Raw genomic sequence first — 57,671 nt, 5'->3', positions numbered from 1 at the left:
TTGGTGGGGCGCAGGGACGCCGAGCGTACCACCAGGTCCGCCACTGGCTCGCCCCCCTCCAGGCGCTCGCCCTCCAACCGCACATTGGCCCCCATGGCGCGGGCGATGTCCAGAAAGCCGGTGCGGGTGGGATTTACCCCCACACCCTCGATCAAAACGCCCGATCCGGGCACTAGCGTCGCGGCCGCCACCAGGAAGGCAGCCGAGGACAGGTCGCCCGGAACCACCAGCTCCAGGGGCGCAAGTCGCGCTGCAGGCTCGACGGTAATGGCCGCTCCTTCCGCCCTCACTCGAGCGCCCATGGCCCGTAGCATCCGCTCAGTGTGATCCCGAGTAGGTCCAGGCTCCCGAACGGTGGTGGGCTGCTGGCCCCGGAGACCGGCCAGCAGCAGGCACGACTTGACCTGGGCGCTGGCCACGGGCAGGGCGTAGTCTATGCCCCGAAGGGCGCCGCCCCGCACGGTGATGGGCGGGAACCGATCGCCGTCTCGGCCCAGGACGACAGCGCCCATCTGCCGCAGCGGCTCCACGATTCGGCCCATAGGGCGCCGCCGCAAGGAGTCGTTGCCAGTAAGCACGCAAGTCAGGTCAAAGCCGGCCACCAGCCCCGCCAGCAGCCGCATGGTGGTCCCCGAGCCCCGGCAGTTGACCACGTCCCCGGGCTCGCGCAGTCCCGCCGGACCCAGACCCCGAACTCGGAGAGTGCCGGGCCCGGCGTCCTCCACCGGGGCCCCCAAGGCGCGGACCGCATCCACCGAGGCCCGGCAGTCCCCACTCTCGAGGTAGCCACGCACCAGTGTATCGCCCTCCGCCACTGCTCCCAGAAGCAGGGCGCGATGGGTGATGGACTTGTCGCCTGGGACCCGCACCTCGCCCATCAGGCGGCGCGCGGGCTGCACCTCCCGGTTCATGGCACCCTCCTCGACTGCCGCGCCCCCTCCAGGAGGACGGCCAGCCCGGGTTCGTCCCCACTCGCCAACGCCTGCTCTATCTTGCCCAGCTGCTGCTGGAGCGCCTGCAGCCCGGCCAGGACGTGGGCGCGGTTGGTAAGCAGGATGTCGAGCATCATGCTCACGTCGCTGGCAGCCAGTCGCGTCGTGTCCCGGTAGCCCCCGGCGCTTAGCGCCCGCAGGTCGCCCTCGGGCACGGCCTCCGCCACTGCCCGCGCCAACGCCGACGCAGCCAGGTAAGGCAGATGGCTAGTGCGGGCCACGATGGCGTCGTGTTCGGCCGCATCCAGTATCAGAGGTCGGGCGCCCACAGCGCGCGCCAGAGAGCTGACGACCTGCACCGTACCCGGGGCTGTGGCCCGGCTCGGGCACAGAACCCAGGTGGCACCCCGGTACAGGTCCGGCTCGGCCGCCTCCAGGCCCCTGCTCTCCCTGCCGCACATGGGGTGCCCGCCCACACATTGATCCGGGCGGCCGGTGCGGCTCATGGCTGCCACAACCTCCAGCTTGGTGCTGCCCACATCGGTCAGCACAGCCCCAGGCGGCAGAAGCCCGTCTGCCTCTTTCACTTGCTCGATGATGGTGCGCACCGGAGTGGCCAGTACCGCCAGCTGTACGCCCGCGAGTACCTCAGGTAGCGACATGCCCCCGTCGTCTATCCAACCCCGTCCCACTGCCCACTCGAGGGTCTCGGCTCGGCGCGACACTCCGAGAATGCGTGCTTGAGGCCAGGCCTGCCGAAGTGATGCCGCCAGCGATCCTCCCATCAGGCCCAGCCCCACCACGCCCACCGCGTACCCCGGCGGGGGAAAGCCGCCCTCATCTCCCATGGCTAGACGGTCCTGTCCACTGCTTCAGCGATGGCCCGGACAGACCGGACCAGACGAGCAAAGCTCTCGGGCTTCAGGCTCTGAGCCCCGTCCGAGAGTGCCCGGGCAGGCTCGGGGTGGACCTCTACCATCAGCCCGTCGGCGCCGGCGGCGACGGCCGCCCGCGACACCGGTTCCACCAGGTCCCACCTGCCAGTGCCGTGGCTCGGGTCCACCGTCACCGGCAAGTGGGTCAGCCCCTTGAGCACTGGCACGGCGTTTATGTCGAGAGTGTTGCGGGTGTAGGTTTCGAAAGTGCGAATGCCGCGCTCGCACAGGACCACCTGGTAGTTCCCGTGCGACAGAATATACTCTGCCGCCATGAGGAACTCCTCCATAGTGGACATCAAGCCCCGCTTGAGGAGCACCGGGCAGCCAGCCTCCCCCACTGCGTGCAGGAGGCTGTAGTTCTGCATGTTACGGGTGCCCACCTGCACCATGTCGGCATACTGGGCCACCAGCGCCACCTTCTCCGGCGCCATCACCTCGCTCACCACCGGCAAGCCGGTGGCCTCCCGCGCTTGGGCCAGCAGCTCCAGCGCCTTCTCGCCCAGGCCAGGAAAGGCGTAGGGCGAAGTGCGAGGCTTGAAAGCACCACCTCGCAGCATAGACGCACCCGCCTCCTTGACTGCCCATGCCGTCTCCATCAGCTGCTGAGCGCTCTCGACCGCGCAGGGGCCGGCCATGATGATAACGCGGCGGTCGCCGAGCATCACCCCACGCACCTGTACCACCGTGTTGTCCGGCCGAAAGTCGCGGCTGGCCAGCTTGAAGGGATGAAGGATGGGTATGACGCGCTCGACTCCCGCCAGCAGCTCCAGGCTCTGCTGGCTGACGTTCCGTTCGTCGCCGATGAGCCCGATGATGGTGCGCTCCTCGCCATGCGACAGGTGGGCCCGAAACCCGAGGGCCTCGATCTGGCGCGTCACCGCCCCCACCTCCTCCGCCGACGCGCCCATCCGCATGACGATTATCATCTGCACTCCTCCGATCTGGCCCCAGAACAGGCCTGCATCTCCTCGGCCAGGTCCGGCCGAAGGGCCTCTGCTCCTCGCAAGTACAGGTGCACTATCTCGCTCTGCGCCTTCTCCGTATTCCAGTGCAAGAGCACCCTCACGCACCGAGGTAGCGCCCCAGGAACCGGGATTTCCCTGGTGCACATTAGCGGAACACTCACCCAACCCAGGTCGCGGGCTGCCCGAGCGGGAAAGGCCGCGTCCAGGTCGGGCGTCAGGCTGAACAAGGCGCTGGCGACATCCTCGGGCGCGATCGCGTTGGCCGCCACCAAGGTCGAGAGCAGCTCCCGCGTGGCCGAGAGTATCTCCTCCTCGGTGTTGGCCTCACAGGTGATGGCACCCCGCACCCCCCGTACAGCTACCGACATATGCGTCCACTCCCGAGAAAAGAGAAGAGGCGTGGTCATGGCCACGCCTTGGGTTCCGATCTTAGCTCTGAGTGAACACGCCGGCGCCGGCCGCGCTTACGCGTACCCTCGGTAGTAGTAGGCAAAGGCCCCGAGCGGCATTGGTCCGGCATCTCCCGCGTGTGATCAACTCCCAACATACCACACTACGCCGGCCGGAGGCAAGGCCAGCACAGGCGTCACGGTCGGAGCACGAAGCCGGGCTGCCCCGTGTCTGAATGCCACACCGCGACCCAAACCGTGTCCAATCAAATGATAATCCTACCGGGCGGGGGTCATTCTATCAGATGATAATCCTACTGGGAGAGGCGGCTCGGTGTCGTTGGCGTATAGGGTCAGATACACGTTTTGGGCCTTGGCGGACTTGGCGGCGCCGGGCAGGCGCAGGATAGCGGCGGCCAGTTCATGGATCTGGGAGCGCAGCATTCGGGGGTCGGTGTCCTGGCGTAGGCGCAGTAGCTGCTCCTCCTTTTCCGGGGCAATGCCTTTGAGCTGGCGCAAGCGCTCGAAGGGGGTGCAAGCGGGGCCGTAGCGACGTCGAGTGCGGTAGGTGCCATCCGGCAGAGGGACTAGTTCCTTTTGGTGCAGGCGCAGCACCGGCTGGAAGAGGTTGTAGTAGAGGCTGAGCATCTCATAGAGGCGGTTCATGGCCCTCACTTGCTCCACCGTGTCCAGGCGCTGGTAGCCCAGGTAGGCCCGTACCAGGGAGGAGTTCTTCTGCTCCACGAAGCGGTTGTCGTTTTTCTGGTAGGGCCGGCTGCGGGACCATTGTAGCTGGGGCACCCAGTGGGCAAACAAGCGCAGGAGGTGGTCGTTGAAGAACTCACCTCCATTGTCCGGGTGCAGTTCCACCACGGGGAAGGGAAGGCGGGTCAGCAGGCGCTGGAAGCCATCGGCCACCACCAGTTGGCTGCGGCCCAGGATGGCGGCGATCTCGCTCCAACCGGTGGCGGCGTCCACCAGGTGGAGGCTGTGGGCGAACTCACCCGATGGGTCCGAGCCACAGTGAAGGACCAAGTCCACCTCCAGGTGGCCGGGCTCGGTCTCGTTCCAGGCCAACCGCTTCATGGGTATGGCCTGGGTGAGGGGTTGGGGTCGCCTGGGTCTGGGGCGGGGAAGGTAGTACTCGTCCTTTTCCATCCCGGCCAGCAGGCGGCGGATGGTGCAGACGCTGATCCTTTCCAGCTGCTGGGCCAGGCTGTCGGTCAACTGAAGATGCCCGTAGCTGGCCAGGTGCTCGGCCATCCAGCCCAGGTTGTCTTTGAGCCTCTCGGCGCAGATGTAGTCCAGGCTCTCGGCGATGACGCTCAGGGCGTACTTGACCTCGGGGCCGTAGGTAACTCCTCGCTCTCTAGTCCGAGCCCTGCGGCCCAGGTCAGGGCGCCCCATGAGCTCGATGAGGTGCTTGCGATGCCTGCCCGTCACCTGCTCCATCTCGTCTAGGAGCAGGGAACGTTCCTTGCGGCTGGCCTGGCGATAGCGATCTTGCATCACCTTGAGATACTCCTCACGGGACTGCCGACTCATCTTCTCCCTCGCAGACATCGCTCCCCCCAGTAGGATTATCAATTGAGGGAACGATACCCGCTCGGTAGGATTTTAGATGATAGGATGCGCAAACTGGACAGGGGGCCGCCGCGGACCTATACTATTTGTTTGAGCCAGAGATCGAGGAGGATGCAACCGTTGGCGAACACGCAGTCAGCCGTCAAGGCTGCCCGACAGAACGAACGGCGGCGGCGGCGCAACCGCATGGTGCGGTCTGCCACCCGCACGTACGTGAAGAAGGCTCGTGTCGCGCTCGTCGAGGGCGACATCGAGCTCGCCCAGGAAGCCGTCCGCCAGGCCGTGGTGGCGCTCGACAAGGCCGCTCAGAAGGGCATAATCCACCGCAACAATGCCTCGCGCCGCAAAGCCCGTCTCATGCGGCAACTCAACCGCATCGGGCAGATGGAATAGCTTGGCTAAGCTGCGCCATGCCGTGAGACAGACGCCCCCGCCACTCGGGGGCGAGTTCCTGAGTTCCTACTCCCCGCTCCCGGTCAGCTCCACCACCAGCTGCGTCAGAACTGCCGCCTCGGAGGCATTGGTTCCTCCTTTAAGAGCGTAGTCGGCCCGCAGAGCCTTCTCTAGCGCCTGCTCCAGCTCGGCCATGGTGAAGAGCCGGCTCTGGGCCACGAAGCGATTGACCAGCCATGGAGGCACCGATAGCTCTTGAGCCAGAGCCGCCTGGCTGGTCCGCGCCTCCACCAAGTCTTTGGCCATCAACAGCAGGCGGAACTGACGAGAGACCATGCCCAACAGGGCCAAGGCCGACTCCGTCTGGCGTATCAGCAGGTCCTCTAGGCGGGCCAATGCCCGGCCTGTCTCCCTTCGGCCTATTGCCTCCACCAGGTCGAACACGCTGCTTTCTGGGCTGGCCACCACCAACTCACGTACATCCTGCACCTGGACCGGGCCCGCGTCTAGAGAGAACGCCGCCAGCTTCTCCAGCTCCGCCTCCAGAGCGACGGCGCTATCTCCCACTCGGCGGTGCAGCTCGGCGGCCGCGTCGCGGCCCAACCGCACCCCCAGGGCCGCCGCTCGGCGCTCTATCCAGCCCTCCACGTCTCCCTCGGTCGTCAGGCTGAAGGCGCGTACCTCTCCCTGTCTCTGCGCCAGCTCGTGCAGTGGGTGCGACTCCGGCTCCCGGTGCAGGTCAGGCTCGACCACCAGTAGCTCAGTGCTGGCAGGCATGTGCTGCAGGGCTGCCAGTAGGGCCGATCGCTCCTGCTTCGAGGCACTGCGAAGACGCTCCATCAGGTCGCGCACCACCACCACTCGGGTGCCCCCGAAGAAGGGCAGGCTGCAACAGATGCTGGCCAACTCCTCCAGGTCCACCACACTGCCGTCCAACCGGACGACGTTCATCACCACCGCCGATCGGCCACCGCTGGCGACGTGACGGGCGACCTCGGCGTCGAGCGATACCCGATCGTCGCCGTAGAATAGCCTCAGCACAGGCTACTCCCAGATCACCGAGACGAAGTGAGTCACGGGCTTGCCCTCCCGCCGCCGAATGGGCCCTATCCGCGCCCCCGCCACGTCGGGGTTGGTGGTGATGGAGCGCTGTACTGCGGTGCCCAGCGGCTGGGCGGCGAGAACCCCCCAAAGAGACGCCAACAGCACCTGTGGGAGGGCCATGGCCCGGGAGCGCCCGCGCGTGCTGTCGGCCGCAAAGGCGGCCAGGCCCGCAATGAGTCCGGTGACGGCCAGGTTGGTGCCGCAGCGAGGGTGGACCGCCAGTTCCGGGTCCCGCTGCAACTCCACCAGAGCCTCGCTGGCGGCCCGAGCCACGGCCGCGGTTTCCACCTGGCCATAGAGGTAGAACCCCCCAGCCGTGCTGCGACCCACCACCTTCAGCGATGGATTCCATCGCCCCAGGAGATGAACAGTGGCATGCTCTAGGGCATGGTTGCGCCGGACCGTCCCCCACATGGATAAGGCCCCCGAGGTGAGGCGCCGCAACATCCGCGTCACCGAACTGCTCAAGCTAGCCTCCCACACTACGCCTGGGGCCCATTCTAGGCCCCGTGTCGCTGCCGAGCCAGTCACCGCGTGACCGCGCCCGACCCCCGACCGGCGAGACGGATTCCAGCCAGCACCGCCGCTCGGGTCCCCCGCTGCGCCCAGACTACGAGAGCAAGCTCCGACTGCATTTCAGCCGCACCTTGGGTCGAGCCATGCCGACGCCTGCGCTCTGTCTCCACGTGCCCACCGCCCCTGACACACCTTTCGCCGAGGAGCGCGCGCCCACGCGCGCCGTCCCCCCGTGTCTTCTGCGCCCGGGGCACCCCCGCCCGAGGGGCAGGCTCCCCCGCGCGCGCCCTGCCTCCACGTGCCGACCGCGCCCGGGGAGAACCTGCCCCTCAAAAGGGATTTGGACACCATCGCCTCGCTCTGCTGGCCGGCTGCGGAGCCTGCCCTGACGGCCTGTGAACAGACCACCCATGCCGGTCTGCGCGGGCCTGTCCCACGCCACCTCAGCTTGGGTGAGCTTGTGCTCTCGATCCTAAGCTCTGGCGTCGCCGCTGGCCGGCACTAGGCCTTCTGCCCATTGCCTCACGTTTCGCGTGGTGCCTCTCGGGTGCTAGAATCAGTGCACCTATCCCCAGAGGCAGAGCCATTGAACCGCGCCCCATCCGACGCTCCCCTGATACAGGTCGAGGGGGCCAGCTACCGGTACCCCGATGGCACGGCCGCCATAACCGATATCAGCCTTCAGGTGCAGCCGGGCGAGTACGTGGCCCTGGTCGGCCGCAATGGCTGTGGCAAGTCCACTCTGTGTCGCCTCATGAATGGCCTTCTGCTGCCGAACCCCGGGCGGATCCTGGTCCGGGGTATGGACACTAGGGAACCAGGAACCGAGTTGCCAGTGCGGAGCACCGTGGCCATGGTGTTCCAGGTGCCAGACAACCAGATCGTGGCCACGGTAGTCGAGCACGACGTTGCCTTCGGTCCGGAGAACCTGGGCATTCCCACGCCCGAGCTTCGCCTGCGGGTGAGAGAGGCACTGGAGACAGTTGGCATGTGGGAGCAACGCGAGCGGGCCCCGCATCTCCTCTCGGAGGGCGAGAAGCAGCTCGTGGCCATCGCCGGCGCCCTGGCGATGCATCCTCGCTGCCTGATCCTGGACGAGGCTACCTCCATGCTCGATCCTGTGGCCCGAGACCGGGTGCTGGCTGTAGCCCGGCAAGTGCACCTCAATGGAGTGTCCGTGATAGTTGTCACCCACAACCTCTCCGAAGCGCTGGAGGCCCGGAGAGTGCTTGCCCTGGATCGTGGCCACCTGGCCTACGACGGCCCGCCAATGGATCTCCTCAAGGACGATGACCTCATGGCCCAGCTGGGTCTCGCCGCGCCCCCGGCGAGCCAGGTAGCGCGCGAAGTCCATCGCCGTAGACCCTTCTTCCCTCGCGGCCTCCACCGGCCGGAGGAGGTGGCGAAGGCAGTCCTCGAGTTCTGCTGCAGGCCGGCGTGAGCGCGATCGAGCTGCACGATCTCAGCTACACGTACTTGGAGGGCACCGCCATGGCGGCCCCCGCTCTTCGAGAGGTGTCGCTCCGGGTGGAGGAAGGGGAGATAGTGGCCCTGGTGGGCGAGACGGGAGCGGGCAAGAGCACCCTGCTCCAGATCTGCCGCGGGCTCTACCGCCCGGCTCGCCCTGGGCAGGCTCTGGTGCTTGGGGTGGACACGCACAACCCGCGTGCGCTTGGCGCTCTACGCCTGAGGGTGGGGCTGCTGCTTCAGCGCTCTGAGGCCCAGCTCATCGAGCGTTTCGTGGGCGATGACGTGGCCTTCGGGCCCCGACAGGCCGGTCTCTCCCACTCAGAGGTCCGGGAGCGAGTCCGCTGGGCCATGGAGAGCGTCGGCCTAGGCTTCGAGGAGTTCAAGGACCGGCGTACCTTCAACCTCAGCGGTGGCGAGAAGCGGAAGGTCGCCCTCGCCGGTGTCCTCGCCTCTCGGCCCGAGCTCATCCTCCTGGACGAGCCCACCGCCGGTCTCGATCCTGAGTCGCGCCGGGCGGTTCTGGACTTGATCGAGAGGCTCCGGCAGGAGGGCTCCACCTTCCTGGTGGCCAGCACTGGAGTGGAAGACGTGCCCGCCATCGCCGACCGGCTCGTGGTCCTGAGCGATGGACGGGTGGAGGGAGACGTGCAGGCCCCCGAAGTCTGGCGGCACGCGGGGCTCTTCAGGCGCCACTCTTTGGAGTTACCTGAGGTAGGGCGCATACTCGAGCTGCTGGCGGCCGCCGGCCATGAGCTGTCACCCAACTCACTGAAGCCCGATTCTGTGGCGAGGGAGATATGCAGGATCTTGCCTACCTGCGCCACCTGACCTTCGGGCAGTACCTGCCCCGACAGTCTGTGGTGCACTCGCTCGACCCGCGCACCAAGATACTGGCGGTAGCGGCGCTATCTTTGGCAATCATCACCAATGCTTCTTACGTCGCCGCTGTCTTGCTGCTGGCGACAGTGCTGTCACTGTCTGTCCTCTCCCGCATCCATCCGCGGCACGTGGTCTCGGGGCTCGGCCCCCTGGTCCCGTACGTGATCGCCTTCGCCGCCATCCAGATGCTCTTCTTCCGGGGCGGCTTCGGCCCCACCACCGAACCTGCGGTGCTGTGGCAATGGGGTCCGTTCGTCATGACCAACGCCGGGATGCGGCTGGCTATCATCTCCGTATCACGCCTGATCGAGTTCTGGTTCCTTACCACCCTGCTCACCAACACCACTCCCATGCCCAGCTTGGCTCATGGCATCGAGGGTGTGTTCAGACCCTTCTCCGCCATCGGTTTCCCGGGACACGAGTTGGCCCTCGTGCTCACCCTGGCCCTGAGGTTCTTGCCTCTCTTTGCCCTGGAGTTGGAGGACACGGTGAAAGCCCAGCTATCCCGGGGGGCAAAGTGGGAGACAGGCCGGCTGGCCCTCATCCGCAACTCCCGCCAGGTAGCCGTGCTCCTGGTGCCGCTCTTCGCCGACGCCCTGCGGCGAACCGAGGAGTTGGCTACAGCCATGGAGGCGCGCTGCTACGTGGGGGGGAAAGGCCGCACCCACCTGCTCACTCTCCGGTTCCAGGCTCGTGACCGGATCGCTCTCGCGGCGGCCTGTGCTATCTCGTTTGGCCTGGTCTTGCTGCGCAACTCCTTCCCCTGGTAGTGTTTGTATAGAGACAGCAGTCCTGTCCGCCTTGTGCCCGGGCGCTGCAGTGCAGTGACAGGGCAGTCCCCGCACTCCCCCGGCCCGGACCCACGACAGGCGCGAGTGCCGAACACGATGGGAGGCGTTCATGGGAGCGCATGGCGGTGAAGCAATAGGTCAACGTCCTGATCGAGACGCCCAGTCGGCAGCGAAGCGTCGCATCCGGGGAGTGGTTCTGGCGGGTACCCTGAGTGCGCTTACCATTCTGCTCGGGCTAGTCCCCATGGTTGGGCTCATTCCGGTCCCCACCCCGGCCGGTTCCGCCACCACGATGCACATTCCGGCGATACTGGGAGGCATTCTGGGCGGCCCAGTGGTAGGCAGCCTGGTTGGGCTGGCGTTCGGGCTCTTCTCCATCGGTCCAGCCGCCATACCGGTCAAGGACCCACTAGTGGTAGGACTGCCACGGCTGTTCATCGGGGTGGTCGCCTGGGCCGTGTACGCCGGCGCCCTGCGCTCGGACAAGAGGGTTACAGCCGCCCTCCTAGCGGTGACGGCCATATTCGGCGCCTGGTTCGCCGTGCAGATGCTGCCTCAGCGGCCGGCGCTCGGCTGGGCCATGCTCGCTTTGGTGGCTCTGGCAGCTGCCGTGATGGTCTACTTCCTGGGCAAGGGCAGCCGGGAGGCGATCGCCGTCGCCGCTGGGGCACTCTTCGGGTCATTCACCAACACGGTTCTCGTGCTGGGCATGGCCTGGCTTCGAGCCTATATCCCGGGCGAGGGCGTGCTACTGGTGGGCATCACTCACGGCATCCCCGAGGCGATCGTGGCCGTGGTTATCTCCGTCCTTGTCGTGGGCGCCGTCAGAGGCGCGGCTGGCTGGGGACGTTCCAGCGTCTAGGAGCTGGGGCCGCGCCGCTGTGTGGCCGTAATGCGGGCGTCGCGGGAGAGCGGAGCTCCGTGCTATAATCACCGCAGTCCAGCACGGCCGGTGGCAGCCTAGCGCTCGGCCGTGTCAGGTCCCTGCAGGAGGATGCGGTGCTCCCCCTCCTTCGCTTCTTGGTTTCGCTGCCCGTGCGTCCACCCATGGCGGTCGAGCCTTGAACCGCGCCCGCCAGCCCAGCCCCGGCTTCCTTGCCCCGGGGGCCGTCCTCGTTCTCGCGCTCGCTGTCCTCTCTCTTCTGCCCGTCGCCGGCGCACGGGCTGAGGAGGGAGTAGGCGCACAAGGTGTGGCCGCCAACCTGGTTATGAACTGGTCTTTCGAGACCTTCGAGGGCTTCACCGTGTACGATCGCGTCGGCCAGTACTGGGACGCCTTCGTTCTCTCCGGGAACTCAGTGGAGTTTAGACAGGGCACTCAGTTTGCCGGTGTCAACGTGGAGCGAATTGACGGCCGGGACAGCCAGATCATCAAGAGCGACGAGCCCTTCGATGCCGGCGTGTACCAGATCGTGGCCGGCCTGCAGCCTGACCAGTGGTACTCGGCTCTCGCCTACATCCTCACCGTCTACCAGACTTCGGCTGTCGAAGATCCCAGGGACTTTGACGGCATGATGGTGAAGCAGATCGGCGTGGATCCCACCGGCGGCCGTAACCCGCTGTCCCCCAGCGTCATCTGGGGCGAGCCCGTTGACAAGAACATGGACCGCAACACCTGGGGCCACCGCCTGACCTTTCAGGCCACGGGATACTCTGCTACCTTCTACATCCGGGTGCAGGCGCTGCAAGGCGTCTCCCACGCGGCCTATGACAACTTGGCTTTCATAGACGGCGCCCAGCTGCGTCTGGCTCCCGTGTCCCAGGCTATCGTTCCGGACACAGCGCCCGCGGGGCCATTCGAGGTCAAATGGCAGTCAGTGGTGCCTAACGCGTGGACCACTGAGGCTCGGGTTATCTCGCACGACGTGGAGTACCGGGACGGCCTGGGGCCTTGGCAGCGGTGGCTTACCCAGACCACCAGTGGCGGACAGGAGTTCAACCTCGTTGTCCCTGGTCACGAGTACTCGTTCCGCGTGCGCGCCTGGGCTCAATACGTGGGTCCCTTTGCCGAGATGCACGGCCCTTGGGCTGAATCGGCGGCCGTCCGGCTGGGCCGAGTAATAGAGGCTACCGCCCTGGACAACCGCGGCAACGCTGTGGCCGGCATTCCCTTCGAGCTCCGCTCCCAGTCTGCCATGGTCGCTTCCGCCGTCACCGACGGCGCCGGGCACGCCTACCTGGCGGGCGAGGAGAACGTGGCCTACCAGGTGATCGCCAGAGATACCTGGTTCCGAGCCCCACCCGCGGTCCACAACGTCCTCATCGGCCCTGGCATATCCCCCGTGGCCGTGACCGTCATGCCACCCGACGACGTGGTCTCCGATGGCTCCTTCGAGCAATCGACGACGGGACAGGTCCCGGGGGGCTGGTCGTCCTCTGGCCCCATGGCCCGAGTCACCGACTATCGCTACCACACCGGTGTACGCAGCGTGGAGCTGGCCACCGACATGGACTACACTGGGGTGTGCCTCGCCCGGGACTTTGTTGTCGAAGGCGCCTATCTTCCTACGCTCTCGTTCTGGTATCGGCTGCAGCCGGGCGAGGGTGGGATGGCCAAGGTGCTCCAGGTGCAGATCAGAGACTCATCCCAGCTGGTGCTTGCCAAGGCCTCCTTGCAGTCCCAGACTGACACTGAGTGGCGGAACCATTATCTGGCTCTCACCGAGGATGAGTCGCCCTACGCCGGGCAGGTCACGGTCGAGTTCTGCCTCCTGGACCCTGGAGGCGCCACCACCTATGGCACCGTCCGGGCCTACCTCGACGACGTAAGCCTGGGCAGCGCCAGTGGCGGCCCGGTCAAGTCGTACCTGCCCCTCACGACAAAGTAGCTGCACTCCCAGGAGAATGCCCCCGTAGAGGCTGTGCCGGCTCCCCGCCCGCTGGTGTTGAGCCGGCGGGTTGCTGCTTCTTCCCGGCAGTGGCATACTTGGGGCCTGGAGCCGTCTCGTGGGGCGAAGCCAGGCTGCTGCCATCCGCAGACGAGGCCCCGCTTCAGGCCATCGGGCCCGAGAGGGTCCGGTCATAGGAGGCACCTTGGAGATACTGCGAGACCTGGTCGTGTGGACCGCCGGGTGGGCCGACACTCCTTACGGCAGCCTGGCTCTCTTTGTGATCGCCTTCGCTGAGTCGTCCTTCTTTCCCGTGCCGCCGGACGTCTTGATGATACCGCTCGCCCTGATGGCCACGTCTCGCGCTCTCGTGTTCGCGGGAGTGGCTACCCTGGCCTCTCTCGTGGGGGGCTCGTTTGGCTTCCTCATCGGTGCCAAGGGCGGTCGCCCAGTGCTGCGCCGCCTCTTCAGCCCGCAGAAGATCGCGATGGTGCAGGACTACTACCAGCGCTACGACGTGTGGGCTGTGTCCGTGGGCGGGTTTACCCCCCTTCCTTACAAGCTGTTCTCCATATCGGCTGGTGCGTTCGGGCTGGGCTTCAAGCGCTTCCTGGCGGCCTCGCTCCTTGGCCGCGGCGGGCGCTTCTTCCTGGTAGGTCTGGTGATCACCATCTTCGGGGAACCGGTGAAGTACTACCTGGACAAGTACTTCGACTTGGCCGTAGTGGCCTTCACACTCATGCTCATCGGCGGGTTCGCGGCCGTGAGCCTGGTGGCGCGCTGGCGAGCCCGGCGATCGCCCCCTGCCGTGGCCATGGCGCCCGGTAGCGACCCCGCGGAGCCGGTGTGACCAGAGACGCGGCTAGACACGTCTATCCGGCCGGTTCACCCGGGCCGACGGCCACCCGGACGTATCCGTTCCCCGATCCTCGAGCCGTGGGTCCATCTCAGTTCGGGGGGCGAATTGCGGCAGCGACGCTGCACGCCGGCCAGTCCTGCCACATGTGCTGGTCATTCCTGCCATATGTGCCGATCTCTGCGGCCATGTACGCCGGCCAGTCCTCCCGTATACGTCGGCCATTCTTGCCGTAGGGGCGAATCTTGTATTCGCCCGGCCCGCTGTTGATGGTGACGAAGCACGGGATCGGCCCACAAGGGAAGCCTGCCGCCGATCCGCTCGTTATGGCCTCTGGATCTTCCTGGCACTCTGAGAGTCAACGCCAGTGCGCGGCGACTGAGCCCTCGGTTCTGACAGATGCTTCCACGTCAGGGCAACTGCTCCCGGTTCCATACGGCCGATGAGGGCTTCTGGCGGGTGAAGCCGAGCCGCTGGGGCTCCGCCGGCGCATGCGTCGCGCCCAGGACCGAGCGATGAAGGCCCTGAAATGCCCGGTATCGTGTCCAGTTGCCGGGTCTCACTGCAGATAACGCCTACCCAATAAGCGCTGCCGTTTTGACACTCGGCTGGCCTCGCGGTACAATGAACTTTGCTTTGGGGCTGTGGCTCAGTTGGGAGAGCGCCACAATCGCACTGTGGAGGTCAGGGGTTCGAATCCCCTCAGCTCCACCAGCCGAATAGCGCAAAGGCTGTGACGGGGAGTACTAGGCCAGCCTCGCAGAGAGCCGGGTGGAGCGGTGGGACCCCGGCGAGGGCGCCGGAGGCCGCCCGCAAGGCCGAACTCGCCCCCGAGCCGCGCCGCTGAATCGTAGTAAGTGGCGCCGAGCGGTGACGTTACACACCTTCGAGCGGGCGGTGCGCCCGACGTCCGACATCTGGGGCTGTAGCTCAGTGGGAGAGCACTTGTCTGGCAGACAAGGGGTCAGGGGTTCAAATCCCCTCAGCTCCACCTTAGCCTGATGCACCGCCAAGCAGGGTGGTACCGCGAGCGAGCCCTCGTCCCTGAACGGACGAGGGCTCTTCTGTTATTAGTGGGCACCAGGAGGAACGATGGCCGAGGAATACCGAGCACCGGAGATCGAGAAGAAGTGGCAAAGACGTTGGGCTGAGGACCGCCTCTACAACGTCAGCATGGATAGCCCTCTCCCCAAGTACTACTTCCTCACCATGCTGCCCTACACCAGCGGCGATCTCCACATCGGACACTGGTATGCCATGGCGCCGTCAGACGCCAAGGCACGCTACATCCGCATGCAGGGTCACAACGTCATGTTCCCCATGGGCTTCGATGCCTTCGGCCTGCCGGCAGAGAATGCCGCCATCAGACATGGCATCCATCCTCTGACCTGGACCCTCGACAACGTCGCCCGCATGCGCAGCCAGCTCAAGACCATGGGCGCCATGTTCGACTGGGACCGAGAGATAGTCTCCTGCCTGCCCGACTACTACCGTTGGACGCAGTGGTTCTTCCTCCAGTTCTATAAGCACGGCCTGGCCTACCGTGCCAGGGCCTCGGTAGACTTCTGCCCGGTGTGCAACACCACCCTGGCCCGCGAGCAGGTCTGGGGCGACGACCGTCACTGCGAGCGGTGCGCCACTCCGGTGGTCAAGCGCGAGCTGGAGCAGTGGCTGTTGCGCATGACCCGATACGCCGAGGAGCTGCTGGACTTCAGCGGTATCGAGTGGCCGGAGCGGGTGAGAGCTATGCAGACCAACTGGATCGGCCGAAGCGAGGGCGTGGAGTTCGATCTGCCTGTAGCTGACAGCCACCTGAAGATCCGCGTGTTCACCACCCGGCCTGATACCGTGTACGGCATGACCTTCGCCGTCCTGGCCCCGGAGCATGAGCTAGTGGAGATCCTCACTGCCACCGACCGGCTGCCTGAGGTACAGCGTTACCGCGAGCGGGCCCTGCGTCAGAGCGAAGTCGAGCGCCTCAGCACCGAAAGGGAGCGCGATGGCGTATTCATAGGCACCTACGCCGTGAACCCCATGAACGGCCAACAGGTGCCCATATACGTCGCCGACTACGTGCTGACCACCTACGGCACTGGCGCGATCATGGGCGTGCCGGCCCATGACGAGCGAGACTTCGACTTCGCTCGCCGCTATGGCCTGGGCATTCCCGTGGTCATCGCGCCACCCGACTGGGACGGCAAACCGCTGGAGCAGGCGTACCTGGAAGAAGGCACCATGGTCAACTCGGGGCAGTTCGATGGGCTGCCTTCGTCGGAGGCTTGGCACCGAATCGCCGACTACATGGAGGAGCAGGGCATCGGCGAACGCAAGGTGCACTACCGCCTGCACGATTGGCTCATATCCCGTCAGCGCTACTGGGGGGCGCCCATACCAATAGTCTACTGCGAGAGGTGTGGCACAGTCCCCGTCCCAGAGGAGGACTTGCCGGTGCTGCTCCCCGAGGATGCCGAGTTCCTGCCCACGGGCGAGTCGCCCCTCAAGTACCACGAGGGCTTCCGGTACACCACCTGCCCCACCTGTGGCGGACCGGCGGAGCGGGAGACTGACACCATGGACACCTTCATGTGCTCGTCCTGGTACCACATGCGCTACACCAGCCCAGGCTATGACAAGGGCCCCTTCGACCCCGTCGAGGGCAACTACTGGATGCCGGTGGATCAGTACACTGGCGGCATCGAGCACGCCACCATGCACCTGCTCTACACCCGCTTCTTCACCAAGGCATGCCGGGACATGGGTATCCTAGACCATGACGAGCCCATGCTGCGTCTCTTCAACCAGGGCATCATCCTCGGCGAGGACAACGAGAAGATGAGCAAGTCGCGGGGCAACGTGGTGAACCCCGATGACTACGTCAACACCATGGGCGCCGATTCTGTCCGCGCCTACCTGATGTTCATCGGTCCCTGGGAGGAGGGCGGCCCCTGGAGCAGCCGCGGCATCGACGGGGTGTTCCGTTTCTTGAACCGCGTCTGGGCGCTCATCGTAGACCCTGCGCCCGAGCAGCCGCAGCCCGTCGAGGACATGGGCCGGGCCGAGCGCGACCTGCAGCGGATCATGCACAAGACCATCCGCAAGGTCACCGACGACATGGAGGGCTTCCACTTCAACACCATGCTGGCAGCCCTGATGGAGTACAATAATTACCTGGTCAAGGCCAAGCAGACCGAGCTAGCCGTCCGCCCCATCTGGCGGGAAGCCCTGCAGACACTGCTTCTGCTGCTTGCCCCGTCCTGCCCTCACATCACCGAGGAGCTCTGGGAACGTATGGGAATGCCCTACAGCATTCACCTCCAGCCCTGGCCCAAGTGGGACGAAGGCCTGGCCCGCGACGAGGTGGTGACCGTGGTGGTGCAGGTAAACGGCCGGGTGCGAGACAAGATCGAGATCGAGCCCGATGCACCCGAGGAGCAGGTGCGGGAGTTGGCTCTGGCTACCCCCGGCGCTCAAAGGCACCTAGATGGCAAGAAGATACAGAAGGTGATATACGCCGCGGGCAAAGTGGTCAACATAGTGGCCCGCTGAACTAGGAGGAACTCATGCCAGATCGACGTACGCTCTTGGCACCCGGCGCTCCCCGCGCCATCGGCCCCTACTCCCACGCCGTCATCGCCGGCAACATGGTCTACACCGCCGGCCAGGCCGGCCTCGACCCGGCCACGCGCAAGATGGCCGAGGGTATAGAAGCTCAGACCCGGCAGACGCTGCGTAACCTGGCCGCCATCTTGGAGGCAGCGGGCACCTCCCTACAGAACGTGGTGAAGACCACCGTGTTCCTGGCGAACATGGACGACTTTCAGGCGATGAACGCCGTGTACGCTGAGTTCTTCCCCGAGAACCCGCCTGCCCGCACCACCGTTCAGGCCGCCCGCATACCCCTGGACGCCTTGGTCGAGATCGAGGCGGTTGCGATCCTGGAGGACTGAGGGCATCATTGCCTTACAGCGAGCCGTGTGCTCCGGGAGCGGGCAGCACACGGCTCCGGTGGGCGATAGCCTGGGCCACCTGGCGATTGGCGCAGCAGCGCCGCGGGGAGCGGGGAGTGTAGCTCCGCCTGTGCCCCGGGGAACGAGAGCTCCGTGTGGGCTACCATCTGGGCGCGGGCCAAGGGGACTGACGCCTGACTCGGCTGCGGGGGAAGGAGCGAGTTCTTCCTTGCCCGCGTCATGCACCCTTCTCCGCGTCGCCCTGTCTCCCCGTCACCCGCTCCCCTCCACACCGGCCGAGAGCGGCAGCGCGGCTGGCTGCGATGCCCCGTGGGTTGTTACTCGCCAGTACGCGCTGTAATATCCCTTACATCACGCGTGAGTCGCGGCACCGTCAGAGGAGTCATCAGATCTTGGCGAATCTTGACCCCAAGCTGGACCGATTGCGTCGGCGGCTGTGCCGACTGGGCCGTCTCGCCATCGCCTACTCCGGAGGGGTGGACAGCACCCTACTGCTGAAGGTAGCCGTGGATACCCTGGGACAGGAGCATGTCTTGGCCATCACGGCCGACTCCCCCGTCTCCACCGCCGCTGAGCGGGAGCGTGCTCAGGCTCTGGCCCGCGCCCTGGGCGTGGAGCACCTGGTGGTGCCATCTTCCGAGTTCGACGAGCCCGACTTCGTGGCCAATCGTCCAGACCGCTGCTATGTGTGCAAGCGCCTCCGGTTCGGCCAGCTTCGGGAGTTGGCACAGGCTCGAGGTTTCCCTCACTTGGCCGACGGCACCAACCTTGATGACGGTGCAGAGTATCGTCCCGGAATGCGCGCCGCCGCGGAGCTGGGCGTGCTCAGCCCGTTGCGCGAGGCCGGCCTGAGCAAGGAAGACATCCGCCAGGCCTCCCGCGCCTTGGGGCTGCCTACCGCCGAGCTGCCCAGTTTCGCCTGCCTGGCCTCCCGCGTTCCTTACGGCACTCCTCTGACCGAGGAGACCCTGCGCCGGATCGAGGCCGGGGAGCAGGTGCTGGCCGGCCTGGGCCTAAGGCAGTATCGGCTGCGCGACCACGGCGATGTGGCCCGCATCGAAGTGCCTCCGGAACAGATCCCCATCCTGGTCGAGGCCCGAGGCCAGGTCTGCGCCGCCATCAAGGAGCTGGGCTACCGCTACGTGGCTCTGGACCTGGAGGGGTACCGCACCGGCAGTCTCAACGAGGCCCTCCCGTGAACGACGCGTACCTAGCGGAGCTCCTAGGCGCGGTTCGTGCCGGCTCCCTCTCCGTCGAGGCGGCCCTGGAGAAGCTGCGCTCGCTCCCCTTTGAGGACGTAGGCTTCGCCCACATTGATCATCACCGCCAGCTCCGCCGCGGCTTCCCGGAGGTGGTTTTCGCCCAGGGAAAGACACCGGAGCAGGTCGCTCTCATAATGAGCCGACTGGCCGCGAACGGCTCTTTGGCCCTGGCGACACGGGCCAGCGCCGCCCACTTCGAAGCCGTCAAGGAGCGGATGCCCGAATCCCGTTACTACGATGGCGCCCGCGTCATCGCCACAGGCGATCCCCCGGAGGCGAAGGGCGATCGTTACATCGCGGTGGTGAGCGCCGGCACCTCGGACTCACCCGTGGCTGAGGAAGCGGTCGTTACTGCGCGGTACTTTGGCAATCGGGTCGAGCACGTCTACGACGTAGGCGTGGCGGGCATCCATCGGCTGCTCGCTCATCTGGACCTCATTTCCGGCGCCACCGTGGTGATCGTGGTGGCCGGCATGGAGGGCGCCCTCGCCAGCGTCGTGGGTGGCATGATCAGCGCCCCCGTGGTGGCCGTGCCCACCAGCGTCGGGTACGGTACCAGCCTAGGAGGATTGGCACCCCTGTTCACCATGCTTAATTCCTGCGCTTCCGGCGTGGCAGTGGTGAACATAGACAACGGCTTCGGGGCTGCCTACTTTGCCAGCACCATCATGCGAGCCATCAGTGTCCCCGCCGGCAAGGAGGAGTCTTGAGGGTCTGCTATCTCGACTGTGCTTCGGGGATCTCGGGGGATATGGTCCTGGGGGCCCTGCTCGACGCCGGGCTCGACGTGTCCCGCCTCACCGAGCAGCTGCGGCTTCTCCAGTTGCCCGGCTGGAGCCTGCGCCCGGCTACCGTTCGGCGGGCCGGGCTGAGGGCTACCCTGGCCCAGGTCGCCGCCGAAGAGAGCCATCACCACCGCCATTACAGCGACATAGCGGAGATGATCCGGTCGAGCGGTATCTCCCCGCGGGCGCGCGACATGGCTCTGGCCGTCTTCCGCCGCCTGGGCGAGGCGGAGGCCCACGTGCACGGGGTGAGCCTGGAACAAGTCCACTTCCACGAGGTGGGCGCCGTGGACAGCATCGTGGATATCGTGGGAGCTTGCGTGGGACTGGATCTGCTGGGAGTGGAGGAGGTCTATGGCTCACCCCTGCCCTGGACCCACGGTCGGGTGACTACCGAGCACGGAACACTCCCGGTCCCTGCTCCGGCGACGGCCGAGCTGATGCGGGGATGGCCCGTGGAGTCGGTGGACGCCGAGGGGGAGTGGGTGACTCCTACTGGTGCCGCCATCCTCACCACTCTCGCTCGGGGCTCCTCCATGCCCCCGATGGTAGTCGGGGCCATTGGCTATGGAGCCGGCACCAGGGACCCCGAGGGACGGCCCAACGTGCTCCGCCTGCTCCTCGGGGAGAGGGCAGACGGGGCCCAGTCGGACACGGTGATGGAGGTGCAAGCCAACCTCGACGACGTCAACCCGGAGTGGCTTCCGCGGGCCATGGAGCTCGTCCTCGAGGCCGGGGCGCTCGACGCCACTCTGGCGCCCGTGACCATGAAGAAGGGGCGGCCAGGCTTCGTGCTCAGCGCCCTGTGCCCCGAACCCGATCTCCCGTCGGTCGCCGGGGCCATCCTGCGCCACACCACCAGCCTCGGGGTGCGCTATCACCGGGTTGACCGGCTGAAGTTGCGGCGCGACAGCGTGGCGGTTCAGACCAAATGGGGGATGGTGCAGGTCAAGCTGGCCTACCTGGGGGAGGAGCGAGTCAATGCTGCTCCCGAATACGAGGACTGCCGCCGTCTCAGCGAGGCCACGGGGACACCCCTAAAGGACATATACGCCGCCGCCCTGGCAGCCCTGGATCGCGATAGGTGAACCGCGATGAAAGCTCAGTTTCCCCAGTTGCCCCAGCCCTCCCGCCCACCGGGGGAGTCGGACTTGCCGGTGCCGGCGGAAGAACGCACCTACCTCGCCCTCAGCCCTGACCGGACGCTCTACAACAGCCGTGCCGCCGCTCTAGCTGCTGCCTGGGCATCTCTGAGCCTGGCCGTAGCCGGCCTGGCCCTGGCCGGCGTTGTATCTCCGCTGGCCGGCCTGACCACGTTCCTGCTCCTAGCCGTCCTCGGTACCGTCGCTATGCTGATCGCGGCTCGGTCCTCGGCCGCACCCCGGCTGGAGATCATGCCTGGCGTGGCCCGGTATGCCGGCGGACACTGGCGCCACCGCGAGACCATTGTGCACTACGATCGGGTAGCCGCCGCCTCCATCGTGCAGGGCCCGTTCGAGCGGTTCGTCAGCCGCACGGCCACGCTCGAGCTCACCCTCGCCTGCGGGTCGGGACTGGTCAAACTGAAGGTTTCCGGACTCACGGACGCCAGCGCCCAGCGCGACTCGGTGCTCAGCGTGGCGGGCACCGCCTCCCTCACGGAGACAGAGTGGGAACAAGTCTCACTGGCACGCCGCACCGTATCGGTGCTGGAAGAGGTGAACGAGGAGCTCAGCCGGATGCGGAGTCGGCTCGAGCGCTTGTGAAAGGCAAGGTAGAGGGAGCTATCGCTCTGCCAGAGAGGCCACCGGCGCGTCCGGATAGGGCCGAGCCCAGATCACCAGCCGGTGCGTGTTGGAGGACTGCGGCCAGCAGGTGATGAGCGTCAGCCGCTCGTTTAGCGTGGGCTGCATCCACGACGCGTTCTGCAGTCGCTGTTCCTGCGGTACCCCCTGCTCGGGTAGGATCAGCTTCTCGGCCACTACGTAGTCGTAACGCCTGCCCTGGGCCCAGAGCGACACTATCTGCCCAGGCTCGAGCAGTATGAGGTCGCGAAATACCTGTCCGGCGATGTTGTGGTGCCCCGAGATGACGATGTTTGTGCCCGACCCTGGCCGACCGGAGTTCACGTGCCAACCGGCTGTCCCCACCGGTGGGTCCTGCCAGCGGCTCACCATCGTTCCATCCACCTCCGTTACGGTCCACGCCACGGGGACTACCGCCACGTCCATTCGCAGGTCGGGGATGGTCAGGCGCTCGGGCGGGGCAGGTACAGGCGTAGGGATGGGCGACGGTATCTCGGTCGGCAAGACCAACTGGACGACGTTCGTCCGCAGCGACGGCGACCGCGTGGAACTGGCAACCGCTCCCTTTTCCGACGGTGGGGCCGCCTGGGGACCACTTATTGAATCCGGCGTTGGCAGCCGGGCGGGCCTGGTGGGCGTGGCCGGCGGGCTGGTAGATACACGCACCCCGCACTGACACAGACCGACCGCTCCTACCAGACCGGCCAGAACCACCGCCGGAAGGCGGCGGCGCGACATCGCTCCTCGCTGGGCGCAGCCCTGAGGATGACCGTCGGCACGGGCCCCTGGGTCGCCGTCTCCAGCCAATGGCCTCGCCATCCGACGCCACCTAGACGTAGATTCGCCAGTAGCGGGCCCAGTCCTCCCCACTGCGAACCGCCTCCATCAGCTCCTCCGGAGGAACGGTCCGCACTATCCTTCCCGTCTCGCCGTCAATCACCTTCACCAGCACCTCACCAGTGTCCGCCTGCACCTCGAACTCCACGTAAGCGGATCCACCGCCGGCAGGCCGCCGCTTGGCGGCATCCTCCAGGGCGGCGCCCTTCTCGCCGGCAGGGGCCTCCCTGACCGGGGCCCGCTCCTGTGAGGCCCTGATGTAGGATTGCCAGGCCAGATCGGCGGCATCCGATGCCGACCGGCGATCGGGATGGAAGCCAAGCTCTACTTTGTGCGATGCATCCATGCTGCTCTCCTTGCCCAGGCGTTCTCCTCACCCGGGGGCCGACACCGATCGCCAGTCAGCCCCAGAGCGTGCTGCCGCCAAACAGCAGCCATTCCTGCTGTCGCTGCAGTGCCGCCACGTACTGCTGCTGAAGGCGGTAGTACTGCTCGCGCATGCGCTGAGCCTCCCGCTCGATGCTGGCGCTCATCTCCGCCGCCCGCTTGTTGTACGCCTTCATCTCTCCCTCGACGGACGTACTCCTTCGCGCCAGTATGCCGTCGGTAGTGCTCCCCACGTAGGGCTCCACCACACCGTAGAGCGCGGCAGCCACCTCCGCCAGAAGGGCGGCAGTCCCCTCGAAGTCCGTGGCCAGCGCCGACGCCAGCTTGGATGAGTCCTGCACTTCCAGCGACATGGTCGAGCCGTTGACCGCCATTCCCAAGTCCTGAAGGCTGCCCCCCTCGTACCGGGCGGTTATCGTTTGATACAGCCTGCTCTTCAGCATGGTGAAAGTGCTGTCGCCGGCGAGTGCGCCCCGGGTGTAGGTGGGATTGCTGCCGTACGCGGTGGAGGTGGACGGCGTCAGAGCCGTCTTCGCCCGCAGGTAGGTCATGGCGTCGTTGAACTTGCTGACGAAGTCGCTGACCTTGTTCTGGGCCGCGCTCAGGTCGGTGCTGACCTTGAGCGTCGTGGTGCCCTCGCCCACCAGGCTGAGCGTCAACCCGCTGATGACGTCAGTCAGAGAGGAATTACGGCTCCGGGTGACCACGATGGAGCCGTTGATAGTCAGGCAGGCATCGCTGGCCGCCTGCACCTGGTGCAGCGCGTTCCCGGCTGCGTCCATCAGCTCTAGGTCCTGAAGGACGCTACCGATGGTGTCCTCTCCCGCGATGGCGTGGGCCGCACCCGTCTCCGCAGCCGTCAGCACCAGCTGATTGTCCACGATGCTGGCGGTGATCGTGTTGCCAGGAGCGTAGGAAGCGGCGTTGATGGCCGCCTTGATGTCGGCCAGGCTGTCGGTCGCCACCACCGATATGGCCGCCCCTTGGGCCGAGTACGCCACCCGCGCCGTGCCTGCGTCTCCGATGAAGCGGGCCCCATCGGGCTCGGCCCCGAAGGTGATGGTGAGCCCGCGACCGGTATCGAACGTGCTGCCCGCAACGTCAGCGAAGGGCTGCCACGCTGCCGTAGCGCCCTCCGTGCCGTCCGCCTTGCCGATGGACACGGGTGTGCCCCCGGCGTCCACCAGTCGGAACTGCCAGTTCTCGCCGCTCTGGCGAAACTCGACGTAGTAGTCTCCGCTTCCGAGTTGCGTCTGCCCGCCGGCCACCTCGCCCGTGCCGAACCCGGTGACGCCGGAATTGATCACCGTCGCCGCCGCCTCGCTCGCCGCCTTGCCCCCCAGGTAGAACGTGCCCGACAGGCCTAGGGCCTGGTCCACCTGCCCGTAGCGCCGACCTATGATGGTGTGCGCCTTCGCCAAAGAGGTGACCTCGATGCTGTAGTCGCCCGCGGATGCGGCGGACGACGCCGAAGCAGTGATCACGCCCGATGTGCCCGGCTCCACCTTCTGCGCCGACCCGAAAGTGTAGGTGCTGTCGAATCCGGCGAGCTGCTTGGCCACGCCATTTAGCGAACTGAGCTTGGCGGTAAGGTCGGTGAGGATGCCCTTGAGCACCTGCAACTGGCTCACGTCGTCCTTGATCCGCGTCACCAGCCGCTGACGGTACTGCATGCTCGCCGCTACCAGGCTCTCGATGGCAGAAGTGGACAGGTACCCGAAATCGCCAGTGGCCGACACCATGTTCTAGTCCCCCAGTGACCTCGTTCGTTAACCGGCGATGTTGAGGGCGCCCACGCCCACAGGCATGAGCCTCGCGCCTGTCTCGACCTCGACCGAGCGCCGGTTCTCTGCGCCCAGGCTGGCGCGCGCCTGGGCCCAGCCCTCCCGCAGCTCCCGGAGAAGGGGAGCAGCCGTAGCGTAGTCCCTGGCTCGGATGCACTCCTCGCAGAACTCGTAGATCGCCTGCAGGCGGGGAGCCAGTTCCGGCGCCGCCTTCCAGTTCAGAGCCTGGCGGAGAAGCGACACGGCTCTGAGCGCCCGCTCCATGTCCTCCTGGGCACAGGCTGTGAGGGCCGCATCGTACACCATGATCACCCGCTCGATGGGCGAGGCCATCATGACCCGATGCTCTCTGTAGATGGCTGTCTTCCCCTGATCCTGCTTCACGCTGCCTACCCCCTAGCTGCGACAGGGGGCCGGGCGGCCCCCTGTCGAGAGACGAACGCCCGATGCCAACCGCTTCTACCGGAACAGGGCCAGTATGTTCTGCGGCATCATGTTGGCCTGGCCGAGCATCGCCAGGCTGGTCTGCTGCAGGATCGCCAGCTTGGTGGCCTGGGTCTGCTCGTAAGCCATGTCGGCGTTCATGATTCGGTTGTAGGCAGCTTCCGTGTTCACCTGGGCCACGGACACGACCTCTTCCTTGAAGGACAGCCGCGCCATCAGCGAGCCCACAGTTGCCAGCCGGTTCGAGATCTCGGTGATGGCGCCGTCTACCACGGTCATGTAGGCCGAGGCAGCGGTGTTGTCGCCCACGTCTACGGTGTAGGTGCCGGCCTTGGTGTAGGTGACGGTGGCGCTGTAGCTGCCCCCAGCCAGGCCGTCCGCCACCTGGATCGCTAGCCCGACGCCTAGATTGAGGTCAGACGCGGAAGCTGCGTCGTAGGCGAAAGTCAGCTTGTTGTCGACCAGCCCGCCGTCGGCACCATCCGCATCGACTAGCAGCGGGTTGCCGGAGGAGTCCAGTATTTGGATGTAGCTGTCGCTCGCACTCCCGTCGGTGGTCCCGATAACCACACTGATAGTGTAGGTGCCGGTCTCCAGCTCACTGAGGTTGGCGAAGGTGGCGTTGCCCGCCGTCATGGCGGCCTCGTTGAGGACGCTGTCAGCGTCCTCGGTCTCGGACGCCTCCGAGGTAGCCGTGATGGTTGCCAACGACAACGCCGCCACCGATACGGCGCCGAAGTTGGCGCTAGTCAGCTCGGTGGTCTCGCCCGTGTTGGCGCCCGTCTGGAAGATGATCTTGTTGCCCTGGCCCGCCCAGGCCTGCAAGCCGTCGAGGAGCTTGTTGTCGTTCCACTTGGTCTCCGCGACGATGGTGTCAATCTCTTGTGCGAACTGGCTCAACTGAGAGGCGATGGCGTTGCGTTCGGTGCTACCGAGGGTGTCGTTGGCGGCGGCTTCCGCCTTGCTGCGCATCTGCACCAGGATGTCGCTCATCCTCTGCAGACTGGCCTCGGCCACCGACAGCAGGTTCTTGGCATCACCGATGTTGTCGAGAGCAACCTTCAGGCCCTCGCTGCGGGCGAACATCTTGGTACCGATCGAGAGACCGGCCGGGTCTTCCTCGGCGCTGTTGATGCGCCGACCGGTCGCCAGGCGGTTCTGGTGTACGCCCAGCGTGTTGTTCGTCTTGCGCAACGAGTAGAGAGATGCGAGTGCACCGATGTTGGACGCGATACGGGTGAAATCTGCCTGTGCCATTGCTTGTCTCCTTGCAGTCTCTCCCGGGTGTCCTTACCCGGGGTCCATGACCCCTCTGGGGTCTCCATGATGCCGTTCATGCCGACGTCAGTCGCGATTCGCTATTGGTCCTCTTCAGCGTCACCTCCTTATGGTTATGTGCTTCGCCCTACCTATCGGCAGGATCATCCCAGGCTTTAGCCCGACTCGGACCTTCTGGCGTGGTCACTTAGTACTTAGTACCACACTCGAGACGTGAGGGTAGGCGTCCTCCTTGTTTGCCTAAGGGCCGACTCCGAGTCCGCCGCACGGTGGCCGTGGCCTGGCTCTCCGGTAGCCGCGTGGTGGTCCATGCCGCAGCTCGCCGTGGGAGCGAACTCCTGGTCCCGTTTGCGCACTTGGTCCCGCCCTGGTAACATGTTGGGGTCACTGGCCCATTCGTCTAGCGGCCGAGGACGCCGCCCTCTCAAGGCGGAAACAGGGGTTCGATTCCCCTATGGGCCACCACTCGGCCCCCTATCGGGGGCCTTCTTGTTCCCCCTCTCAGCCCACGACTATAATGGCGCTACCATGCCCGAGAAGAGCCTGACTCGCGACGGATCGGTTGGCAGCGCCATCGAGGAGCTGGTGCCGGAGTTGGTCGTCCGCGCCACGGAGGCCCGTGCTCACGCCTACGCCCCTTACTCCCGGTTCCGGGTGGGTGCCGCCGTCCTAGGTCAGGATGGGCGGGTGGCGGCCGGGGCAAACGTGGAGAACGCTTCCTATGGCCTCACCATGTGCGCCGAGCGAGTGGCCCTCTTCGGCGCCATCTCCCAGGGCAGCCCCGGCATCGTCGCCCTCGCCCTCAGCGCCGAGCCAGCCGTCTGGCCTTGCGGGGCCTGCCTACAGGTACTGGCCGAGTTCGCCCGCCCGGACTGCGCCGTCGTGATCTCCGAGGGCGGCCGCGTCGTCGCCCGCTCCACCCTGGGGGCACTTCTGCCACACGCCTTCGGCGCGGCCTTCCTGCGCGACGGGCACCGGGGCTGACGCCCGGGTCCCCATGCATTTGCGTCGAGCTCCCACAAAGCGAAAGCGAGGCCGCCTTCGCACCTTCCTGCTCTACCTGGTAGCCATCGTTCTTCTGTCGTACGCCGGGCTGCAGCGCCTTCCGTGGTTCAAGGCCCTCTCCCCCACCCCGACCCCGACGCCCTCGGCCGACTACTACCACGCCACCGCCACCCTTCTGCGAGCCGCGGGAGACCTGAGCGGCGCCATAGAGGCCTACGACCGCGCCCTGGCGCTAACTCCCAATGACCCCGATCTGCTCACTGAAAGGGCGCTTCTCCTGATCCTGCGCGAGCGGTTTCCCGCCGCCATCGAGTCCGCCCGCGCTGCTCTGGCCGTAAGGCCGAACTACAGCACAGCCCTGGCGGCGATCGCCCAGGCACTCGACTGGGAGGGGAATCTGGATGCGGCGCTTGACTACGCCCGCAATGCCGTGCGAGCGGATGACTCAGACGCCTACGCTTACGCCGTCCTGTCTGAAGTGCTGACCGACCGAGGGGACCTCAACGAGGCCTGGCGGGCCGCCGAGGAGGCCCTGGAGCTCGATCCCGAGCTGGGCATGGCTCATCGCAACCAGGGTTACCTGCTCCAGCGCCTGGGTCGGTATGACGACGCCATCGAGGCCTACCTCCGCGCCGCCGAGCTGGACCCGGGGCTGTTCCTCTACTATGTGAACATCGGCTACACCTACCTGGGCATGCAGCAGCCCGACCAGGCCCTCGAGTACTTCGAGATGGCCACCGGTAAGGACCCAAAGAGCCCCATGGCCCTGCAGGCTCTGGGCCGCGCCCTGCTCGTGGCCGGCCGTAGCGCCGACGCCATCGCAGCCCTGGAGGAGGCAGTGGCGGCCGACCCGGAGCATATGCGCGCTCACGCGGACCTGGGCGCCGCCTACTACTCCCGGCTGAACTACGAGAAGGCCATCCCCTACCTCCAGCGGGCCATAGAGCTGGGCTCTCAGAGTGCCACCACCTACGCTCAGCTGGGTCTGTGTCTCGCCTACACCGAGCAATGCTCCCTCGCCACTCCCATCCTTCAGCGGGCTCTCGAACTGGATCCGGAGTCAGCAGGCGCGCGACGCGGTCTGGAAGTTTGCCCACCGTAGGGCCTGGCCTTACACTTCGGCGGGCTCCGATCGCATCATAGGACGCCCGGCTCGCGCCTGGACAGGGCGCAGATGCATCGCTTTGGGGGGGTTAGCGCACTTCCTGAGAGATTGGCATCTTTGGCGAAGATAGGAGGAGATCGGCGGCCTGCATTGCCTCTACTTGCCCTTGGTAGGCCGCTAGCGCCGTAGGAGCGGTTTGCGTATCGAGCATGCCTAGGCTATAGTTAGCGCCGGTTTAGCACTCGGCATATCCGAGTGCTAAGGCCCTAAGCAGTATCATTGGAGGAGGTCGTCAGATGGCAGCCAACCTCAAACCCCTCGCCGACCGCGTTGTGGTCGAGCCTCTCGAGGAGGAACAGGTGACTGCGACTGGTGTCTACTTGCCCGACACCGCGCAGGAGCGTCCTATGAAGGGTTCGGTCATCGCGGTTGGCCCCGGCCGGCTCGATGACAACGGCAAGCGGGTCCCGCTGGAGGTCAAGGAGGGCGATAAGGTCCTCTACGCCAAGTACGCGGGTACCGAGGTGAAGTTGGGCGACAAGGAGCTCTTGGTTCTCAAAGAGAGCGACATACTCGCCATCATCGAGTGATTCGCCAGATCAGGACAACCCGACAGGAGGTTCTCTAGATGCCCAAGCAGTTAGTCTTCCGCGAAGATGCCAGAAGGCACCTCAAGGTGGGTGTGGACAAGATGGCCGAGGCCGTCCGAACCACCTTGGGACCCAAGGGCCGCAACGTCGCCCTGGACAAGAAGTACGGAGCTCCCACCATCACCCACGACGGCGTGACCGTAGCCAAGGACATTGAGCTGGCGGACCCCTACGAGAACATGGGCGCCCAGCTCCTCAAGGAAGCGGCGACCAAGACCAACGATGTGGCCGGCGACGGCACCACCACCGCCATTGTGCTCGCCCAGAGCATGGTGGACGAAGGCCTGAAGAACGTGGCCGCCGGCGCCAACCCTATGCTGCTCAAGCGTGGCATTGAGAAGGCCACTGACGCCGTGGTTGCCGCCCTGCGGGAGATGGCGTTCGAGGTCAAGGACCGCCAGGAGATCGCCAACGTGGCCGCCATCTCCGCCGGAGACATGGAGATCGGCAACCTCATCGCCGAGGTCATGGACAAGGTCGGCAAGGATGGCGTTATCACAGTCGAGGAGTCTCGCGGCATCGAGTTCGAAACCGAGTACGTCGAGGGCATGCAGTTCGACCGCGGGTACATCTCCCCCTACTTCGTCACCAACGCCGAGAACATGGAAGCGGTGATCGAGGAGCCTTACATCCTGGTCACCGACAAGAAGATGTCTGCAGCCACGGACATCGTGCCGGTGCTCGAGAAGCTGGTTCAGTCCGGCAACCGCGATATCGTCATCATCGCCGACGACATCGAGGGCGAAGCCCTGGCTACCCTGGTGCTCAACAAGCTTCGGGGCATGTTCAACGCCCTGGCCGTCAAGGCCCCCGGTTTCGGCGACCGGCGCAAGGCCATGCTGCAGGACATCGCCATCCTGACGGGGGCTACGGTCATCTCGGAGCAGACCGGCCGCAAGTTCGAGAACGTCACTCTACAGGACCTGGGCCGGGCCCGACGCGTCGTTGCCACCAAGGACGACACCACCATTATCGAGGGTAGGGGCGAGGAAAAGGAGATCCGCGGCCGCATGGAGCAGATCCGCCGCGAGATCGAGACCACCACATCCGACTACGACCGCGAGAAGCTCCAGGAGCGCTTGGCTAAGCTCGCCGGTGGAGTAGCCATCATCCGGGTGGGTGCTGCCACCGAAGTCGAGCTGAAGGAGAAGAAGCACCGGGTTGAGGACGCTCTCTCGGCCACGCGCGCCGCGGTCGAGGAGGGCATCGTCCCCGGTGGCGAGGTGGCTCTGATCAATGCCGCCGCTGCCCTGGATAGCCTGAAGGAAGACGGCGATGTCGGCACCGGCGTGGAGATCGTGCGCCGCGCCCTCGAGGAGCCGCTGCGGCAATTGGCCCACAACTCCGGCCAGGACGGGGCCGTAGTCATTGACAACGTGCGCCGCCTGCAGCGCTCCCGCCGCAGCAAGTCCGTCGGCTTCGAGGTCATCAGCGAGAAGTACGTGGACATGATCGAGGCCGGTATTCTCGACCCGGTCAAGGTCACTCGCAGCGCCATGGAGAACGCCGCCTCCATCGCGGCCATGATCCTTACCACCGAGGCGCTGATCACCGACGTGCCCGAGGAACAGAAGGCGCCCGCTTCGCCGCCGATGCCCGAGTACTAGCCCAACATCCAAGCCCATCGTCTCCAGGCCCGCCGTGACGGCGGGCCTGGCTCCTTTCTCCGGGGGCGTCCAGTGTGCCACGGGACGCCTGCCGCCGCAGACATCCTCGCGCCTGGGTGCGCGAACTGCTCGCAGGTTGTTGGCCTCATGCCCTGATGGGTGCGCGCCCTCAGGCGCACCGGCGCCCAGACGGGGCCATCGGTTGCCAGGGACCCTTGGCGCGTTCGCGCGCGAACTCCTCGGATGCTGTTGAAATCCGGAGCTCGCCCGGCCGAGGCCCGCCTTCCTCCCAGCTTAACCGCTCCGGGACGGTAGTCTACCCCGTGCGATTCCTGCCCGGACATGCCCGTCCCCCCGATCCTGAGCTCTTACCTGCCAGACCCGGGAGGGTGCTCACCCACCGCATGTGCTATAATCGGGTTGACTGTCAGTGACCCGTCGGCACCGGACCTAGTGGGAGACGCGACCCGAATGCTCTTCAGTAATGCCACCATAGCCCAGCTGCTGGCTTCCGTAATCGCCCTGCTGATCGCCTTCACCACCCATGAGGCCGCGCACGCTCTGGTGGCCAGCAACCTGGGCGACACCACCGCCAAACGCCTGGGCAGGCTTAGCCTGAACCCGTTGGCGCATCTGGACCCTCTGGGCACCATCATGATCCTCGTTTCCGGATTCGGCTGGGGGAAGCCAGTGCCGGTGAACCCCTACAACCTGCGGCCCCACGGCCGCCTGGGGATGGGGCTGGTGGCCGCTGCCGGTCCTATATCTAATATCCTGCTAGCATACGTTTTCGCCGCTCCTTTCCGCGCCGGCCTCATCACCATGGACATGATGCGCGGCGGGATGTTGGTCCCGGCCCTGGGTCAGGTTCTGCTCACGGTGGTGCAGCTGAACATCTACCTCGCCGTGTTCAACCTTCTCCCTGTGGCCCCGCTAGATGGGTATCGAGTCGCAGTAGGGCTACTGCCGCCGAACTGGGCCTACGCCCTATCCCGCACCGAGCGTTACGGCCCTCTGATCCTCCTCTTCCTGATCCTGTCTGGCGGCTTCATCAGGTTCGATCTCCTGGGAGCAACTCTGGTCCCGGTGGCCAGGGCGATCCTGGGAATGGTTCTGGGATAGCGAAGGCCGGCCGGACAGCAGTCCGTGAAAGGGGCCCGGCCGAGACGTGGGGGCTATGAGTAAGCCGACTGCGCATACTCCCGTCGAACGCGTGACTTCGCGAGTGTACCGCTTCATTCGCTCCGCCCGGCCCGGCGTCTCCAACCTGGACCGGGCCCTAGCCGAGGAGTGGCTGCCGGACCAGCAACTGGTCCTATTCCTTTCGCAGTCAGAGGCCGACCAGAGGCACGCCATCTCTGTGGCCCGTCTTCTGCTGAACAGCGGATACGCCTCCCGTGACCTGATCGCCGCGGCCCTGCTGCACGACGTGGGCAAGCGCGGCGCCTGCTTCACTCCCTGGCACCGAACCGTGATAGTGTTGCTGGAGGCAGTCGCCCCTGGGCTGCTGCGCTGGCTGAGCCGGTGGGAGCATTACCGATTGCTGGCTCCCTTCGGCCTCCACCTGCGGCACTCCCGTGAGAGCGCCGCCCTCGCCCGTGAGGCAGGCGCCTCCGCCCGGACGGTACGGCTGATCCGCTGCCACCACCGCAGGGAGAGCGAGGGGGACGAGGAGGCCCGCATTCTCCGCTGGGCCGATGACCATGCCTAAGCACAAGGGCCGGCTTGCCATCGTGGGGCTGGGAGCTATGGGCCAGTCTCTGGGTCTGGCCCTGCGCGCCCGTGCCCCCGACGTAGAGGTCATCGGCCACGATCGCGAGCCCGAGGCCGCGCGAGCTGCCCAGCAGCGCCGAGCCGTTCACCGCACCCACTGGAACCTCATCAGCACTGTGGAGGGAGCGTCCCTGGTGATCCTAGCTCTCCCTACGGACGAGTGCCTGGCCACTCTGGAAGCTCTCAAGGGCGACCTCAGCGCCGGCACCGTGGTGACGGACACGGCCCCGCTCAAGGCGCCGCTGGCGCGCTGGGCCGCGTCCGAGATGGCTTCCGACGCCCACTACGTCGGCGGCCATCCCCTAGCCCGGCCGGCCACCCCGGATGGTGATGCCCTCTTGGGCTCCACCTACTGCCTGACCCCATCTCCGGGGGCCTCGCCCGCCGCCGTAAACGCAGTGGTGGGCCTGGTGGAGCGCATTGGTGCCCACCCAGCATTCCTGGACCCGGGCGAGCACGACAGTCTCATGTGGGCCCTTCAGGGTACTCCGGCACTCGCCGCCGCCGTGGCCCTCGGCCGGCTCTGTGATGGCCTCTCTCAGGCTGACGTGGGCTGGCTGGCGGAGGCCTTGCCAGAGGAGACGATCCGGCTGGCCCGGCTGGGCGAAAGCTTCCTCGGCGGCATCGTCTCCGCTGCCGACGCCGAACCCGGTCGACGCAGCCTCACTGACTTCCTAGAGGACCTGAAGCGTCTGGTGGACGAGATCGAGGGCGGGGCAGCCGCTGCTGCCGCCGCCAGGTTGCGCCAGCAACGCGAGCTCTGGCTGGCAAGGCCATCCCACGACGATGAACCCACCCATCCCGGCACCAACGCCGACTGGCGTCGCATCCTCGGTCTGAGGTGAATCCTTGAGTGCCGACCTTAACCTGACCATCGCCATGCCCGCCTACAATGAGGCCGACAACATCCGCGGCATGCTCGAGGACGCCGTGCGAGTGGCTCGGTCGCTGGCCCAGGACTACGAGATCGTCGTGGTGGACGACGGCAGTGCCGACGCCACCGCGGAGGAAGTGCATCGGTTCGCCGCGGAGCACCCGCAGGTCCGCTTGATCGCGCACCCGCAGAACCGGGGCTATGGGGCAGCTGTCTTCAGTGGCCTCACGGGAGCCACCAAGGAGTGGGTCTTCTTCACCGACTCCGATCGCCAGTTCGTCCTGGAAGAGTTGGCCCACTTGCTGGACAGGAGGGAGGAGGCCGACATGGTGGTGGGATACCGTGCGCCCCGCCGCGACCCTTTCCTCCGCCTCCTCTACGGCTGGGGTTGGAACTTCCTGGTATCGCTCCTCTTCGGTTACACCGTGCGGGACGTGGACTGCGCCTTCAAGCTGATGCGCCAGGACGTGATCCGGACCCTCGCTCCCCTGGTGCAGAGCCGCGGTGCCACTTTCAGCGCCGAGTGGATGGTCCTGGCCCGGCGGCTCGGGTTCCGCATCGTGGAGGTGCCCGTGACGCACCGGCCTCGCCAGGCAGGCCGCCCGACCGGAGCCCGCCTGCACGTGGTGTGGAGGGCGTTCAAGGAGCTGGCCCGGTTCCGGCTGCGCCTGTGGCGTCAGGGGCTCGGCACCGACTCTCGATCCGGCCGAGAGAGCGCCTGACCGGCACGCCATGGCCGGTGCCGATTGCTGCGGGGCCGATGACCTGGCACTCACGCACCTCTGTTGGGCGAGAGGGTAGCCCATCGTAGTGTCCATGTCTCCGCCGTCAGAAGCCTCGGGATAGTGACGCCCTCTCGGGAAACTGCGCCCTGAGCCGGGTGAGTGCCTCTTGCCCCCAGTCTTCGGTGGCAGAGCCGGCCAGCTAGTCCGCTGGCGCCGAGAGAGGCCCGCTAGCGGACTAGCCTCATGAGTGAAGGAGTCAGACCGTCGAGGCGATCACGAACCGTCGCCGGCACCAGATCGGCATGAGCTCGTCCTCACTACGCGGCTCTGTCAGAGGGTGCTGGGCCCGCATATCACTCGCCCTGGTGGTTCTCGCCGCCCTGGTGGCAGCGGCTCCGCTCCTCCTTGGTCCCTTGCCTGCCACCGATGACGGCCTGCACCACCTGTTCCGCCTCTTCGAGCTGGACCGGGCGCTCCGCGCTGGCCATCTCTACCCGCGCCTGTTCGCCGGAATGGGGTTCGGCTACGGCTATCCGGTCCTAAACTTCTACTCCCCCCTGGGCTACTACGTGGCCTGGATCGGCACCGCTCTGGGCACGGGCTACATCGGCGGCATCCGGCTGGCCCACGTGCTGGGCCTGCTGACCGCAGCTGCCGCTACCTACGCCTGGGTCGCTCTCCTCCTGCCCCGTCCTGCAGCCGTCGTGGCGGCCGTGGCCTATACCGCTTTCCCCTATCACCTCGCCGACATCTACGTGAGAGGGGCGCTGGCCGAGTCGCTCGCCTTCGCCTTCCCGCCCCTGCTCCTGTGGGTGGGCACGCTCATGAGAGGCGACGAGCAGCGCGCCGCCCGGCCGTGGTTGACGCCCTTCTTCGCGCTAGGCACGGCGGCTTTCATCCTGACACACAACCTCACTGCCCTCATGTTCGCCCTCCCCCTGGCCCTCTACTTCGTCCTGCTGTACGGCAGCCCGCGATCCGCGGCCGCCCGCTGGCCATACGCTCGTCTCATCGGGGCCGGGACGCTCGGCATCGGCCTTGCCGCCTTCTTCTGGGTGCCCGCCATCCTGGAGGTGAGATACGTACTGGCCGGTCAGGTCACCGGCCTCGACGAGCTGTTGCTCCAGCTCCAGCCCCTGAGAGAGTGGTTTTCGCCCTTTCTGATCCACCGCTACCGGCCCCACCAACTGGTCGCGGCCCAGCACCCTCTGGGCCTGGCGCAGACCGTCCTGGCGCCCATCGGCGCGGCGGCGCTGGCCCTGCAGTGGCGACAGCTCCCACCGCCGGCACGACGAGCCGGGGCGTTCGCCGCCACCGTCAGCTTGGGGACGGTGGCACTACTGCTGCCGGCGTCGGCGCCCCTCTGGGAGAAGCTGCCTCTACTCCACTACCTCCAGTTCCCTTGGCGCCTGCAGGCCGTGCTCACGCTCTGCAGCGCCCTTCTGGCCGCAGGAGTTGTCGCCTGGGTCCGTCCGGGTCCATTCGCCGCTCTAGCGGCGGGAGCCCTGGGCGCCGCGCTGATGATTGCCGGGATGGGTGGGCTGAGGCTGGAGTCGGCGCATCTGCCGGGCTACGATCGCCCGCTGGCCGAGGCGGACATCGGACCGCAAGGATTGGTCGAGTACGACTACCAGACGGCGCTCTGGCTGCGAGAGCACGGGGGCGAATGGCTGCTCGAATACATGCCCGTCTGGGCTCTACCCCGCCGCGCCGACTTCTTCTTGCCCGAGGATGGGGTGGAGGCAACCCTGCCACCGGTCGAGGTCACGGCCGCTCAACTACGGTCGGCTGATCCCTTGAGCCTGGATCTGGCCATCAGCCTGGCCTCGCCCGGGACCATATCCTTCCACCGGTTCTTCTTCCCCGGCTGGCGCATCACAGCTGACGGTCGGCCTCTGGAGCCCCGGCCCTACGGCCCCCTGGGCCTGCTAGCAGCCGATCTACCCGCCGGCGAACACCTAGTCCAGCTGCGCCCGGGCGCCACGCCGCCGCGGACGCTGGGCGCGGCACTCTCTGCCCTCGCCTTGCTCGCGATCGTCATCTGGTCGTGGCGCAGCCGAACCCGGCTGCCGCTCGCCCTCCTGGCCGGAGCTGCCCTCTTCGCGGCGCTGGTCGCCTTCCGCTCGCACCGATATCCCACTGCGCACGTTCCCGTCCCCATCCAGGCGCAGGTGGGGGAAGCCGCCCTTCTCCTCGGGTTCCACGCCGACCGCCAGGGCGACTGGCTCGAAGTCACCCTCTACTGGCTGGCGCTGGACGCCCACCAGGACGACTACCGCGTCTTCGTCCACGCAGTTGACCCCGAGGGCAGCCTCGCCGCCCAGCATGACGGCCGGCCCGGACAGGAGTTCAGCCCCACCAGGCGCTGGGTGCCGGGCGAGGTCCTGGCCGATCAACATCTCCTCCCTGTCCCGTCCGGACCGGTCACACTGTACGCCGGGATGTACACCTGGCCCGAGGTGAGCAACCTGCCCGTGCTGCAGGACGGGGCCGAGGTGCCCGACAGGCGGGTCCTCCTCGGGGAGTGGGGCCCCCGATGACGCGCCGTATCCGCCTCGTCGCCTATGCCTTGCTTGCCCTGGGCTGGGGGCTGCGGCTGCGGAACCTGGGCGGCCCCGAGCTCTGGTTCGACGAAGCCGCCTCGCACTTCATCGCCGTACGCTCTCCGGCCGGCATCCTGTCCTACGTGGCCAGTGCGCCCTTCGAACACCCCCCTCTCTACTACCTCCTCCTCCACGGGGCCATGCGCCTGTTCGGCGACTCCGAGTGGGCCCTGCGCTTTCCCTCGGTCCTGCTGGGAGCGTTGCTGCTGCTGGGGTTGTGGCGAGCGGGCCTGGCCCTGAGCGGCAGCCGGTTGGCCCTGGCCACCCTCGGTTACGCTGCCGTATCTCCCTTCCTGGTGACCTACTCCCAGGAAGCCCGCATGTACGCTCTGATCCAGCTTCTGGGGCTGGCGGTCACTGCCCTCCTGTACTTCGCCTACCGTCGAAGTGACCTGCGGTTCTGGCTGGCGTACGCGGCCCTGATGGCGCTGGGAGTGGCCACCCATTACTTCTTCGCCTTCTTGCTCCCTACACATGCCCTCATCCTGGGCCTCCAGCGAGGCGGAGCTCGCCGTCTGGCAGCACACCTGGGCCTGGCGGCGGTGTTGGTCGGCATCCTGGCCCTGGGCATACTCTTCGTCGCACCCGGTCCGAGGGCGGCCGCCCTCCAGGTGATCCGCGAAGGGCTGTGGGGTAAGTCGCCCGAGGCAGTGGGCAGGCTCCTCCAGGACTGGGCCTACGGGGGGGCCACCATCACCAGCCGGCCCTCGTGGGCTCCGGCGCTCTCCCTGGTCGCCCTCGTCCCGCCTCTTGCGGGGCTGCTCTACCGGGATCTCCCTGCCCGTCTCCGCTGGGCGCTGGGGCTGTGGGTGGCAGTGCCGACCCTGCTAGCCATCGCGGTGCCCTACGGGGGTCTGGTGCTGCGGCACTTCTCCTACGTGGCACCGGCGCTTAGCCTCCTGACCGGGGCGGGACTGCTGCGGATAGGGCTGCGCTCGCGAGTGCTGGCGCCGGTGGGGCTGTTGGCGGTGGCGGCTACGGTTGCGCCCGGCCTGGCCTGGCAGGCCAACCATGTCAAGGGGCACTACCGCGACGCGCTCGACCACGTGGCCGCGCACGCCCTTCCCGGCGATCTCGTCCTCCTGGCTAATCCCCACCAGTGGGTGCCCTGGGCCTACTACGATCGCACCGGGCTGCCCACTGTGTCGGTGGGAGCCGGGCGCCCCCTTCCCGCCGACGCGGTTGGGACTGCCGGGCGACTCTGGGTGCTCGAGTGGGAGACCTGGGCCGTCCCTGACATGCCGTCCGTCTGGGATAGCCTCTTGGGCGAGGGCGCCATAGCCTACCGCCTCGACTACTCCACCGACGTGCGCCTGAGCCTGCTGTACCGTGAGCCGGACACTGGGCCCAGGGTCGTCGCCGGCCCCTTGAGATGGGACGACGCTCGGACCTTGACCGGAGCCGCGGTGTGGGACAGCTCGGGCTTCCTGCGGCCCGGCGACGCCGCCGTCGTCTCCTTGTGCTGGGCAGCCGACCCACCGTCCGACCAGAGCACGGTGGTGCTACTACGACTGGCCGACGGCCACGGGACGGCCTGGGCGGAGGTGGCGCAACCGCCCCGGCTGTCGCTGCCTAGGAATGCGCCCGAGCGGTGCACTCGGCATGCGCTGTCGCTTCCGGGCGGCATCCCGGGCGGGGAGTACACCGTCCAGGTGGGACTGGTGGATCTGCCCACAGGCGCCCGGTTGGCCGCCACCGGGGCCCACGGCGAAGCCCTCGGTCCCTGGGCGCCCCTGGGCACCATCACTTTGGCCCCTGCTCCCTATCCCCTCCCACCCGTCCGCTCCGGCATGCGCGGCCAGATGTCACCCCACCTGGAGTTTCTGGGCTCAGAGACCGATGTCGAGAGCCTGAGTGCAGGCGCATACTGGTCGGGATTCCTGCAGTTCCGCGCCCTGGCCCCGATCCCCGACGCCTCGCCGCGCGTGCGCCTGACGTCGGCCGGAGGCACCTGGCTCCTGGGGGAGGTACCGCTGGAGTCGGGCGGCCTCCCGGCCTCCCGGTGGCAGCCAGGGGAGGCATGGCGCTGCCCCAGCTCCTTCCGCCTTCCTTCAGACCTGCCTTCCGGTGACTATAGGCTCGAGGTCCAGCTGGCGGGGAGCACCGACGGCTCGGCTCGCCGCATGCGCCTGCCCTGGCAGCTCCCGTCGTGGCTGGAGGTGGATCGCTTCCGTGTGAGCGCCCGAACCTTCAGTGTGGTCGACTCGGAGCCGGCAGAGTCCCTCAGTGTCTCCTTCGGGAACGCTATCCGGCTGTATGGTTTCAGCGCAGACCGTGAGGGCTTGCCCCAAGAACTGCGCCTCAGCCTGTACTGGGAGGCGCTCGCCCCCACCGATGGGCCCTACAAGGTCTTCGTCCACCTGGCTCGACCGGACGAGGGTGGACCACTGGCCCAGGACGACGTTCCCCCGGCCCACATTCCCACCTCCGAGTGGCTGCCGGGCGAGACCTACGTATCCGAGCACGCTCTGCCCTGGCCACAGGGAGAGAGCGAATTGGTCCTCCGCGTCGGGCTCTACAGCGAGGACTCCATGACCCGACTCCCGGCCAGCGGCCCCGCGGCCCAGGCCGACCACGTAGAGCTCGCGTTGGGGCCGGGCGGACTCATCCTGGCTCCCTGACTTCGAACTCGCCCAGGGTCCACACGTCAGCCGGCGGCCCGGGGCCGGCCGCGATTGGCCACCAATCGCCGCCGTCGAGAGGCTGTACCCCCACCTCTATCGCATAGAGACCGGGAGCCAAGTCGGGCGGCACACTGCGACGGCCGGCCACTATGGAGCCCGGGGTCCAGCACTCCGGGGTGTATGGCCCGCCATCGGGAGTACCGCGCCGCCAGGCCACCACCTCCCCCTCGGCGTTCACCACGCGGACGGTGAGCCAGGCGTCATGACTGAGCGGTTCCAGCGCTCGCCACCACAGGCTCAGGCGGGCCTCCTCCCCCGCCTGCACCTGAGCCGGCACCTCCCAGGCCAGGAGTTCGAGCCGGCCGCCGAAAACGATCGGCTTCTGCCCGGTCGGCACCGCCTCCGGCGCCACAGTGGCAGAGGGCCGGAACACGGGCACGACTCCAGCCGTTAGCCCATAGAGGTTCACGAAGCATAGCCCGGCTACACCGAGGGCTCCCACCCGGCCCCGCCACCGGCATGGCACCAGGGCCAGCACGCCCACCGCCAACAGCGGCACCACGGCGGCAGCAGCCGGGTAGAGCAGGCGCGCCTGGCCCGTGCCCATCACCGCCAGCGACCAGCGGGCCCAAGCCACCGCGAAGGCAGCCGCGTAGAGCAGCAGGACCGGGGCTAGTAGCCTCAGTCGAGAGTCTCTCTCGCTCTCCCTCGCCTGTGCCGCGAGAACACGCGGCACGTCATTGCCGGCCCTCCCCTCAGGTGGGAGGCAAGGTTCGGCTTCCCCGTCGTCCTCTGGAAACGAGCCCCGAGGCCCCCGTAGGCGCAGAAGCGCCCGCCCCAGCCCTAGGCAGGCCCCGGCCCCCGGCACCAGAGCCGCCCAGTACACCCAGCTCGGCAACCTCATCCCCACGTAGCTGAGCCAGTAGGAGCGGTGCAGTCCCCACAGCTCCTCCGTCCAAACCACGCTACCCTGGCGGACGGCGTTAGTGCGCTCCACCAGGTCCCACGCCAGTGGGCCCTCGAACAGGGCGACGTTTCGTCCGAACCACCACCCGCTGACGGCAACCGCCCCCAGGCCCACCACCAGCAAGTCTAGAGCTGCCTCTCGGGCTCGCTCGACCAGTGCCAATCGGCGGCGGCCCGTCCACAGTGCCAGCGCCAGCCCCGCTCCGGCGGCTAGAAGGCTGGTCTTGGCCAGGACCGCCAGCCCCCAGAGCGCCCCCACCGCCAGGAGGTGCCGGCGGGGCCTCGAGTGGAGCGAGGTCACCACCACCTGTCCCACCAGGAGCGATCCCAGCGCCAGCGCCAGGCTGTCGTTGGTCGCCGCCCCGTGTGTCAGCGAGAACTGCGGCATGAGGACCATCGCCGCCGCGCCCAGCATGGCCACGGAGACGCTCCCTCCGCTGATGAGAAGCCCGACCTGGAACAGGGAGTAGGCGGTGAGCGCCCCCAGCCCAGCCGACAGCAGACGCATCAGGTGCCAGCCTCGTGCCCAACCGGAGTAAGGGAAGCGCTCTTCGGCGGTGTGGACCAGGAGGAAGGAGGGGCCCTGGGGGGCGAGGGTGAAGTCGGAGTTGGCGAGGAGGGGTAACTGGGCCAGGTCGCCCAGGGCCACCAGGGGCGCGGCCAGGGCGTAGTACAGGGGCGGCTGGAAGGCCTCGTGCTCCTCTTCCGCCAGCGGCAGGCGTTGCTCACCGGCCAGGATGCGGGCGTAGTTGTAGTGGCCGGGCTCGTCGGGAGCCTCCCCAAGCGGAACCAGGATCCCGTAGACGAGCGCGCCCAGCAGAGCTAGGGCCACCACCACCCGTCGGGTCCACCGAGCCTGGCGTCCCATCACCGGCGGACCTCGATCAGCCCTACCATGACTCGCTCCGCCCCCACCTGCTGTCCCTCGGTCACCCTCAGGTTGGCGACCTCCGGCCAGCGGTACAGCCCGGCGTAGAGAGCGTACGTCCCTTCGGGCGTTTCCTCCGGCACCTCCAACCAGCGCCGGTCCGAGGATATCTCGCCACCCACCATTCGGCTGGTGCGGGTGTAGCCCCCTACGGGATCGCCGTCGCTCTGGGCGATCACCCGCCCGTCCTCAGCCTCCAGATGTACGAAGACCTTCAGGTTCTCCTGAGGCGTCCGCAGCGGCATCCAGAACAGCTCCACCGGCACGGCCTCCCCCGGCCGCACGTGATCCGGCGCCTGCCATCCGGCCAGAGCCATCTTGCCCTCGTAAGCTGCCCACAGCGGCCGCACCGGCTTCGGCGCCGCCGTACACGTGGTCCCCACCACCATCAGCGCCGCCGTCGCCAGGGCCAGGATGGCACTCGTCGCCTCCCGCCCCCCGGCGACCTGGAGCGCCAGGCCCCCGGCGATCAGCGCCGCCACCACCCGACCCAGCCACACTGCCGGCGTCGCTTCGAAGTCGAAGCGCACCTCGTGCCGACCCTCCGGGACGATCGCCGACACGAGCCCCAGGTCGGTGAAGGGCTCGGCCGTCACCTCCACCCCGTCCACAGACACGGTCTGGCCCGGGTAGTAGAAAACGTGCCGTGACAGCCGGACTGGGGCCGGCGATTCCACGAACAGCCGCATCGAGTTGAGCCCGGCCTCTAGCACGTGCACCTGCAGCCCCTCGGGCAGAACGTACTCCGGTGGCCTGTCCGTCTCCACTGGGTCCCAGGGCATGGCCGACCGGTCCACCGTGACCCAGACCGGGACGTACTCGGCCGTCCAGGTGGCGCCGACCTGCCCGATGGCGGCATCGTGGTCCCACATGTGCTGCACCCAGCGGATGGAGGTCGTCTCCACCGACCGACGGGGCAGCGCGCCCAAAGAGGTCACTGCCAGCAACCCCGTTAGCGCCGCCGCCCCAAGTGCCAAGGCGAGCCCGCCAAGACGCACACGCTCGGAGGCTGCCTGCCAACCGAGCCCCAGAAGCACGGCCCAGCACAGGCCAAACGGCCCCAGCAGACGCCAAGGGAACTGCACGAAGCCAAGGGCCGGGATCGCGTCCCACACTGGCGCCGACCCCTGCCATTGGAGGCCCCAGCAGAGGCCGGCCACCCCGACGAAGAACCACAGGCGGGGATGGCCGCGCCACCGCCGGCTGGCAACCAGCACCGTCAGCGCCACCCCAAGGAGCACCACCGCCACCAACCCGAGAGGGTACCCGTGCGCTACCCCCTGGTCTGGGAAGTAGCGGTAGACCAGCGAGCGGGAGACCGTCTCGCCCGCTGAGGTTAGGTACCGCGACCAGGCGTCGGTGGAGAAGGTGTTGCCCAGGCCCACCAGGCGCGCCTCCGGAAGGATGGGTAGCCAGTAGAAGGCCACCAGTAGCGCCCCGGCCGCAAGAGCCAGTAGAGCGCGTAGACACGGTCTCAGGCCCGCGCCTGTCCACCCCCTCCCGGGTGCCCAGCTAGCAGCCACCAGGTACAGAGCCCAGATAGGCGCGAACACCAGGGCCGAAAGGTTGTGGGTGAAGATCAGGACGGCCCAGGCTACCGCCGCCAAGGCCCAAGACGCCCGGTCTCGGCGCGTGAGGGCCCTCTCACCCAGAAGGAGAAGTAGCGGGAGCAGGGCCAGGGCCCAGTGCTCGGCGAAGGCCCCCCGCACGTACACGTTGGCGAGCCGGTAGGGGAAGAGAACGTATGCCGCCCCCGCGAGAGCCGCCGGCCAGCCTCTCAACAGGCGTCGGCTCACAGCGTACACACCCATGCCAGAGAGCAGGGAAGCCAGAGCCGTGGAAGCCTTGAGCGCTGCCTCCGGCTGGAGCCCAACCAACAAGAACGAGAGGGCCTGGTAGTAGGAGCTCGCTCCGTAGAAGGCAAACACGGGCTGACCGTAGCCGAAGGCGAAGTCCGGTAACCATCGAGGCAAGGCGCACCCTTCGCACACCGCTTCAGATAGCGCCATCGCCCGATAGAAGTGGAAGAGGCCGTCGTGGGTGTTCGGGATCCCTGGCGACAGCAGTGGGAGCGACGCCAGCAGCGTCGCTCCCACGATTAGCAAGAGCGGTAATGACGCCCGCGCGCGAGGCTCCGGCAGGGCGGCCTCCCTCAGGCCTGGAGGTAGGAATGGGCGTATATGATGTTGTTCTCTAGAATCTGCACCGTCCGCCAGACGGCCACTTGGTCTGGGTCACTGCGGTCTACCACCGATTCGTCCAGGCTTTCCCCCGCTGCAGCAGCATCGTGCACAGCCAGATACAGCCGACCCAGAGGAGAGCTGTCATCCCGTGTCTCCAGAATGCGAATGACCTGGTTCTGCTCCTCGTCCAGCGCGTCCAGAATGGCGGCGTCCACCCCTGCCCCCATGAGCATAGTCAGATACACCCGGTTGATGAGGCTACGGTTCTCAGCCGGCACGCTGTTCGAGATGTTGCTCAGCCCGACAACCGTCTTCGGCGGAGGGTCGCTGGCGAGCTTGAGAAACCTTATGGCGTTGAGGGTCTCCGGGGCGTGCTCCTGGCACCCGTTCACCGTCAGCACTAGCGGATCGAAGTAGATTCGCTCCGGCTCCACCCCCAACTCCATGGCCCGCGGCAGGATAACGCTGACTGCCAGCTCCACTCTCTCGTCGGCAGTGGCGGGAAGGTTCTTCCCCATGGTCAGCGCGATGATCTCCGCCCCGTACTCGGCCGCCAGAGGCAAGGTGGCGTCCAGCCGAGCCGGGTCGGCGGAGGTCGAGTTGATGATGGCCCGAATGCCCAACTCTTGACAGCGCTGCAGGCCGGCCGCCATTGCCTCCGCGTTGATGGTGTCGAGCGACAGGGGCACCTCGGCCACCCCATGGACCTCGTCCACTAGCCAAGGCAAGACCTGCGCACCGTCTCGCTTCCGCGGTCCCGTGTTCAGGTCCAGCGCGTCGGCGCCGTGATCCACCTGAGCCCGTGCCAGCTGACGGATGTAGTCCCCCTGTCGCTTGTCGAGGGCATCTCGAACTCGACGGTTGAGTACCTGGATGCTTTCGCCGATCTTGAACACGAGTCCTCCTCTACGCCCCTACTCAGCCTCGTCCACGCTCCACCGGACGCCGGCGAGGTACTCGCAGGCGCTCTCTCCCCTCGGTCGGTCGAGCCCCACCCCGAGCAGCGATTGCCGCCGCCCAGCATCTACCCGGATTCGCCTCTCCGGCTCACCCAGGCACGAGACCGTGAACTCAGCCGGTTGATCGTACGTGACCGCCACTACGTCGCAAGTGGAACAGCCCCGCCGCACTCGTCCGCCCGCAGCCCCCATCTGTGGCGGGCCCCAGGGCCCGACCAGGTTGGCATATGGTCGTTGGTCGGCGGCGCCCTGCAACATATAGACTGTGAGTCGCTCGTCGGAGTAGACGATCGGCTGCCCCTGCAGCAGGCGCGAGGCCAGCTCCTCCGTCAGTCGCCGCTCCTCTCCGCCAGGCATCTGGTAGCGGTCTATGGCCACGTACCTCAGGCCCAGGTCAGCCGCTATGGTAGCAAATGTTGCCGGATCAGGGAAGGGCAGGACGTCCTCTGCCAGGCAGCGCAGTTGCTGCAAGCCAGGGTAGCTCTCCACCGGCGACCACGGGTTTCGTCGAGAGGTGTACCCCGAGACGAGCGGAAGCCAGTGCTGAGTCTGGTAGAGGAGGTACTGAGGTCGGTCCCAATTCACGGGCAAGTTGAGCACTGCGCCGCTAAGCGGTTCGTTCCTCAGAGCCGCGTACCAGCCGGGCGTGTCTGGGAAGCTCACCGGGTAAGGAATCGGCGCGAACTCGACCAGCGTCAAGGCCCCGGCGGCCAGAGGAAGGAGCAGCCACCGACCTCCCAGCTGCCGGCTGAGCTGGTGCAGCCCGACTCCCGCCAGCACCGATACGGCCAAAGCCGCCATCACCGAGTAGCGCCCCACCGACCTGGCAATCCCCAGGAACGGAATGGCCCGATACAACGCCAGCCAAGGCAGCGGCACGGGCCGGCCCCCGACGCGGACCACTTCGCCGCCCACGTGCAGCACCGGGCCCAGCGACAGCACGAGGAAGACTAGGCCCACCCACACAAAGAGACGCCCCCGTTCGCTCCCTCGCCACCAGCCTACGGCCGCCAGCAGCAGGGGAACGAGGCCCAGTGACACCATCCGTTCGGAGGTGCTGCTGGGAAACTGAGCGGCCAGACGCCCGGTGGCCTCGCCCCACAGTGGGTGCATCTCCTGGGGTAGGACCAACGCCAGCAGGTCGGCGCTCAAGTTGGTGATGTGACTCTCATCCGGTACCATGTAGTCAGCTCTGGCTGCTTCCGCGGCCATCGGCAGAAGGAGCGGCGCCAGCAGGGCCAGCGCGATCAGTCCCACTCCGCCGGGCACCAGCACCATCTGGGCCCAGAGTCTGAGCCCGCGCCGCCGGGCGCTCCAGGCGCACCACGTCGACCACAGCCCGGTGAGCAGCCCCAGGTAGATGAGGTTGTACCAGTCGGTGAGCGCGGCCAACACCACAAACGCGACCGCTACCAGGGCAGCGCCTCCCGGCTTGCGGCCCGCCCGCAATCGCCCCAGCAGACCCAGCAGGACCAAGGCGTAGAACGGTAACCACTGGAAGGCGAAGACTTGCATGTGCCCCAGAAGGTGGGCGAAGTGAAAGGGGCAATACGCGAAGATGGCGCCCGATACCAGCGCCGCCGCGCGGGCCCGGCCATCTCCCCTGCCCAGCGTTCTGAGCGCGAGCAGATAGACTCCCAGGCCCCCTAGGGCAAAGGACAGAAAGACCACCAGGTTGTACGCGGAGATCACCCCAGACAGGCGCTGCAGCGGAAGCGACAGCAGCGCGTTGGGGAGGTTCAGGGTGTGGAAGATAAGGCTGACCCCGCGCGGATGGTCGAGCAAGTCGGTCCACCAAATGCTGCCACCGTCGCGGAGGAGGGCTCGCTCCACCCACCACAGGTTCCAGTAGTTCTGCCACCCGTCAAACCCGTCCCCAGGAATCGCGGTCGCCAGGTAACGGGGCAAGGGCCAGGAGAGAGCCAGCCCGAGGGTGCCGTACCCCAGCGCTACCAGCGCTGTGCGCGGCCCGCCACTAGTCGCCGTCACCGGTCTGCGATGGGACGGCAAGCTCAGACTGCACCGAGGGGAAGAGCGCCGCGTTGGTGTGGGGCAGGAACATGGCCGCAGTGAATGCCTCCATGAAACGGTTATCGGCGCTCAGCTCCAGATAGGTCATCATGGAGCCGATCTCGTCCACGCGACGGCGCTTCTCCCGGTTGGCCAGGCACTGATAGGCACCCGCCACTGCGGTGTTGCCCAGGAAGCTGAACCGATCCCAGGGCAAATCCGGGAGCAGTCCGATGCGGATGGCGGCCTCAACATCCAGGTGCTGCCCAAAGGCCCCACCGATCAGCACCCGGTCCAGATCCTCGAAGGCCATTCCCACGCTGTCCATCAGCACCGTGATGCCGGCAAATATGGCTGCCTTAGTACGGATCAGGTTCTCGATGTCCACTTCGGTGATAACGATCTCCAGGTCCTGCCCGGTCTCGCGAGAAGTAGCCACCACGTACTCGGCTCCGTGCTCCCCTACGCGCACTCGCGGGGTGGGGAGGTGCCTCTGAATGCGCCCGCCACGCTGGATGACCCCTGCGGCAAACATCTCCGACAGTAGGCTGATCATGCCCGAGCCGCAGATGCCTCGGGGAGCCGTGTCGCCAATGACGCGCCAGGTAGGCTCATAGCGGTTGTTGATCCAGACCGTGTCTATGGCGCCGGCGGCGGCGCGCATGCCATGTCGCACGCCGCCGCCCTCGAACGCCGGGCCGGCGGAACAGGCGCAGCAGACAAGGAACTCCTTGTTGCCCAGCACCAGCTCCCCATTGGTGCCAATGTCAAGGAACAGACTGATCTCCTCACTCTCCGCCATGCCCGACGCTAGCACTCCGGCCGACACATCGGCCCCTACGTAGGCTCCCACCGCCGGCAAGCAGTCCACTGTGGCCTCCGGACAGATCTGGAGGTTCACCTCTCGCGCCTTGACTGGGATGCTGTGGGTCATGGCCGGGATGTAGGGCGACAGCCTCACCGGCTGGGGGTCTATTCCCAGAAAGAGCTGAATCATAGTGGTGTTGCCCGCTACCGCGGCTCGCATGATCTGGGACGACAGTATTCCGTTGCCCGTGGCTACCTGCTGGATGAGGCCATTTAGCGTCTCCACCACCAGGTTCTGAAGGTGCCTGAGCCCTCCCTCTCTCTGGGAGTAGATGATGCGCGAGATGACATCCTCCCCGCACGAGATCTGGGCGTTGTACGCCAGCGCCGCGCCCAGGATCTTGGCCGTGTTGAGGTCCACCAGTTGCACCACGTTCCCAGTGGTGCCGATGTCTATGGCAACACCGTACAACTCCGACGCCCGGTTCCCTTCCGAGACGTCCACCAGCCTCAGGGAGCCCTCCTCAAGGCCATCCTCGACTGTCGCGGTCACCTTCCAGTCGGCCCCTCGCAGAGTGCGCACCAGGCTGCGGACCTGCTGCAGGTCGGCCTCCACCCGGGTAGCACCGCAGTCTAGATTCAGGTGCCGGCGCAGGCGGTCCAGGTCGGCAGTGTTATCCTCCAGGCTAGGCGGCACGAGCTCAAGGTAACATCGCCTGACCGCCGGATCCGCCGGCACAATGAAATCGGCCGGCCGGGCCACCTTCTCCGAGACGGCGCCGGTGGGCACCAGCACCCTCTCCATCTCTTCCTGCTCGGGCACGAAGATGACTGCATCGCCCTTGACCAGCGCCTGGCACCCGAGCGCGTAGCCGCGCTGCTCCAAGGCTGGCGGCAGTTTGGCACTGGGGCGACGGCTGATCTCGCCATGCTCGACCAGAACCAGACAGCGCCCGCAGCGCCCCTGACCGCCGCAGGGAAGGTTCAGCCGGACGCCCGCCTCGGCGGCCGCGTCGGACACGCGGGTGCCAGCCTCAACTTCGACCACCTTGCCCGACGGTCGGAAAACCACTATGTATCGCTCGCGCGTACCCCGCTCAGCCACGCTATGCCACCATTCCTTTCCGAAGAACGGCCAGGAACCACCGGCGCGTCGAGTCCATGCTCGCTGACCGACGAGAGAGCCAGTATGCCACCGAGGCTCCCAGTCCTGCTCCCAGGATCACGTCCAGAGGGTAGTGAACGCCGCAGTAGACGCGAGCCACCCCCCACACAGCGGCGATCCCCAGGGCCCATCGTCCCATACAGGGCGAGCCCAGGTAGATTGCGGTGGCCACGGCGAAGCCGAAGGTGGCCGGGTTGCTCGGGCAGGAGGAATCCCAGGGTCGGTAGAAGAGCAGGCTAGTGCTGGGGTCGGCATCGAATGGCCGGGCACGGAAGTGGCTGAGGTTCACCGCCTTCACGGCCAGGTTGGCCACGAACTGGGCTGCCACTGCATTGATCACCGTGCCGCAGTCCGCCTCCCGCTCTGCCGGCGTCCTTCCCCGCAACCATAGCCAGACGAGGATCAACGCCAGGGCCGAGGGTAGCAGGTAGTCGTTGACGGCCAACTGGGCCAGCCCGTCCACCCAACGGTTCCGGCCGGCCAGACCATTGATGGCGCGGAACACCGACTCATCCAACCGGATCAGCACCGGGCTCCCCTCCGATCGCCACCAGGTCCGAACGGGCGGCCGTGAGCATGTCGTTCACCCACGCCGGGGCCACGCCCCTCACCAGACCCTCGTGGGATTCCCCGTCCAGGATGTGCATGCGAGCCCCGGCGCGCGCTGCAGACTCACACTCCTCAGACCAGTGATAGAACCCGTCGTGCCGGCTGGCCAGGATCGCTCCTCGCCTTCCCAGCCGACACAGAGCCTCACCCGCCTGCAGGCTGGCGATGAACCCCTGCCGGTGCCATTTGCGCTGCCACCGCCACGCTTCTGCCACGTTCATCTCGCGAAGCAGGAGTAGACCGGACAGCACGTTGGCCGGCCTCAGCGCCGGCCCCACCGCCATCGCCAACGCGATCCTTTCGTCGTCAGCAGCCGAACGCAGGGCCAGGTCGCCGCTGGCGCCCAGGCCGACCACAGCCACTGGACCATCGCCGGCCTGTATGGATATCAGCATGGGCACCACCGCCATTGCATCCGGGTAACGCGGTACTCCTTCTCTGCCCCAGGACACCACAGCGCAAGTGTACCCGCTGTCCAGTATCGCCGACACGACGGGCAGCGTCGCTACGCCAGGCAGGTCAGGGTCGGGAAGCACCAGGACCAACGGTCCGCCTGCATTCGGGGGCCTCAGAGCGCGGTAGCCGTAGTCGGCGATGGGCAGGCGGTGCTCGGCTGGCTGATCAAAGCGGGTGGCTCGCCGCGGACGACAGGGCATCCCACCGATTAGCGAGAGAGCGGCTCCGGTGAAGACGCCCGCGCCGAAGGTCACCAGCAGCTCAGTCCCCGCCAGCCCGGGAGACAGCAAGTCCGGGGTAGTGGCCACAAACAGGGCCACTCCCCCGATGATGGTGATCGCGAGCGTGCTCCGGGCCAAGCTGGCGGGCCAGAGTCGCCCCCCGATCTGCAACCCTCTTAGCCCCGCCGCGCTGGCTGCCGTCTGCATGGTAGCCAGGGCAACCGCAGCCACCAGCAGGTAGTAGTGCCAGGCGACATAGGCAGGATAGAGATAGAGCACAGCGTTGGCGGGCGCAGTCGCCTAGTGCCAATTCCTCAGGTACGCCGGTATGTCCACCGCCTCCCTCGGCCCCACAAGCACGTCCCATCCCGGCAGTTCGTCTTCCAGCTCGCCCGACAAGCTGGCCACGAACCCGGGCAGGATGATCTTGCGGTGTGCGGTCTTACTCTCTGCCCCAAACTGCTTCACTGCCTTGGCTATAGTTTCGGCATCGAACTTCCCCGCCGCCCAAGCAGTGAGCACCGAGAGACCTTCGGCATCCGCCACCAACAACCACGCTGGCTCCCCGCTGGCCTCCACCTCGCCGCTCACGCTAAAGTACGTGAGCGAGAAGTTGGTCGTGACCAGCAATGGCGACTCCGCCTGCGGAGTTCCGATCTCGTACAGGCCGGGCGACACTTGGATCGGCTTCTGTGGGTCGGTGTACATGTTCAGCCGCAGGGTGAGCAGAATGTAGGCAACCGCTGGATCAAACTCCTCCAGGATGATCACACTGCCGTACTTGGCAATGTGCTGAGCGGCCAGAATCGCCTGCAGGTTCGGATCGGGCTCCCCCTCCACCGTAGCCAAGATCGGGTAGCCGAGGTCGCGGAAGTTCTGTCGCAGGGCCAACCGTCTGATTCCGGTGAATAGCCGCAGCGCCTCCCGTGGCCCAGATGGGCGTGGGTCCAGCACTATGTCTTCGACCCCCGCTTCCTTCAGGCTGCGCGTTACCTCGGCCAGGGCGGACAGGTCGCCCTCCGCTACTGCCACCACCGGTGCTCCGACGGCCTTAGCCACCGCAGCTACTTCCTGCCAGTTACCCTGGTCGGCGCCCCAAAGGAGCGGCCTACTGCCCGCCCGCTCTGCCCCGGCCCTCAGCACCTCGGCATCGCGCGCGATCAGCACCATGGGGGTCCCTCCTGCTCCCCGGTGCGCCGCCTCTACCGCCGCAGCGAAGCGGCCGGCGTCGGCCGACGTGGCCTCCACGGCCACACCCGTCAGAGACAGGTCCAGCCCGACCCTCTCCACGCTGTAAGAAGCCACCTGCCGCGCCCGCTGCTCGAGCTCCTCGAGAGATGTGCTGTCCTTGAGCCGTACGAACAGGCCCGGCGGGTGCACAAAGGTCTTCTCGTGCCGGAACATGACGGTCTCGTTACCTACTTCCAGCGCCCGATCGCCTTCGCCGATCTTCACCAGGCGGATCGGCGGCGCTGACGACTCCGCCAGGGCCTGCTTGGCCTCCTCTGACACGTGCGGGCAGTCGGCGAGCTCCGCCTGCTTGGCGGCCAGTTTCATGGCGAAGGCGAGGCAGGTGGGATAGCCACATTCCTTGCAGTTCGTCTTGGGCAGCAGTTTGTAGATGGCAAGTCCGGACAAAGCCATGTTTGACTCCTCATCCACCCATCAGTTCGGTGATCATAGCCTGGACCAGCCTGACGCTCTCGGGATGACGGAGGACCACCACGTCGGCGCCGCTGTGCAGCAGAGACGTGGCCGTGACTGCCTCCCACAGCACCGCCCGGCGCTCCCAGTCCCCCCATTCCGCCGGAACGTCCTCGCCCACTCGGGCTTCTTTCTGTCGCCAGGACTCGTACCCCGCCAGGCAGATCATGGGCTGCTGGGTCATTTCGTCGCCCTGAAGGGCCGCCAGCCGCAGCCGCTCCATCACGGAGTAAGTGTACTCCAGGCCATAGCCCAGCGTACCCGTGGTTGGATCCATCAGCACCCGGTCCAAAGGCAGGTTCATGTCCCGGATCAGGATGTTGAGCTGCTTGGCCAGGTTCACGTCGATGGGGCTGGAGGCGATCACCAGGTGATTGTTGGCGAGAGCAGCAGCGACGATAGTGCGGTAGTTGTCCTCCTCGCATAGCCCCAGTGCCAGGCGCTCACCCGCCGTGGCGTCGGCCACCGCGACCAGCAGCTCGTTGTCCCTCTCGGCCGCCCCGGGGCCGATCACCAGAAGCGGTAGACCGGACGCCTCCAGCACTGCCTTGCACCTGGCGGCCAGGTCTGCCGCGGTCAGCTTGCGGTCGCCAATGTCCTGGACTTGCATCACCAGCAGGTCCGCTCCCACCTGCTCGGCCTTGGCCGCCCAGGCTGCTGGGTCCTCCCAGACGTCGCTCCAGGCCTTGGCCAGCAGATCCGACCAGCCCGTGGGCGCTCGCTCGGCGATCTCGACCGCCACCACGGGCCGGTGAGGCATCTCGCCCTCGAAGAGGAGGAAGGGTAGAGTGCGCTCACCCCCCACGGTCACCGTTCGCGTTCGGGTCCCTCCCCGGTCGGGGCCGGCGCCTAGAGTCACCTCACGAACGGCGCCACGGTACTTCTCCTGAGGTATCTCCACGCTGACGGGCATAGGCTCTGCTCCTTAGCTAGCTGCGATGCCAGTGGATGCTACACCGGGCACCAGGATCGAGTCACCGGATAGTGATAGCCTGGGCTCCGGTGGCGGAATTGCACACGATCACCTCCGGCCGTATGCCGGTCGCGGCCAGGTACTGTTCCCGCACCGCGCTCGCGAACTCGTCTACTGCGGCTGCACCAACCAGCGCCACCACGCAGCCACCCCATCCAGCGCCCGTGATCCGGGCCCCCAGACAGCCAGGCGCCCGGCGAGCCGCCTCCACCATCGCTTCCACCTGCGGCACACTTACCTGGTAGTCGTCTCTGGCGCTGGAGTGGGCTTCGTCCATCAGCCGCCCGAACCGGCGCACGTCTCCTGATCGCAGGGCTGCCGCACTATCCAGCACTCGCCGATTCTCCCTGACCACGTGACGGCACCGCTGGCGAACCAGGTAGGTCCGTTCCGGATCTATCCGGAAGCTCGGGGGCATGTCCGCCGCCACCACTTCCGCCACACCCGAGGCTATCAGATCCCGACCGGCAATGCCCACCGGCAGCATCTCCTCCAGCAGCGCGTCTACTTCGCTGGAGGACAGGCCCAGCCCTTCCTCCGAGACGTCTCGGAGGTACCGCACCTGGGGATACCGCCGCCCGATGATATGCGCCCCCACGCGGCATTCGAACACGCGCGTGTTGAACTCAGATCGAGTGTTCTCGTGACGTACCCCTGTGCTGCACACCACTAGCCGGTAATCCGCCGGTAGGGGGATCAGCTCCAGGCGGTAGTGCCCGCGCCCCTGGGGGCGGCAATCCAGGAACAGGGCATGCCCCCCGCGCCCCAGGACCGAGGCGAAATGATCCATGATCCCGCCTCGGGTGCCCACGTACCATTCCGCCTCGCTGGCGAGCTCCGCCAGCGCCTGGCCGTCCGGCATCAGCGAATTGAGGTGTGACAGGGCCAGGGTAGCGGCCACCGTCAACGAGGTGGACGAACTCAGCCCCACCCCGATGGGCGTGCCATGAGGTGGACGCCCACTCACCACGGCGTCCATCCCCCGCAGAGGTCCGGGCGTCGCCTGGGCCAGGCGCTGGGCTGCTCCCCGAAGGTAGTTGCTCCAGTGACCGACGGGCCCGGAAGGGATGTCCCTCGCGATGCGGAACTGGAAGTCCTCGTACCGTTCTCTCTCCACATTAGCGGCCCGCAGGAGCGAATCGTCGCGGGGCCGACCGGCGATCACTATGTCCCGATCTATGGCAGTGGGCATCACGAAGCCCTGGTTGTAGTCCGTGTGCTCCCCAATGAGATTGACTCGTCCGGGCGCGCGGTAGAAAACGGTGGGCTCGCAGCCAAACACTCTCGCGAAGGTGCGCGCCGCTTCGGCGTACCGCGCGCACTGCTGGTCCAGGTGTTCGTCGTCGTGTACGTACACCGGCGCCAACAGTGCGCGCCACTCATCAACACTAAGCATCGTCTACCTCCAGGCGAGGAAGCGCCTCAGCACTGGGGCATTATAGAGTAGCCCGATGACTGGGCCAACTCGCCCGGAGCCAGAGCCAACTGCTAGAAGAGAGGCTCCATCACCAGGGCGGGGTGCTCCTTCTCCTCCAAGTAGGCCAACAACTCCTCCACCGTCGTAGCCACCCGCTCATCCGCGATCTTGTCCAGCAAGTCGGGATCGCCCTCCCTGGCGCATGCCTCCTGAAGCTCTCCCCGCATCTCCTCCTTCACATTGCTGGAAAGCCACACGATCCGCTTGAGGCCTCCATCGGCACGGATGAACTTCTTGCTGATGAGGAAGTACTTCCCAATCCCCATCACGCCAGGGGTCTGCAAGCCCCCGCCGGCCATGCCAGCCAGGGTGCTGAAAGTCATTCCCGCCGGGGTCATGCTCGGATCCTCGCGAGACACCACCATGAATCCGTTCGCCTCGGGAATGATCATCATGATGCACTCGAAGCAGCCGCAGGCCGTCATCGGGTTTTCCATGGCCGAGTACATGGAGACCATCTCCACACTCTGGTTCGAGTGCTGCTTCACGAACTCGATGGCCCCAGAGAAGTACCCCTTCCACTCGTCCAGCACTTCACCCTTCGCCACGGGCTGGTTGGGCCCCGTCGGGTTGATCTCGTGAGAGGCACGACAGTCGAGCCAGTTGTAGGCTCCGCACAGGCCGAGGCGCTCCGGCGAGATGATGCACACGTGGTTGGGGGCGAAGCTCTGGCACAGAGTGCAAGAGTAGAAGGTATCTACCGATTCGTCGGTCATGTCGGCCAGGCGCTGGTTGCGATAGTTGTAGGCTTCGCGCGCCTCGGCCAGTACCTTCTCCATCAGCTCCGGGTCGGTGATCACCGTCACCTGCACTTTATCTACGATGGCGCCGAAGTCCCCGTGCATGCGGGCATAGAGGATATCCCCGAAGTGCCGCAGCTCGAACCCCTTTTCCACCGCCCCTTTGCTGATCCTGATCCAAGTTATGTCGCGTTGGCCGATGTGCTGCACTCCCGAGGCGCCATTGACGAAGTAGTGGATCTGGCGCTCAAGCACAGGCTCGAAGTCCTCCTGCATGCGGCGACCGGCCACCTCCACCAGTATGCCCAGGTCCATGGCTCCGCCCTCGGGCACGCTCTCGAAGCCCGGGCCGATCACCTCGATCTTGCCGTCTTCGACCTCGTCCATGTCCCTCATGCGCAGGTACTCGAAGGCCCGGGAATCCCGACCACCGAACTCCACCCGCATGTCGGCCCGGCGCACCCGCTCGCCCTCAAAGGCCGAGCCGTAGGGAACCGGGATGGGGACTTCGGCCACCCGCACCTTCACTCCCCGAACCTCGATGCAGCGCTGCACCAGACGGCGCGCCCGCTCCAGGTCGTCCTTGCCCTCGATGTCGTCAAAGGGCATGGATACCACGTGCTCGTAGCTGGTGATACCGGTAGGGAGGATCTCCGGGATCACCGTATCCGCGATGACAGGGAACCCGTAGTTGATGGCTCCGGCGGCAGTGGCGTACTTGAGGTCGTCGACCTCTCCCAGCGCCAGGACGAAAGCGAATACCCGGAACTTGTTGTAGAGGAGGATCTCCCGGATCTGACCTCCTTTGAGACCGCCGAAGGTCAGGGCTGAACGGGTGGCGAACCCCAGCGGATAGACGGCGGAGATGGTGTCGGTGCCGAAGGGCACGATATAGGTATCGTAGCCCATCTCGACGCCTTCCTCCTGCAACTGGTCAATGATGCTGCGGCCGTTGACGTTCCCGCAGAGAAACACCAGAATGTTCCTCTGCTGCAACTGCCGCACGATCTCCACCGCCACCTCGTTCGACTTGGCACAGCCCACTATGGCCGCGAACCCGGGCATGCGGCCATCCACCAGCTGAATGCCCCAGGCCCTCAGCTGGATGTCGTCGATGGGTCCGTTCAGCAGCCCACCGTCTTCCCCTCCCATTTCTGGGCTGGTGAAGCTTCCCCCGGCCATGCGGAAGCCGGGCTTCCGCTCCGGCTGTAGACCGTAGGCGAAACGGATCGCCTGAATGGCTTCCTCCGCCCAAAGGGTAGCCACGCCGCAGTCCAGGGCCTCGCCCAGGTAAGGAAGCCACAGCTGCTCACTCGGTACGGGGCTTAGCAGGCTCCTCGCCTGCTCCAAGACGGGAACCAGGTCGCCCAGGGTTCTGACTTCCCTACCGGTGAAGCCCAGGATGACGGGAAGGTAGTAAGCGGTGTTTGGGAACGCCACTTCCTTGTCCGCGCCCATCTCGGCGATGGCGCGCTCCAGCATCTCGGTGGCCTCCGCGACGATCGCGTTAGCGCCGCGTATGGCCCGGTGCGCTATGTACCTGGACATGTATCATCAGCTCCTTTGGTGACTCTTTCGCCTGACTATCGAGCGACCGGTTGGCGGCTGTACAGGCTGCGGCGCTCAGCAGGAATCTTGAGCCAGTCCTCCAGAGCCCTGTCTCCGCTGGCGCCGTACTTATCAGGCTGGTACTCCTCCAGCCCCAGGTCCTCCCGCTTCCGGTCTATGTGGGCTAGCGCCTTCCTGATCAGCTCCTCCAGGTTTGGCTCGAACTCCAGGCCACCGCCCACCAGCTGGGGCCACACCTCCGTCATTATCTGGACCACTTCCTCACTGCCAGACACGGGCGAGCGCACCCCGAAGAGCGTGTACACCCCCGAGCCCACGAAGTAGGTGCCAATAGAGAGCGCCTTCTCGGACATCCACTCAGGGCAGATGCCTACCACCGGCAAGTCGCTGATATCCCTGCCCAGACCGCCTTCGTTCGCCATCTGCGTCAGCACCGTCAGGATGCGGGAGTTATCCACGCACGAACCAGCATGGAGGACCGGTGGAATGCCTATCGCCTCGCACACCTCCCGGAGATTGGCCCCGACCTTGTCCCACGCCTCCGGCGCCAACATGCCATACTTGGCGCTGCCGATGGCAGCACAACCAGTCACTGCCACCAGAACGTCGTTGCCGATCAGCTCCTCCACCACCCTGGTGATGCCGGAGTCGTGCTCGACGCGGGCGTTGTTGCAGCCAACGACCCCCGCAATGCCGCGAATCCGCCCCTGAGCGATGGCGTCGTTGAGCGGCCGGAAGGACGCGCGATAGGTGCCCCCTTGCATGTAGTTCACGTACTCATGAGAGAAGCCTGCCACGAAGCCCTCTCTCACGTCCGGCACGTGAACCTCTCCGCGGTTCTCGAAGTTGTCAATGGCCATGCGGACGATCCGCTTGGCTGTCTCATAAGCACGATGCTCCTCGAACTCCACATGGGTGGCGCCTCGGATGCGTGCCTTCGGCGAGGTGGTTACCAGTAGCGTGTGGTAGCTGTCGGCCACGTCTGCCAGCCCTTCCATGATGCACTGCACGTCCACCAGCATTAGCTCGACCGCGCCGGTGACGATGGCCAGCTCCTGCTGGAGGAAGTTGCCGGCCGGCTTCACCCCATGCCGCATCAGCACCTCATTGGCCGTGCAGCAGATGCCCGCCAGGTTGATGCCTTGGGCCCCCTTCGCCTTGGCGTAAGCCACCAACTCGGGGTCCTGAGCGGCCGCCACCACCATCTCGGACAAGGTCGGCTCGTGACCGTGGATCACGAGGTTCACCTCATCCTTGCTCAAGACGCCCAGGTTCGCGGCTGACCTCACCGGCCCGGGCGTACCGAACAGGATGTCGCTCAGGTCGGTGGCAATCATGGACCCTCCCCAACCGTCGGCGAGAGCCATTCTGAGCGTGTGCCTCAGGATGTTGCTCGCGTCCTGGTCCACGCCCATGTGCGTGCGATGCATGGCCTCCACGATCTCCCTGTCCACGCTCCGCGGTACCACTCCGAGCTTGCGCCAGACGGCCTGCCGCGACTCCGGTGCCCGGGCCACGAAGGCGATCTCTCCCTCCTGACGACCGAAGTCCTGCAGCAAGGTCAGAGCCACCTCCTCAGCCAGAGGAAGAGTCTCCTTACCCTCGGCAGGTATGCCGAGGTAGCCGGCCACCGCGCGCAGCTTGGCCTCGTCTTTGATCCGGTAGTCGCTCACTCCGCCGCGGCTCACTGCGAGCAGCGTTAGGGCCACGTCACGACCATGGTCGGAGTGGGCCGCAGCACCCGCTGCCACAGCCCTAGCGAAG

The 57,671-nt window shown here is 66.5% G+C and carries 47 protein-coding genes and 3 tRNA genes (1 of these 50 running past the window's edge); 26 read left to right on the top strand and 24 right to left on the bottom strand.

The window, feature by feature from the left end; all coding sequences use genetic code 11:
* From aroA to HPY83_04200, 5 genes are all read right to left on the bottom strand, one after another.
* A protein-coding gene (gene aroA / locus HPY83_04220; protein NPV07155.1) for a 3-phosphoshikimate 1-carboxyvinyltransferase crosses the window boundary here: on the bottom strand, positions 1-911 show its 5' portion. Its footprint begins 376 nt before the window's first position; only the first 911 of its 1,287 coding nucleotides appear in the window; it begins with the start codon at positions 909-911; the stop codon falls past the left edge of the window.
* Complete coding sequence (locus tag HPY83_04215) at positions 908-1,780, bottom strand: prephenate dehydrogenase/arogenate dehydrogenase family protein (protein ID NPV07154.1); 873 nt, start codon at positions 1,778-1,780, stop codon at positions 908-910. Before HPY83_04215 ends, aroA begins: the two co-directional genes overlap by 4 nt.
* A gap of 2 nt (positions 1,781-1,782) precedes the next feature.
* Positions 1,783-2,796: a 3-deoxy-7-phosphoheptulonate synthase gene (gene aroF, locus HPY83_04210; GenBank protein NPV07153.1), complete on the bottom strand. Its 1,014-nt coding sequence runs from the start codon at positions 2,794-2,796 to the stop codon at positions 1,783-1,785.
* A complete protein-coding gene (aroH, locus tag HPY83_04205) occupies positions 2,793-3,203 on the bottom strand; it encodes a chorismate mutase (protein NPV07152.1) in 411 nt (136 codons plus the stop codon). The genes aroF and aroH overlap by 4 nt, the downstream gene beginning before the upstream one ends.
* 300 nt (positions 3,204-3,503) lie before the next feature.
* On the bottom strand, positions 3,504-4,769 hold the full coding sequence (locus tag HPY83_04200) for a transposase family protein (protein ID NPV07151.1): 1,266 nt from the start codon (positions 4,767-4,769) through the stop codon (positions 3,504-3,506).
* A 159-nt stretch (positions 4,770-4,928) separates the two neighbouring features.
* On the opposite strand from HPY83_04200, the gene HPY83_04195 reads away from it, so the two are divergent.
* Complete coding sequence (locus tag HPY83_04195; GenBank protein ID NPV07150.1) at positions 4,929-5,201, top strand: 30S ribosomal protein S20; 273 nt, start codon at positions 4,929-4,931, stop codon at positions 5,199-5,201.
* A gap of 66 nt (positions 5,202-5,267) precedes the next feature.
* Here HPY83_04195 and holA read toward each other — a convergent pair whose 3' ends face one another.
* Both holA and HPY83_04185 read right to left on the bottom strand, forming a co-directional pair.
* Entirely contained in the window at positions 5,268-6,242 is a 975-nt protein-coding gene (holA, locus tag HPY83_04190) for a DNA polymerase III subunit delta (GenBank protein ID NPV07149.1), read from the bottom strand.
* A gap of 3 nt (positions 6,243-6,245) precedes the next feature.
* Positions 6,246-6,773: a hypothetical protein gene (locus tag HPY83_04185; GenBank protein ID NPV07148.1), complete on the bottom strand. Its 528-nt coding sequence runs from the start codon at positions 6,771-6,773 to the stop codon at positions 6,246-6,248.
* 634 nt (positions 6,774-7,407) lie between these two features.
* Between HPY83_04185 and HPY83_04180 the strand changes: the two genes are divergently transcribed.
* The 14 genes from HPY83_04180 to HPY83_04115 all read left to right on the top strand — a co-directional run bounded on the left by HPY83_04180 (position 7,408) and on the right by HPY83_04115 (position 21,405).
* A complete protein-coding gene (locus HPY83_04180) occupies positions 7,408-8,262 on the top strand; it encodes an ATP-binding cassette domain-containing protein (GenBank protein NPV07147.1) in 855 nt (284 codons plus the stop codon).
* On the top strand, positions 8,259-9,119 hold the full coding sequence (locus tag HPY83_04175) for an ATP-binding cassette domain-containing protein (GenBank protein ID NPV07146.1): 861 nt from the start codon (positions 8,259-8,261) through the stop codon (positions 9,117-9,119). Before HPY83_04180 ends, HPY83_04175 begins: the two co-directional genes overlap by 4 nt.
* Complete coding sequence (locus HPY83_04170; GenBank protein NPV07145.1) at positions 9,089-9,940, top strand: energy-coupling factor transporter transmembrane protein EcfT; 852 nt, start codon at positions 9,089-9,091, stop codon at positions 9,938-9,940. The genes HPY83_04175 and HPY83_04170 overlap by 31 nt, the downstream gene beginning before the upstream one ends.
* A gap of 130 nt (positions 9,941-10,070) precedes the next feature.
* Positions 10,071-10,823 carry an ECF transporter S component gene (locus HPY83_04165; GenBank protein NPV07144.1) on the top strand — a complete coding sequence of 251 codons (753 nt, stop codon included), beginning with the start codon at positions 10,071-10,073 and terminating at the stop codon, positions 10,821-10,823.
* 199 nt (positions 10,824-11,022) lie between these two features.
* Positions 11,023-12,789, top strand: a complete 1,767-nt coding sequence (locus tag HPY83_04160) for a hypothetical protein (GenBank protein ID NPV07143.1) — start codon at positions 11,023-11,025, stop codon at positions 12,787-12,789.
* Positions 12,790-12,994: 205 nt separating this feature from the next.
* Positions 12,995-13,639 carry a DedA family protein gene (locus tag HPY83_04155; protein ID NPV07142.1) on the top strand — a complete coding sequence of 215 codons (645 nt, stop codon included), beginning with the start codon at positions 12,995-12,997 and terminating at the stop codon, positions 13,637-13,639.
* A 644-nt stretch (positions 13,640-14,283) separates the two neighbouring features.
* A tRNA-Ala gene (locus tag HPY83_04150) sits at positions 14,284-14,359 on the top strand.
* 205 nt (positions 14,360-14,564) lie between these two features.
* Positions 14,565-14,636: transfer RNA gene (locus HPY83_04145), tRNA-Ala, on the top strand.
* 101 nt (positions 14,637-14,737) lie between these two features.
* On the top strand, positions 14,738-17,191 hold the full coding sequence (locus tag HPY83_04140; GenBank protein NPV07141.1) for a leucine--tRNA ligase: 2,454 nt from the start codon (positions 14,738-14,740) through the stop codon (positions 17,189-17,191).
* A 14-nt stretch (positions 17,192-17,205) separates the two neighbouring features.
* Positions 17,206-17,592, top strand: coding sequence for a reactive intermediate/imine deaminase (locus HPY83_04135; GenBank protein NPV07140.1), 387 nt, complete (start codon positions 17,206-17,208; stop codon positions 17,590-17,592).
* 323 nt (positions 17,593-17,915) lie between these two features.
* Positions 17,916-18,812 carry an ATP-dependent sacrificial sulfur transferase LarE gene (larE, locus tag HPY83_04130; protein ID NPV07139.1) on the top strand — a complete coding sequence of 299 codons (897 nt, stop codon included), beginning with the start codon at positions 17,916-17,918 and terminating at the stop codon, positions 18,810-18,812.
* Positions 18,809-19,585, top strand: a complete 777-nt coding sequence (larB, locus tag HPY83_04125) for a nickel pincer cofactor biosynthesis protein LarB (GenBank protein NPV07138.1) — start codon at positions 18,809-18,811, stop codon at positions 19,583-19,585. Before larE ends, larB begins: the two co-directional genes overlap by 4 nt.
* Before the next feature lie 41 nt (positions 19,586-19,626).
* Positions 19,627-20,748, top strand: a complete 1,122-nt coding sequence (larC, locus tag HPY83_04120) for a nickel pincer cofactor biosynthesis protein LarC (protein NPV07137.1) — start codon at positions 19,627-19,629, stop codon at positions 20,746-20,748.
* Between the two features lie 6 nt (positions 20,749-20,754).
* A complete protein-coding gene (locus HPY83_04115; protein NPV07136.1) occupies positions 20,755-21,405 on the top strand; it encodes a PH domain-containing protein in 651 nt (216 codons plus the stop codon).
* A gap of 18 nt (positions 21,406-21,423) precedes the next feature.
* On the opposite strand, the gene HPY83_04110 is transcribed toward HPY83_04115, so the two are convergent.
* The 5 genes from HPY83_04110 to HPY83_04090 form a co-directional block, all read right to left on the bottom strand.
* Positions 21,424-22,263, bottom strand: coding sequence for a sortase (locus tag HPY83_04110; GenBank protein NPV07135.1), 840 nt, complete (start codon positions 22,261-22,263; stop codon positions 21,424-21,426).
* Positions 22,264-22,273: 10 nt separating this feature from the next.
* Complete coding sequence (locus HPY83_04105; GenBank protein ID NPV07134.1) at positions 22,274-22,627, bottom strand: hypothetical protein; 354 nt, start codon at positions 22,625-22,627, stop codon at positions 22,274-22,276.
* A 55-nt stretch (positions 22,628-22,682) separates the two neighbouring features.
* Positions 22,683-24,410, bottom strand: a complete 1,728-nt coding sequence (fliD, locus tag HPY83_04100; GenBank protein NPV07133.1) for a flagellar filament capping protein FliD — start codon at positions 24,408-24,410, stop codon at positions 22,683-22,685.
* Between the two features lie 27 nt (positions 24,411-24,437).
* A complete protein-coding gene (locus HPY83_04095; protein NPV07132.1) occupies positions 24,438-24,836 on the bottom strand; it encodes a flagellar protein FliS in 399 nt (132 codons plus the stop codon).
* 75 nt (positions 24,837-24,911) lie between these two features.
* Positions 24,912-26,153 carry a flagellin gene (locus tag HPY83_04090; GenBank protein ID NPV07131.1) on the bottom strand — a complete coding sequence of 414 codons (1,242 nt, stop codon included), beginning with the start codon at positions 26,151-26,153 and terminating at the stop codon, positions 24,912-24,914.
* Positions 26,154-26,563: 410 nt separating this feature from the next.
* Between HPY83_04090 and HPY83_04085 the strand changes: the two genes are divergently transcribed.
* From HPY83_04085 to HPY83_04035, 11 genes are all read left to right on the top strand, one after another.
* Positions 26,564-26,639 (top strand) — tRNA-Glu (locus HPY83_04085).
* A gap of 63 nt (positions 26,640-26,702) precedes the next feature.
* On the top strand, positions 26,703-27,158 hold the full coding sequence (cdd, locus tag HPY83_04080) for a cytidine deaminase (protein ID NPV07130.1): 456 nt from the start codon (positions 26,703-26,705) through the stop codon (positions 27,156-27,158).
* A 13-nt stretch (positions 27,159-27,171) separates the two neighbouring features.
* On the top strand, positions 27,172-28,281 hold the full coding sequence (locus tag HPY83_04075) for a tetratricopeptide repeat protein (GenBank protein NPV07129.1): 1,110 nt from the start codon (positions 27,172-27,174) through the stop codon (positions 28,279-28,281).
* Between the two features lie 299 nt (positions 28,282-28,580).
* Positions 28,581-28,874, top strand: coding sequence for a co-chaperone GroES (groES, locus tag HPY83_04070; protein ID NPV07128.1), 294 nt, complete (start codon positions 28,581-28,583; stop codon positions 28,872-28,874).
* A 38-nt stretch (positions 28,875-28,912) separates the two neighbouring features.
* Positions 28,913-30,541, top strand: coding sequence for a chaperonin GroEL (gene groL / locus HPY83_04065; GenBank protein ID NPV07127.1), 1,629 nt, complete (start codon positions 28,913-28,915; stop codon positions 30,539-30,541).
* Between the two features lie 471 nt (positions 30,542-31,012).
* Positions 31,013-31,663 (top strand): site-2 protease family protein, encoded by a 651-nt coding sequence (locus HPY83_04060; GenBank protein ID NPV07126.1) that lies wholly within the window; start codon positions 31,013-31,015, stop codon positions 31,661-31,663.
* Positions 31,664-31,718: 55 nt separating this feature from the next.
* Positions 31,719-32,252, top strand: a complete 534-nt coding sequence (locus HPY83_04055) for an HD domain-containing protein (protein ID NPV07125.1) — start codon at positions 31,719-31,721, stop codon at positions 32,250-32,252.
* Positions 32,245-33,159: a prephenate dehydrogenase gene (locus tag HPY83_04050; protein ID NPV07124.1), complete on the top strand. Its 915-nt coding sequence runs from the start codon at positions 32,245-32,247 to the stop codon at positions 33,157-33,159. The genes HPY83_04055 and HPY83_04050 overlap by 8 nt, the downstream gene beginning before the upstream one ends.
* Positions 33,160-33,193: 34 nt before the next feature.
* Positions 33,194-33,910: a glycosyltransferase family 2 protein gene (locus HPY83_04045; GenBank protein ID NPV07123.1), complete on the top strand. Its 717-nt coding sequence runs from the start codon at positions 33,194-33,196 to the stop codon at positions 33,908-33,910.
* A gap of 305 nt (positions 33,911-34,215) precedes the next feature.
* Complete coding sequence (locus HPY83_04040) at positions 34,216-36,453, top strand: hypothetical protein (GenBank protein ID NPV07122.1); 2,238 nt, start codon at positions 34,216-34,218, stop codon at positions 36,451-36,453.
* Positions 36,450-39,137: a hypothetical protein gene (locus HPY83_04035; GenBank protein NPV07121.1), complete on the top strand. Its 2,688-nt coding sequence runs from the start codon at positions 36,450-36,452 to the stop codon at positions 39,135-39,137. The genes HPY83_04040 and HPY83_04035 overlap by 4 nt, the downstream gene beginning before the upstream one ends.
* On the opposite strand, the gene HPY83_04030 is transcribed toward HPY83_04035, so the two are convergent.
* The 12 genes from HPY83_04030 to cooS form a co-directional block, all read right to left on the bottom strand.
* Complete coding sequence (locus tag HPY83_04030; protein ID NPV07120.1) at positions 39,121-40,977, bottom strand: hypothetical protein; 1,857 nt, start codon at positions 40,975-40,977, stop codon at positions 39,121-39,123. The genes HPY83_04035 and HPY83_04030 overlap by 17 nt on opposite strands.
* The gene (locus HPY83_04025) at positions 40,974-43,139 is read right to left on the bottom strand and encodes a hypothetical protein (GenBank protein ID NPV07119.1); all 2,166 of its coding nucleotides are present in this window, start codon (positions 43,137-43,139) and stop codon (positions 40,974-40,976) included. Before HPY83_04025 ends, HPY83_04030 begins: the two co-directional genes overlap by 4 nt.
* Positions 43,140-43,186: 47 nt before the next feature.
* On the bottom strand, positions 43,187-44,113 hold the full coding sequence (locus HPY83_04020; protein NPV07118.1) for a dihydropteroate synthase: 927 nt from the start codon (positions 44,111-44,113) through the stop codon (positions 43,187-43,189).
* Between the two features lie 18 nt (positions 44,114-44,131).
* The gene (locus tag HPY83_04015) at positions 44,132-46,165 is read right to left on the bottom strand and encodes a hypothetical protein (GenBank protein NPV07117.1); all 2,034 of its coding nucleotides are present in this window, start codon (positions 46,163-46,165) and stop codon (positions 44,132-44,134) included.
* Positions 46,152-48,098: a DUF4445 domain-containing protein gene (locus tag HPY83_04010; GenBank protein ID NPV07116.1), complete on the bottom strand. Its 1,947-nt coding sequence runs from the start codon at positions 48,096-48,098 to the stop codon at positions 46,152-46,154. Before HPY83_04010 ends, HPY83_04015 begins: the two co-directional genes overlap by 14 nt.
* A gap of 1 nt (position 48,099) precedes the next feature.
* On the bottom strand, positions 48,100-48,687 hold the full coding sequence (locus tag HPY83_04005; GenBank protein NPV07115.1) for a phosphatase PAP2 family protein: 588 nt from the start codon (positions 48,685-48,687) through the stop codon (positions 48,100-48,102).
* The gene (locus HPY83_04000) at positions 48,668-49,723 is read right to left on the bottom strand and encodes a hypothetical protein (protein NPV07114.1); all 1,056 of its coding nucleotides are present in this window, start codon (positions 49,721-49,723) and stop codon (positions 48,668-48,670) included. Before HPY83_04000 ends, HPY83_04005 begins: the two co-directional genes overlap by 20 nt.
* A 21-nt stretch (positions 49,724-49,744) precedes the next feature.
* Positions 49,745-51,088, bottom strand: a complete 1,344-nt coding sequence (locus HPY83_03995; protein ID NPV07113.1) for an acetyl-CoA decarbonylase/synthase complex subunit gamma — start codon at positions 51,086-51,088, stop codon at positions 49,745-49,747.
* Positions 51,089-51,098: 10 nt separating this feature from the next.
* Complete coding sequence (locus HPY83_03990) at positions 51,099-52,061, bottom strand: acetyl-CoA decarbonylase/synthase complex subunit delta (GenBank protein ID NPV07112.1); 963 nt, start codon at positions 52,059-52,061, stop codon at positions 51,099-51,101.
* A gap of 61 nt (positions 52,062-52,122) precedes the next feature.
* The gene (galK, locus tag HPY83_03985) at positions 52,123-53,517 is read right to left on the bottom strand and encodes a galactokinase (protein ID NPV07111.1); all 1,395 of its coding nucleotides are present in this window, start codon (positions 53,515-53,517) and stop codon (positions 52,123-52,125) included.
* A gap of 92 nt (positions 53,518-53,609) precedes the next feature.
* Entirely contained in the window at positions 53,610-55,886 is a 2,277-nt protein-coding gene (cdhC, locus tag HPY83_03980) for a CO dehydrogenase/CO-methylating acetyl-CoA synthase complex subunit beta (GenBank protein ID NPV07110.1), read from the bottom strand.
* Positions 55,887-55,921: 35 nt separating this feature from the next.
* On the bottom strand, positions 55,922-57,671 hold a 1,750-nt coding region (cooS, locus tag HPY83_03975; protein ID NPV07109.1), incomplete at its 5' end, for an anaerobic carbon-monoxide dehydrogenase catalytic subunit.

It is taken from the genome of Anaerolineae bacterium, assembly GCA_013178015.1.
Classification (GTDB): domain Bacteria; phylum Chloroflexota; class Anaerolineae; order DRVO01; family DRVO01; genus Ch71.
The sequence above is the reverse complement of the archived record's forward strand: the minus strand, read 5'-3'. Positions and strand labels throughout refer to the sequence as shown.

Excerpts from the sequence above, each read along its gene's own strand:
- HPY83_04215 (NPV07154.1), bottom strand. The coding sequence starts at position 1,780 with ATGGGAGATGAGGGCGGCTTTCCCCCGCCGGGGTACGCGGTGGGCGTG.
- aroF (NPV07153.1), bottom strand. The coding sequence starts at position 2,796 with ATGATAATCGTCATGCGGATGGGCGCGTCGGCGGAGGAGGTGGGGGCG.
- aroH (NPV07152.1), bottom strand. The coding sequence starts at position 3,203 with ATGTCGGTAGCTGTACGGGGGGTGCGGGGTGCCATCACCTGTGAGGCC.
- HPY83_04200 (NPV07151.1), bottom strand. The coding sequence starts at position 4,769 with ATGAGTCGGCAGTCCCGTGAGGAGTATCTCAAGGTGATGCAAGATCGC.
- HPY83_04170 (NPV07145.1), top strand. The coding sequence starts at position 9,089 with ATGCAGGATCTTGCCTACCTGCGCCACCTGACCTTCGGGCAGTACCTG.
- HPY83_04165 (NPV07144.1), top strand. The coding sequence starts at position 10,071 with ATGGGAGCGCATGGCGGTGAAGCAATAGGTCAACGTCCTGATCGAGAC.
- HPY83_04140 (NPV07141.1), top strand. The coding sequence starts at position 14,738 with ATGGCCGAGGAATACCGAGCACCGGAGATCGAGAAGAAGTGGCAAAGA.
- HPY83_04135 (NPV07140.1), top strand. The coding sequence starts at position 17,206 with ATGCCAGATCGACGTACGCTCTTGGCACCCGGCGCTCCCCGCGCCATC.
- larE (NPV07139.1), top strand. The coding sequence starts at position 17,916 with ATGCCCCGTGGGTTGTTACTCGCCAGTACGCGCTGTAATATCCCTTAC.
- larC (NPV07137.1), top strand. The coding sequence starts at position 19,627 with ATGGTCCTGGGGGCCCTGCTCGACGCCGGGCTCGACGTGTCCCGCCTC.
- HPY83_04115 (NPV07136.1), top strand. The coding sequence starts at position 20,755 with ATGAAAGCTCAGTTTCCCCAGTTGCCCCAGCCCTCCCGCCCACCGGGG.
- HPY83_04110 (NPV07135.1), bottom strand. The coding sequence starts at position 22,263 with ATGGCGAGGCCATTGGCTGGAGACGGCGACCCAGGGGCCCGTGCCGAC.
- HPY83_04105 (NPV07134.1), bottom strand. The coding sequence starts at position 22,627 with ATGGATGCATCGCACAAAGTAGAGCTTGGCTTCCATCCCGATCGCCGG.
- fliD (NPV07133.1), bottom strand. The coding sequence starts at position 24,410 with ATGGTGTCGGCCACTGGCGATTTCGGGTACCTGTCCACTTCTGCCATC.
- HPY83_04090 (NPV07131.1), bottom strand. The coding sequence starts at position 26,153 with ATGGCACAGGCAGATTTCACCCGTATCGCGTCCAACATCGGTGCACTC.
- cdd (NPV07130.1), top strand. The coding sequence starts at position 26,703 with ATGCCCGAGAAGAGCCTGACTCGCGACGGATCGGTTGGCAGCGCCATC.
- HPY83_04075 (NPV07129.1), top strand. The coding sequence starts at position 27,172 with ATGCATTTGCGTCGAGCTCCCACAAAGCGAAAGCGAGGCCGCCTTCGC.
- groES (NPV07128.1), top strand. The coding sequence starts at position 28,581 with ATGGCAGCCAACCTCAAACCCCTCGCCGACCGCGTTGTGGTCGAGCCT.
- groL (NPV07127.1), top strand. The coding sequence starts at position 28,913 with ATGCCCAAGCAGTTAGTCTTCCGCGAAGATGCCAGAAGGCACCTCAAG.
- HPY83_04060 (NPV07126.1), top strand. The coding sequence starts at position 31,013 with ATGCTCTTCAGTAATGCCACCATAGCCCAGCTGCTGGCTTCCGTAATC.
- HPY83_04055 (NPV07125.1), top strand. The coding sequence starts at position 31,719 with ATGAGTAAGCCGACTGCGCATACTCCCGTCGAACGCGTGACTTCGCGA.
- HPY83_04050 (NPV07124.1), top strand. The coding sequence starts at position 32,245 with ATGCCTAAGCACAAGGGCCGGCTTGCCATCGTGGGGCTGGGAGCTATG.
- HPY83_04045 (NPV07123.1), top strand. The coding sequence starts at position 33,194 with ATGCCCGCCTACAATGAGGCCGACAACATCCGCGGCATGCTCGAGGAC.
- HPY83_04040 (NPV07122.1), top strand. The coding sequence starts at position 34,216 with ATGAGCTCGTCCTCACTACGCGGCTCTGTCAGAGGGTGCTGGGCCCGC.
- HPY83_04035 (NPV07121.1), top strand. The coding sequence starts at position 36,450 with ATGACGCGCCGTATCCGCCTCGTCGCCTATGCCTTGCTTGCCCTGGGC.
- HPY83_03995 (NPV07113.1), bottom strand. The coding sequence starts at position 51,088 with ATGGCTTTGTCCGGACTTGCCATCTACAAACTGCTGCCCAAGACGAAC.
- HPY83_03990 (NPV07112.1), bottom strand. The coding sequence starts at position 52,061 with ATGCCCGTCAGCGTGGAGATACCTCAGGAGAAGTACCGTGGCGCCGTT.
- galK (NPV07111.1), bottom strand. The coding sequence starts at position 53,517 with ATGCTTAGTGTTGATGAGTGGCGCGCACTGTTGGCGCCGGTGTACGTA.
- cdhC (NPV07110.1), bottom strand. The coding sequence starts at position 55,886 with ATGTCCAGGTACATAGCGCACCGGGCCATACGCGGCGCTAACGCGATC.